General features: G+C 56.7%; 55 protein-coding genes (2 of these 55 running past the window's edge). 15 read left to right on the top strand and 40 right to left on the bottom strand.

Going from position 1 to position 57671, the window contains the following annotated elements:
* Together APU02_RS15695 and APU02_RS15690 are read left to right on the top strand one after the other, a co-directional pair.
* Positions 1-1588: the 3' portion of a hypothetical protein gene (locus APU02_RS15695; protein ID WP_131729049.1), read on the top strand. 299 nt of this gene lie to the left of the window's left edge; only the last 1588 of its 1887 coding nucleotides appear in the window; the start codon falls outside the window, past its left edge; the stop codon is at positions 1586-1588.
* Positions 1572-3413: a tetratricopeptide repeat protein gene (locus APU02_RS15690; protein WP_131729048.1), complete on the top strand. Its 1842-nt coding sequence runs from the start codon at positions 1572-1574 to the stop codon at positions 3411-3413. Before APU02_RS15695 ends, APU02_RS15690 begins: the two co-directional genes overlap by 17 nt.
* A 40-nt stretch (positions 3414-3453) precedes the next feature.
* Here APU02_RS15690 and cysM read toward each other — a convergent pair whose 3' ends face one another.
* The 7 genes from cysM to murR all read right to left on the bottom strand — a co-directional run bounded on the left by cysM (position 3454) and on the right by murR (position 10171).
* Positions 3454-4365, bottom strand: a complete 912-nt coding sequence (gene cysM / locus APU02_RS15685; protein ID WP_042290846.1) for a cysteine synthase CysM — start codon at positions 4363-4365, stop codon at positions 3454-3456.
* A gap of 66 nt (positions 4366-4431) precedes the next feature.
* A complete protein-coding gene (gene cysA / locus APU02_RS15680) occupies positions 4432-5526 on the bottom strand; it encodes a sulfate/thiosulfate ABC transporter ATP-binding protein CysA (protein WP_060570568.1) in 1095 nt (364 codons plus the stop codon).
* Positions 5516-6391 carry a sulfate/thiosulfate ABC transporter permease CysW gene (gene cysW, locus APU02_RS15675; RefSeq protein WP_060570567.1) on the bottom strand — a complete coding sequence of 292 codons (876 nt, stop codon included), beginning with the start codon at positions 6389-6391 and terminating at the stop codon, positions 5516-5518. Before cysW ends, cysA begins: the two co-directional genes overlap by 11 nt.
* Entirely contained in the window at positions 6391-7224 is an 834-nt protein-coding gene (gene cysT / locus APU02_RS15670) for a sulfate/thiosulfate ABC transporter permease CysT (protein ID WP_042290851.1), read from the bottom strand. Before cysT ends, cysW begins: the two co-directional genes overlap by 1 nt.
* Positions 7224-8240, bottom strand: coding sequence for a thiosulfate/sulfate ABC transporter substrate-binding protein CysP (gene cysP / locus APU02_RS15665; RefSeq protein ID WP_042290852.1), 1017 nt, complete (start codon positions 8238-8240; stop codon positions 7224-7226). The genes cysT and cysP overlap by 1 nt, the downstream gene beginning before the upstream one ends.
* 153 nt (positions 8241-8393) lie before the next feature.
* Entirely contained in the window at positions 8394-9185 is a 792-nt protein-coding gene (gene ucpA, locus APU02_RS15660) for an SDR family oxidoreductase UcpA (RefSeq protein ID WP_042290853.1), read from the bottom strand.
* A 125-nt stretch (positions 9186-9310) separates the two neighbouring features.
* On the bottom strand, positions 9311-10171 hold the full coding sequence (murR, locus tag APU02_RS15655) for an HTH-type transcriptional regulator MurR (RefSeq protein WP_060570566.1): 861 nt from the start codon (positions 10169-10171) through the stop codon (positions 9311-9313).
* Between the two features lie 257 nt (positions 10172-10428).
* Between murR and murP the strand changes: the two genes are divergently transcribed.
* Complete coding sequence (gene murP, locus APU02_RS15650) at positions 10429-11862, top strand: PTS N-acetylmuramic acid transporter subunit IIBC (RefSeq protein WP_060570564.1); 1434 nt, start codon at positions 10429-10431, stop codon at positions 11860-11862.
* Positions 11863-11865: 3 nt separating this feature from the next.
* Positions 11866-13164: a penicillin binding protein PBP4B gene (gene pbp4b / locus APU02_RS15645; protein ID WP_060570563.1), complete on the top strand. Its 1299-nt coding sequence runs from the start codon at positions 11866-11868 to the stop codon at positions 13162-13164.
* A 91-nt stretch (positions 13165-13255) separates the two neighbouring features.
* On the opposite strand, the gene APU02_RS15640 is transcribed toward pbp4b, so the two are convergent.
* The 4 genes from APU02_RS15640 to APU02_RS15625 form a co-directional block, all read right to left on the bottom strand.
* Positions 13256-14155 (bottom strand): Dyp-type peroxidase, encoded by a 900-nt coding sequence (locus APU02_RS15640; RefSeq protein WP_060570562.1) that lies wholly within the window; start codon positions 14153-14155, stop codon positions 13256-13258.
* Between the two features lie 95 nt (positions 14156-14250).
* Positions 14251-14826, bottom strand: coding sequence for an RpoE-regulated lipoprotein (locus APU02_RS15635; RefSeq protein ID WP_042290861.1), 576 nt, complete (start codon positions 14824-14826; stop codon positions 14251-14253).
* Positions 14827-14885: 59 nt separating this feature from the next.
* Complete coding sequence (locus APU02_RS15630) at positions 14886-15335, bottom strand: DUF2919 domain-containing protein (RefSeq protein WP_060570560.1); 450 nt, start codon at positions 15333-15335, stop codon at positions 14886-14888.
* Positions 15322-15747 (bottom strand): GNAT family acetyltransferase, encoded by a 426-nt coding sequence (locus APU02_RS15625; RefSeq protein WP_042290864.1) that lies wholly within the window; start codon positions 15745-15747, stop codon positions 15322-15324. Before APU02_RS15625 ends, APU02_RS15630 begins: the two co-directional genes overlap by 14 nt.
* A 213-nt stretch (positions 15748-15960) precedes the next feature.
* On the opposite strand from APU02_RS15625, the gene amiA reads away from it, so the two are divergent.
* Together amiA and hemF are read left to right on the top strand one after the other, a co-directional pair.
* Positions 15961-16830, top strand: a complete 870-nt coding sequence (amiA, locus tag APU02_RS15620; RefSeq protein ID WP_042290865.1) for an N-acetylmuramoyl-L-alanine amidase AmiA — start codon at positions 15961-15963, stop codon at positions 16828-16830.
* 2 nt (positions 16831-16832) lie between these two features.
* Positions 16833-17732: an oxygen-dependent coproporphyrinogen oxidase gene (hemF, locus tag APU02_RS15615; protein ID WP_042290866.1), complete on the top strand. Its 900-nt coding sequence runs from the start codon at positions 16833-16835 to the stop codon at positions 17730-17732.
* Between the two features lie 64 nt (positions 17733-17796).
* Here the strand turns inward: hemF and eutR are convergent, their stop codons facing one another.
* From eutR to maeB, 18 genes are all read right to left on the bottom strand, one after another.
* Positions 17797-18849 (bottom strand): HTH-type transcriptional regulator EutR, encoded by a 1053-nt coding sequence (gene eutR, locus APU02_RS15610; protein ID WP_042290867.1) that lies wholly within the window; start codon positions 18847-18849, stop codon positions 17797-17799.
* 46 nt (positions 18850-18895) lie between these two features.
* Entirely contained in the window at positions 18896-19396 is a 501-nt protein-coding gene (gene eutK, locus APU02_RS15605) for an ethanolamine utilization microcompartment protein EutK (protein ID WP_060570559.1), read from the bottom strand.
* A gap of 12 nt (positions 19397-19408) precedes the next feature.
* On the bottom strand, positions 19409-20068 hold the full coding sequence (gene eutL / locus APU02_RS15600; protein WP_042290871.1) for an ethanolamine utilization microcompartment protein EutL: 660 nt from the start codon (positions 20066-20068) through the stop codon (positions 19409-19411).
* Positions 20069-20078: 10 nt separating this feature from the next.
* Positions 20079-20975, bottom strand: a complete 897-nt coding sequence (gene eutC / locus APU02_RS15595; protein WP_060570557.1) for an ethanolamine ammonia-lyase subunit EutC — start codon at positions 20973-20975, stop codon at positions 20079-20081.
* 20 nt (positions 20976-20995) lie between these two features.
* Positions 20996-22357: an ethanolamine ammonia-lyase subunit alpha gene (gene eutB / locus APU02_RS15590; RefSeq protein ID WP_012906585.1), complete on the bottom strand. Its 1362-nt coding sequence runs from the start codon at positions 22355-22357 to the stop codon at positions 20996-20998.
* Positions 22358-22368: 11 nt separating this feature from the next.
* Positions 22369-23772: an ethanolamine ammonia-lyase reactivating factor EutA gene (eutA, locus tag APU02_RS15585; RefSeq protein WP_060570556.1), complete on the bottom strand. Its 1404-nt coding sequence runs from the start codon at positions 23770-23772 to the stop codon at positions 22369-22371.
* Positions 23769-24995 (bottom strand): ethanolamine utilization protein EutH, encoded by a 1227-nt coding sequence (eutH, locus tag APU02_RS15580; protein ID WP_042290876.1) that lies wholly within the window; start codon positions 24993-24995, stop codon positions 23769-23771. Before eutH ends, eutA begins: the two co-directional genes overlap by 4 nt.
* A 60-nt stretch (positions 24996-25055) precedes the next feature.
* Positions 25056-26243, bottom strand: a complete 1188-nt coding sequence (gene eutG / locus APU02_RS15575) for an ethanolamine utilization ethanol dehydrogenase EutG (protein ID WP_060570555.1) — start codon at positions 26241-26243, stop codon at positions 25056-25058.
* Positions 26233-27072, bottom strand: a complete 840-nt coding sequence (gene eutJ / locus APU02_RS15570; protein WP_060570554.1) for an ethanolamine utilization protein EutJ — start codon at positions 27070-27072, stop codon at positions 26233-26235. The genes eutG and eutJ overlap by 11 nt, the downstream gene beginning before the upstream one ends.
* Before the next feature lie 10 nt (positions 27073-27082).
* The gene (locus APU02_RS15565; RefSeq protein ID WP_060570553.1) at positions 27083-28486 is read right to left on the bottom strand and encodes an aldehyde dehydrogenase family protein; all 1404 of its coding nucleotides are present in this window, start codon (positions 28484-28486) and stop codon (positions 27083-27085) included.
* A gap of 11 nt (positions 28487-28497) precedes the next feature.
* A complete protein-coding gene (gene eutN, locus APU02_RS15560) occupies positions 28498-28785 on the bottom strand; it encodes an ethanolamine utilization microcompartment protein EutN (protein WP_042290880.1) in 288 nt (95 codons plus the stop codon).
* 123 nt (positions 28786-28908) lie between these two features.
* Positions 28909-29199 carry an ethanolamine utilization microcompartment protein EutM gene (gene eutM / locus APU02_RS15555; protein ID WP_000387720.1) on the bottom strand — a complete coding sequence of 97 codons (291 nt, stop codon included), beginning with the start codon at positions 29197-29199 and terminating at the stop codon, positions 28909-28911.
* Positions 29200-29235: 36 nt separating this feature from the next.
* Entirely contained in the window at positions 29236-30252 is a 1017-nt protein-coding gene (gene pta, locus APU02_RS15550; protein WP_060570551.1) for a phosphate acetyltransferase, read from the bottom strand.
* A complete protein-coding gene (gene eutT, locus APU02_RS15545; RefSeq protein ID WP_060570549.1) occupies positions 30249-31052 on the bottom strand; it encodes an ethanolamine utilization cob(I)yrinic acid a,c-diamide adenosyltransferase EutT in 804 nt (267 codons plus the stop codon). The genes pta and eutT overlap by 4 nt, the downstream gene beginning before the upstream one ends.
* On the bottom strand, positions 31049-31738 hold the full coding sequence (gene eutQ, locus APU02_RS15540) for an ethanolamine utilization acetate kinase EutQ (protein ID WP_060570547.1): 690 nt from the start codon (positions 31736-31738) through the stop codon (positions 31049-31051). Before eutQ ends, eutT begins: the two co-directional genes overlap by 4 nt.
* The gene (gene eutP, locus APU02_RS15535; protein WP_060570546.1) at positions 31713-32195 is read right to left on the bottom strand and encodes an ethanolamine utilization acetate kinase EutP; all 483 of its coding nucleotides are present in this window, start codon (positions 32193-32195) and stop codon (positions 31713-31715) included. The genes eutQ and eutP overlap by 26 nt, the downstream gene beginning before the upstream one ends.
* Positions 32196-32207: 12 nt before the next feature.
* A complete protein-coding gene (gene eutS / locus APU02_RS15530) occupies positions 32208-32543 on the bottom strand; it encodes an ethanolamine utilization microcompartment protein EutS (RefSeq protein WP_042290888.1) in 336 nt (111 codons plus the stop codon).
* 158 nt (positions 32544-32701) lie between these two features.
* Positions 32702-34981: an NADP-dependent oxaloacetate-decarboxylating malate dehydrogenase gene (gene maeB, locus APU02_RS15525; RefSeq protein ID WP_042290889.1), complete on the bottom strand. Its 2280-nt coding sequence runs from the start codon at positions 34979-34981 to the stop codon at positions 32702-32704.
* Positions 34982-35259: 278 nt separating this feature from the next.
* Between maeB and tal the strand changes: the two genes are divergently transcribed.
* Positions 35260-36210, top strand: a complete 951-nt coding sequence (tal, locus tag APU02_RS15520; protein ID WP_060570544.1) for a transaldolase — start codon at positions 35260-35262, stop codon at positions 36208-36210.
* Between the two features lie 20 nt (positions 36211-36230).
* The gene (gene tkt, locus APU02_RS15515) at positions 36231-38225 is read left to right on the top strand and encodes a transketolase (RefSeq protein WP_060570543.1); all 1995 of its coding nucleotides are present in this window, start codon (positions 36231-36233) and stop codon (positions 38223-38225) included.
* A gap of 14 nt (positions 38226-38239) precedes the next feature.
* Here the strand turns inward: tkt and APU02_RS15510 are convergent, their stop codons facing one another.
* The 3 genes from APU02_RS15510 to aegA all read right to left on the bottom strand — a co-directional run bounded on the left by APU02_RS15510 (position 38240) and on the right by aegA (position 42107).
* Entirely contained in the window at positions 38240-39280 is a 1041-nt protein-coding gene (locus APU02_RS15510; RefSeq protein ID WP_060570542.1) for a DUF1176 domain-containing protein, read from the bottom strand.
* Between the two features lie 123 nt (positions 39281-39403).
* The gene (nudK, locus tag APU02_RS15505; protein WP_042290897.1) at positions 39404-39979 is read right to left on the bottom strand and encodes a GDP-mannose pyrophosphatase NudK; all 576 of its coding nucleotides are present in this window, start codon (positions 39977-39979) and stop codon (positions 39404-39406) included.
* 166 nt (positions 39980-40145) lie between these two features.
* Entirely contained in the window at positions 40146-42107 is a 1962-nt protein-coding gene (gene aegA / locus APU02_RS15500) for a formate-dependent uric acid utilization protein AegA (protein ID WP_060570541.1), read from the bottom strand.
* Positions 42108-42293: 186 nt separating this feature from the next.
* Here aegA and narQ point away from each other — a divergent pair, with 186 nt between their 5' ends.
* Both narQ and acrD read left to right on the top strand, forming a co-directional pair.
* Positions 42294-44000, top strand: coding sequence for a nitrate/nitrite two-component system sensor histidine kinase NarQ (gene narQ / locus APU02_RS15495; RefSeq protein WP_060570539.1), 1707 nt, complete (start codon positions 42294-42296; stop codon positions 43998-44000).
* Positions 44001-44167: 167 nt separating this feature from the next.
* The gene (gene acrD, locus APU02_RS15490; protein ID WP_060570538.1) at positions 44168-47281 is read left to right on the top strand and encodes a multidrug efflux RND transporter permease AcrD; all 3114 of its coding nucleotides are present in this window, start codon (positions 44168-44170) and stop codon (positions 47279-47281) included.
* Between the two features lie 92 nt (positions 47282-47373).
* Here the strand turns inward: acrD and ypfM are convergent, their stop codons facing one another.
* The gene (gene ypfM / locus APU02_RS26255; RefSeq protein ID WP_001386977.1) at positions 47374-47433 is read right to left on the bottom strand and encodes a protein YpfM; all 60 of its coding nucleotides are present in this window, start codon (positions 47431-47433) and stop codon (positions 47374-47376) included.
* Between the two features lie 394 nt (positions 47434-47827).
* On the opposite strand from ypfM, the gene APU02_RS15485 reads away from it, so the two are divergent.
* Genes APU02_RS15485 through APU02_RS15475 form a run of 3 tightly spaced genes read left to right on the top strand, consistent with a single transcriptional unit; the run spans position 47828 to position 49542 of the window.
* Positions 47828-48184, top strand: a complete 357-nt coding sequence (locus APU02_RS15485) for an ArsC family reductase (RefSeq protein ID WP_042290901.1) — start codon at positions 47828-47830, stop codon at positions 48182-48184.
* A 3-nt stretch (positions 48185-48187) separates the two neighbouring features.
* A complete protein-coding gene (gene dapE, locus APU02_RS15480; protein WP_060570536.1) occupies positions 48188-49315 on the top strand; it encodes a succinyl-diaminopimelate desuccinylase in 1128 nt (375 codons plus the stop codon).
* A gap of 26 nt (positions 49316-49341) precedes the next feature.
* Positions 49342-49542, top strand: coding sequence for a YpfN family protein (locus APU02_RS15475; RefSeq protein WP_042290905.1), 201 nt, complete (start codon positions 49342-49344; stop codon positions 49540-49542).
* 100 nt (positions 49543-49642) lie between these two features.
* On the opposite strand, the gene ypfH is transcribed toward APU02_RS15475, so the two are convergent.
* The 6 genes from ypfH to dapA form a co-directional block, all read right to left on the bottom strand.
* Positions 49643-50341, bottom strand: a complete 699-nt coding sequence (ypfH, locus tag APU02_RS15470) for an esterase (RefSeq protein ID WP_042290906.1) — start codon at positions 50339-50341, stop codon at positions 49643-49645.
* A gap of 73 nt (positions 50342-50414) precedes the next feature.
* Complete coding sequence (locus APU02_RS15465) at positions 50415-52424, bottom strand: GNAT family N-acetyltransferase (protein ID WP_060570535.1); 2010 nt, start codon at positions 52422-52424, stop codon at positions 50415-50417.
* Between the two features lie 14 nt (positions 52425-52438).
* Positions 52439-53305 (bottom strand): neutral zinc metallopeptidase, encoded by an 867-nt coding sequence (locus tag APU02_RS15460; RefSeq protein WP_060570534.1) that lies wholly within the window; start codon positions 53303-53305, stop codon positions 52439-52441.
* A 111-nt stretch (positions 53306-53416) separates the two neighbouring features.
* Positions 53417-54130 (bottom strand): phosphoribosylaminoimidazolesuccinocarboxamide synthase, encoded by a 714-nt coding sequence (purC, locus tag APU02_RS15455; protein ID WP_042290911.1) that lies wholly within the window; start codon positions 54128-54130, stop codon positions 53417-53419.
* Positions 54131-54240: 110 nt separating this feature from the next.
* Positions 54241-55275, bottom strand: a complete 1035-nt coding sequence (gene bamC / locus APU02_RS15450) for an outer membrane protein assembly factor BamC (RefSeq protein ID WP_042290912.1) — start codon at positions 55273-55275, stop codon at positions 54241-54243.
* A 16-nt stretch (positions 55276-55291) separates the two neighbouring features.
* Positions 55292-56170 (bottom strand): 4-hydroxy-tetrahydrodipicolinate synthase, encoded by an 879-nt coding sequence (gene dapA, locus APU02_RS15445; RefSeq protein ID WP_042290913.1) that lies wholly within the window; start codon positions 56168-56170, stop codon positions 55292-55294.
* A 145-nt stretch (positions 56171-56315) separates the two neighbouring features.
* Here dapA and APU02_RS15440 point away from each other — a divergent pair, with 145 nt between their 5' ends.
* Positions 56316-56888, top strand: a complete 573-nt coding sequence (locus APU02_RS15440) for a glycine cleavage system transcriptional repressor (protein ID WP_042290914.1) — start codon at positions 56316-56318, stop codon at positions 56886-56888.
* Entirely contained in the window at positions 56888-57358 is a 471-nt protein-coding gene (gene bcp / locus APU02_RS15435) for a thioredoxin-dependent thiol peroxidase (RefSeq protein ID WP_012906615.1), read from the top strand. Before APU02_RS15440 ends, bcp begins: the two co-directional genes overlap by 1 nt.
* Before the next feature lie 48 nt (positions 57359-57406).
* On the opposite strand, the gene iadA is transcribed toward bcp, so the two are convergent.
* Positions 57407-57671, bottom strand: the 3' end of a protein-coding gene (gene iadA, locus APU02_RS15430; protein ID WP_060570529.1) for a beta-aspartyl-peptidase. It continues 899 nt past the right edge of the window; the window shows 265 of its 1164 coding nt (coding positions 900-1164); the start codon falls outside the window, past its right edge; it ends in the stop codon at positions 57407-57409.

Raw genomic sequence — 57671 nt, 5'->3', positions numbered from 1 at the left:
AAAAGCCATTGAATTAAATAAAAAAGCGGCAGAGGCGACCACCAATGTTGATCAGCATCAGCGTTTTATTCGCAAAGCGACCACGCAAGCGATGCTGGCTGGTAAAGAAAGTGAAGCACAGCAGTTCATTAAAACGTATCTTTCCATCAAAAACCTCCCCGCTGAGATGTGGCAACTGGATGATGCGAATAATCAGTTAAATTATGCTCTTGCCCATCTGACGGTGCCGTTAACCGCCGGGCGCTGGACGCTGGCAAAAATATATTCTACCGGTCAACGTGATGGCGCGTCAGTGATTCGTTTTACTAACAATGGCGATGGGATCTATAACGTCGCAGACAACTATGTTTCCGCTGACATAACGCTCCACTACCGGGGATCTAATGACACTGAGCATTCAGTAAAAACAACGCAGATAAAACGACCCTGGCTTTATACAACAGCAGAGGATGCTGAGCTTTCGGCAAAATTACCTGATTTCCCAGGCGAAAATATTAAACAAATAAAATCAGCTCAACGTTATAGCGTCGCCGGGGATAGCGTGACGACGGCAATATGGCAAATAACGCAAGGATCGTGGGAAATGGCGGTTCAGGCAACATTTCAGACAGCGCACAGCGAAAATGCCCTTCAGCAACTGTCTTCACTGTTTACAAAAATAAAATGGCCGCAGGCAGACACGCTTCCCCCCATTCAGAAAGAACTGGATGCACTGACAAAAACAACTTACCGTACCACGGCCGAATGGAATAACGCTGCCCGACAGGCAAACTTACTGCTTCCGGCGGCAAAATTCCCGCTTGAAAAAGCAAGAGTCAACGCCATTCTCGGTATCCATTCATACCGGCAAAATAAACTGGAGAAAGCCTGGTCATATCTTCAATATGCTCGCGCCGCTTATTCGCAAACCTTAACGACTCAAACCGAAGATAACTATGGTTCGCAAGCGCTTCTGATGTACCTGACGGACATTGCTTACCGGACGAAAAAGAAGACCTATACCGAACTGGTGAAACAATCATTAAGGCATTCGCCAATGGATAGCCATTGGGTTTTTGATCCTGTTATCCCAGAAATATTCAACAAAAAAAGCCAGTTACGCTTTCCCTTTAACGTCGGCATTTTCCATGCCTCAGCATTCACGTATATCGAAGGAACCGTTGTTTATTCTGCAGCGAAATATGGCTATTCGACTGAGTTTTCCGCCGGGTTGACGGAATTGTCTGAAGTCAATGTGCCGAACATTATCAAAGCTAAAGTCAAACGCCTTCAGGAAGAAGAACGACAAAAAATAACTATAGCGGACAAAGACCTGCATAAAACAACCTATCCCTTTAGTTTACAGGGACAGAAGAAAATGGCGACAAAGTGGTCGGTCAAATGGTACAGCGATAGCGAAAAAACAGAAAAATCACTGATCTACTGGACGTTTCCTTACCAGAGCGGTTATGGCGCGATCCTTGCGGTGGTCGATAACAAGGACAACGCGGTATTGCCCGAGCTGGATAAATTTGCCAAACAACTGGCACAGTACTCTGCCCCTGCATCGTCGTCAGTTTCTGGAGAACGTAATGATGTTTCTAACTAACAGGCACGTTTTATTCGCTCTGGTTTGTTCCTTTGTCGCGCCAACGTTTGCCGCAGCCACCTCATCTCCTGTTGAACGAAATGAACTGTGCCAAAAGCTACCCTATTACGACCAAGAGCAACAATATCTGATACGGCGCCAGCAACTCGACAGCTACAAGGAAGCAATGGGATTAATTCAGCAGGGAGATTTTATTACTGCACAGCGGGCGCTACTGTCCAGTCTGGAAAAAATGAAGGTAAGCTGTGACATTAACCACTATGAGTTGTCATCAGAACTGGATACCCTGGCATGGCTGTTGGAAAAAAAACACCGCTACGCTGAAGCACAGAGCCTGTTCGAAAATGCACTACCGCTGGCAGAATATGATGATTTCATTAAAGGATTTTTAATTTCTGCCGCTAAATATGCCTGGTTCGCAGAAAAACAAACGGATGCCATCCTTTTAATTAAACGTGTGTATTCCGGCGAAGGAGGTAAAAAAATCTCACCTGATCTTTGGCACATAGACGAAAAAAATAACCAACTGTCCTGGCGGGTGGCTAATATGCGCTTCCCTGTTATTAACGCAAAGAAATGGTTGCTGGTTGATATTGACTCGGGTGAAACCCGGGATTACCCGACAGACCTGACCTACATATTATCATCCGGTGGAAAGATTCGCTTCACGATGACCTATAATGAAGTCGAAAAAGAAGACTCAATGGTATCACCTGAGGATAAAAACGTTGCGCCGCCCGTAACAGATATCGGCCATATACCAGATTTCCCGGTGGATAAAAATCTCCAGCAGAAATTTGTTGTAGCAGCAGAGGAACAAATTTCCGTCACATGGAAAATTAAGCAAGGTGACTGGCGGGTCACCATAAAAGCGAAAATTCCTGAAAGCGACAGCCAGGCCGCAATAAAGTCGATTGCTGATTTGTTTGCGCAGATTAAATGGGATAATCCGCCAAAACTCTATCACCAGCAAACGATGCGCTCGATTGAAGCTGAATTGTATCCTCTTGGGGTAGGACTGTCCGCGCCTGATGCTCCTGATGAGAACTGGGACAAAGCCAGGATCATCGCGCAAAAAGGGTTACAGATCGCCGCATTCCCGGCTGAATATCAAAAATTTTACAGCATTACAGGCCTTGCGGATTATCGTAAGGGAAAGTATGCCGATGCCAGTCAGGCGTTCGAAAAAGCGCGGGCGCAGTTCCCCTATACTCATAACGACTGGGACTACGAAAAAATTTTATTCTACTCAGCGCTCAGTGCATTACGTTTTGAAGAAGGGAAAGACGGTTATGAGCTTCTGGCGAAATATATCCAGGCAGCCGGCCTCATTGGCGATAGCCAGCAGTGGAGCGTAGACACCGCGCACGGGGCGATAAGAGAAAATAAAGATGATGGATTGATTTTTCCCTTACTCACTGCCCAGACAATACTGGAGTATGCAGGGACGGATTATCTCCTGTATTCCTCTGAAAAAAATCCAGACAGTTTCCTGGTTCAGATATTACCGTCAGATACGTCGCCAAAAGCATTTATCCTGCAGCGTCTGAAAATGGCGAAAGATCAGACGGAAGGCATTAAATTCGAGCACACCGCACAGGATATTTCAGGGAGTCAGAACAACGCCGTGCGTTGGGTCTTCCATAAAGAGGAATCCATCAGAGATTACCTGTCGCCGGATGACGGTGTTTACTGGTTTATTCCCTGGCAGGGAAAGACCATTGCTGTTTTTCCCAGAACGTATGACCGCAAAGCGCCTGCGGCAGAGAAAACGGATAACTTCGTTCGTGAACTGCTGACTGCTGATTTAAAAGAAAAAGCCTAATCTACGTCAAACCGGTCAGTGACACACTGACCGGCATTGGTTATATCCCCGCCCCCTGGCTGAAATGCTCTTCGCCAAACACACCCGTGGAAAGGTAACGATCGCCACGATCGCAGATAATCGCCACAACGACGGCGCCCGGCGTCGCCTGCGCCACACGAATCGCCCCGGCCACCGCGCCACCGGAACTGACACCGCAGAAAATCCCTTCCCGCACCGCCAGCTCGCGCATGGTGTTTTCCGCAGCCTGCTGATGAATATCCAGTACCTCGTCAACCAGCGAGGCGTTAAATATTCCCGGCATATATTCCGCAGGCCAACGGCGGATCCCCGGAATGCTGCTGCCCTCTTCCGGTTGCAGGCCAACGATGGTGACAGGCTTCGCCTGCTCGCGCAGAAAACGCGACACGCCAGTGATTGTGCCGGTCGTGCCCATACTGGAGACAAAATGGGTGATGCGCCCGGCAGTTTGCTGCCAGATCTCCGGCCCGGTGGTGCTGTAATGCGCCAGCGGGTTATCAGGGTTGTTAAACTGATCGAGCAGTTTACCCTCTCCGCGTTCTGACATGGCTAACGCTAAGTCGCGCGCCCCTTCCATGCCCTGCTCTTTGCTGACCAGAATCAGCTCTGCGCCATAAGCGCGCATTGCCGCGCGTCGCTCCTGGCTCATGTTGTCCGGCATCAGCAGGGTCATGCGGTAGCCTTTCAGCGCGGCAATCATCGCCAGCGCAATCCCGGTATTTCCACTGGTTGCTTCAATGAGTACGTCGCCTGGTTTAATTTCCCCGCGCTTTTCCGCCTGCACGATCATCGATAGCGCAGCGCGATCTTTCACCGACCCGGCGGGATTGTTACCTTCCAGTTTGAGCCAGATTTCACTGCCGTTGTCCGGCCCCATCCGCTGCAATTTCACCAAAGGCGTATTGCCGATTGTTTGTTCTAGTGTGTTCACGTCTTTTGTCCAACTCAATGCCCGATGGCGCTACGCTTATCGGGCCTGGGTAAAATCATCCCGGGATTACGCTATTTCTGCCAATACCACATCTTCATGGCGCTCAATGCGCTGCTCGCCATTATACAGCCGGGCATTTTGCAGGCCGACAAACAGGCGTTCGCCGCGCGCCGGGGTATCGTCGCCCTGCATCACCACCGTCAGCGGTTCGTTATACCACCCCAGCGGCTGCACGACTAACTGGGTATAGTGGCCTTTCGGGCTGGCTTCGATCACCTGTACCGGCAATGGCGAGTCGAGACTGGTACGACGGCTAATGTCCACTTCCCACGGACGCAGGAACAGATCGACCGGCCCCTGATACGCAGGGGTATAACCCAGCGGCCAGCGGTGCGCGCCGACGTGGAACTGCGCGCCGCGAACAGTGCCCTGCAGTCGGTTCACCTCGCCCATAAACTCCAGCACGAAGCGGGTGGCCGGTTCGCGCCAGACCTGATCCGGCGCGTCGGCCTGTTCAATATGGCCCTGGCTCATCACCACCACCCGGTCCGCCACTTCAGTCGCTTCTTCCTGATCGTGGGTCACAAACACGCTGGTGAATTTCAGCTCTTCATGCAACTGACGCAGCCAGCGCCTGAGCTCTTTACGCACCTGGGCATCCAGCGCGCCGAAGGGTTCGTCGAGCAATAAAATTTGCGGCTCAACGGCGAGCGCGCGCGCCAGCGCCACCCGCTGTTTCTGCCCGCCGGAAAGTTGCGCCGGAAAACGATCCGCCAGGTGCGCAAGTTGCACCATTTCCAGCAGTTTGGTCACTTTCGTCTTGATAGCGGCCGCATTCGGTCGTTCACGACGCGGCAGCACCGTCAGGCCAAAAGCGATGTTGTCAAAGACGGTCATATGGCGAAACAGCGCGTAGTGCTGAAACACAAACCCGACCTTACGGTCGCGAGCATGCAGGCGGCTGACATCAGTGCCGTGAAAACGAATATGCCCGCTGCTCTGGTGCTCCAGCCCGGCGATAATCCGCAGCAGCGTGGTTTTACCAGAGCCGGACGGCCCCAGAAGCGCCACCATCTGACCAGAAGGAATATCCAGCGAGATATCGTTCAGCACCTGGGTGCGACCAAAAGACTTCTTAATATTGGCAATCTCAATGCTCATGATGTTCCTCCTGTTGCGCGCGTTTTTCCTGATTCTCCAGGCGCCATTGCAACATGCTCTTTAAAAACAGGGTAATAATCGCCATCAGCGTCAGCAGCGCGGCGGCGGTAAAGGAGCCAACGGTGTTATAGTCCTGCTCCAACAGTTCAATCTGTAACGGCAGCGACAGCGTTTCGCCGCGAATTGAGCCGGACACCACCGACACCGCGCCAAATTCGCCAATCGCCCGGGCGTTGGTCAGTACCACGCCGTACAGCAGCGCCCAGCGGATATTGGGCAGCGTTACGCGGCGGAACATCTGCCAGCCGGAAGCGCCGAGCAAAATCGCCGCCTCGTCCTCCTGACTACCCTGACTGAGCATCACCGGCACCAGTTCTCGCACCACAAACGGACAGGTGACAAAGATAGTGACCAGCACCATCCCCGGCCAGGAGAACATAATTTGCAGGTTATGCTCGTCCAGCCAGCCGCCCAGCGGGCCGTTGGAACCATAGAACAGCAGATACACCAGCCCGGCGACCACCGGCGATACCGCAAACGGAATATCCAGCAGCGTGAGCAAAAGCTGGCGACCGGGAAAGTTAAAACGCGTCACCAGCCAGGCCAGCAGAACGCCAAACACCAGGTTCACCGGCACCGCGATCAGCGCAATCAGCACCGTCAGCCAGATGGCATGGAGCATGTCCGGGTCAGATAAATTCTCAATAACCGGCATCAGCCCACGGCTGAACGCCTGTACGAAGATGTAAATCATCGGCACCAGCAAAATGAACGCTGAAACCAGCATACCGACGCCAATCAGAAGCCATTTTCCCCAGTTAATGCGGGGAGCGTCATAACGCTTCAATTGAGTAACTTCCGCCATTAGTGACCTACCACGCGTCGGCCAAAGCGACTTTGCAGAGTGTTAATCGAAAACAGCAGCAGCAGCGAAGCCGCGAGGATCACCGAAGCGATCGCGCTGGCGGCGGGGTAATCAAATTCCTGCAACCGCACGAAAATCATCAGCGACGTCACTTCCGTTTTCCAGGCGATATTCCCGGCGATAAAAATCACCGCCCCGAACTCGCCGAGGCTGCGGGTAAAGGACAGGGCAACTCCCGCCACCAGCGCAGGCGACAGTTCCGGTAGCACGACTTTACGAAAACTTTGCAGACGCGTTGCGCCCAGCGTTTCCGCCGCTTCTTCATATTCCGGGCCCAGTTCTTCCAGCACCGGCTGCACGGTGCGTACCACAAACGGAATGCTGGTAAAGGCCATCGCCACCGCAATCCCCAGCCAGGTATACGTAACTTTGATGTCGACGCTCGCCAAAAACTGGCCGTAAAAACCATTGACTGAAAACAGTGAGGCCAGCGTCAAACCTGCGACAGCGGTTGGCAAGGCGAACGGCAGATCCATCAGCGCGTCCAGCAGCGTGCGACCCGGGAAACGGTAGCGGGTTAAGATCCACGCCATCAGCAGGCCAAATACGCCGTTAAAAATCGACGCCACGAACGCCGCCAGCAACGTCACTTTATAGGCTGCGACCACCTGCGGGTTAGTGATGACCTCCCAGTATTGCGCCCAGCTCATCTGCGAGAGCTGCATCACCAGCGCGCTCAGCGGCAACAGCAAAATCAGGCAGACGAACAGCAGGCTGGTGCCCAGGCTTAAGGTAAAGCCCGGCAGTACGCGTCTGGAGGAGACAGCAAACATTACTTACGCCCCGCCGCCAGCAGTTTGTCCAGTTCGCCGCCGCTGGCGAAATGGGTTTTCATGACATCCGGCCAGGCGCCAAACTTATCTTCCACGCGGAACAGTTCGGTCTGTGGGAATTGATCCTTCAGCTTATCCATGACTTCCGGGTTATTCACCCGGTAATAAAAACCGGTAATGATGGTCTGTGCCTGTGGGCTATACAGCCAGTTCAGGTACGCTTTCGCCGCTTTTTCCGTCCCGTTGGCTTGCACATTTTTATCGACCCACGCGACCGGGAATTCCGCCAGAATGTTGGTTTTCGGGATCACCACTTCAAAGCCCTGCGCTTCGTACTGTTTACGGATGTTGTTCACTTCGGACTCGAAGCTTATCAGCACATCGCCCAGCCCGCGTTCGGCGAACGTGGTGGTGGCGCCGCGTCCGCCGGTATCAAACACTTCGACGTTCTTCAGGAACTGAGTCATGAACTGCTCGGTTTTGGCTTTGTCGCCACCGTCAGCATTATCTGCCGCGCCCCAGGCCGCCAGATAGGTATAGCGCGCGTTACCGGAGGTTTTGGGGTTTGGGAAGATCAGCTTCACGTCGGAGCGCACGAGATCGTTCCAGTCCTGAATGTTTTTCGGATTGCCTTTACGCACCAGGAAGCCCATCGTGGAATAGAATGGCGAGCTGTTGTTCGGCAAACGGCTCTGCCAGTCCGCCGGGATCAGCTTGCCTTTATCATGCAGGATCTGCACGTCAGTGACCTGGTTATAGGTGACCACATCAGCTTTTAACCCCTGCAAAATCGCCAGCGCCTGTTTTGAAGAACCGGCATGAGACTGTTTGATGGTCAGCTTGTCGCCGCCGTTATCTTTCGCCCACTGTTGTTCAAATGGCGGGTTAAGGGCGGCAAACAGCTCACGGGAAACGTCATAGGAGCTGTTAAGCAGTTCCGTCGCCTGCGCCTGCCCGACCAGCAACAGCGACGCAACCAGCGCCAGAGAGTTCTTTTTCAGTAAGTTAACGGCCATTGCGCACCCTTATAAAATTAATGACTTTCTAATAGCCATAATATTTATAACCAGTGTGAAAGGAGTAACGGTTTTATATACCGTTTGCTGATTTGAAAGTTGAAAAGGGAATAAGAGAACCCCTTCCGGTCAGCGGAAGGGGTGTAACGTCGGTCAGACGCCGACGCTGACGCTTTCCGGCAGCGTGCTGCCGCCGTCAATCACGTTTTGGGTGCCCGTGAGATAGCTGGACTCGTCGGAGGCCAGGAACGCCGCCAGTTCGCCCACTTCCAGCGGACAGGCCAGACGACGCAGTGGTATCGCCTTCGCCATTTCTGTCAGCACCGATTCCGGATCGTCCGCGTTGGACTGGCGGGCGATGCTTTCCGCCATTGGCGTACGTACGTAGCCCGGGCAAATGGCGTTCACGCGGATCCCCGATTGCGCAAATTCCACCGCCAGCGATTTGGTCAGGCCGACAATCGCCGCCTTCGACAACGCATAAGCAGTTTCACCCGGATCGGCCACCATATCGCCGGTCACCGAAGACATCATCACAATGCGGCCATCTTTACGTTTTACCATTTCCGGCAATACGGCTTTCGTGACGTTCCAGACGCCTTTAATGTTGACATCAATATGGAAGTCGCGATCTTCATCGCTCATCTCGAGGAAACCGCCGAGGCGACACACGCCCGCGTTGTTGACGAGGATATCGATGCGTCCTTCCACCTCTTTCGCTCGCTTGATCGCTGCGGCGACAGACGCCGGATCCGTTACATCCGCCACCACGGCCGTGCAGCGATGACCGCGTCCACCCAGTTCGTCCGCCAGCTTTTCAATCTCATCGGAGATATCCAGCAGGATTAAGTTCGCGCCGTGGCGAGCAAACACTCTGGCGATCCCTTCGCCAATGCCCTTCGATGCGCCCGTAATCAATGCTGTTTTGCCCGTGAGTTTACCCATTTCAATGCTCTCCTTGTGAATATGAAGTCTTACACTCCATTAACAACGAAAATACATTAAAAACAGATAAGTGCTGAGGAACAGCTCACTAATTAAGGTAAATCTTAGGAAAAAATGCGCCGGAATCAGTCCCGGAGCAGATTTATCAACTCACTGCTGCGTTCGATCATTCGTAATGACTCGACATCATTGCGCTGTACCAACCCGACAAAGAGCAGGTCGGTGACCGAGTTCTGGGCGGTACGCGTCGACATAGATGAACTGCGCCATGCCTTCTCACTCGAAACCGTGTCCAGCGTGAAATGCGCCAGCCGGCGCAGCGGGGAATCAGCAAGTGAAGTAATGGCAATCACCGTCGCCCCCCGTTCGCGCGCCGCTTGCGCGCAGAGTACGATCTCCTTTTTGGCGCCGCTGTAGGAGATCGCCAGTTGCACATCGCCCTTCTGCAACGCCTGCGCAACCGTCACCTGCACATGCGTATCCGCTTCACAGGCCACGCGATAGCCAATCTTCATCAGTTTAAACGACAGATCGCGTCCCACCAGCGCCGACCCGCCCAGTCCGGTTATCTGAATAAACCCGGCGCGACTGATGGTTTCAATCACCTGTTTCAGCCGGACGAAATCCATCAAGTCACTGGTCTCTTCCAGGGCGGATAATTTTTCGCGATTCAGCTTACGGGCAATGACCTCCAGGCTGTCTTCGCTGGTGATTGAGCTGTGCAGATGTAGCGCTTTATCCTGCTTTTTTTCGCGCCTGGCGCTGTTTTCCTCAATCAGCGCCATTCGTAATTCAGTAAACCCCTTCGCCCCCAGCTTTTGGGCAAATTTGACAATACTCGACTGGCTAACCTGCAACTGCTTCGCGAGCTGACGGGAGGAGACGGTTTTTAGCTCGTTGAGATGAGCCAACAGAAATTCAGCGATCTTGCGTTCATTGTCGGTAAATTCTGCTTCAGCGCTGCGTATTTTCGCCAGAAAAAACATGTCGTCTTACTCTCCCCTGTTAACGGATTTCTCAATTCTACCGCCTGCCCGGCAGGATACCCGATTGTTTACCAGAGTATGACTACCCTCACATTCTTCACACGGCAATTCAACGATTCCATTGCGATGTAAAACAGAGAATATATGATTCCATTCATTTTCCATAGTAGCAGCCCCGTTAAGCTGTAAAGTTTGTGGCGCTCTCGACAAAATGGCGGCGGTAGCATTCACCCGGGACCGGAGAAGGAATAAAGCGAATGGCAAAAGAAATCAGCGTTGATCTCCTGCAGGCAATCCTCTCCCGGGTTGGCGGAGCGGAAAACATTGCCCGGTGCGGAAACTGCATGACGCGTTTACGCCTGACGGTACATGACAGTCGTCTGATTGACGCCAGCATCAAAACGCTGGAGGGCATTAAAGGCGTGGTGCTGTCGGATAATCAGGTTCAGGTCATTTTTGGCCCCGGCAAAGCGCAGCGGGCAGCGGATGCCATGAATGCCCTCCTTGAAAACGGCGGCCCTGCCGTTACGGCTGGCGCGGCGGAGATTGCCGCAAACACCAAAAAGCAGATCAAAGCGAAACAGACCTCCGGCATTCAGCAGTTCCTCGCCAGGTTTGCCACTATCTTTACGCCGCTGATCCCCGGTTTTATTGCCGCAGGCCTGCTGCTGGGGATTGCCACACTTCTTGCTACGGTGCTGCACGTGCCGGCAGATGCGCAGGGCGCCTTGCCCGACGCGCTGAACTTTATGAAGGTCTTCAGTAAAGGACTTTTCACCTTCCTGGTGATCCTGATTGGCTATAACGCCGCACAGGCCTTTGGTGGAACGGGCGTAAACGGCGCCATCATCGCCTCACTGTTTCTGCTGGGCTATAACCCCGCCGCGACCACCGGTTATTACGCAGGCATTGAGGATTTCTTTGGCCTGACAATCGATCCTCGCGGGAACATAATCGGCGTACTGATTGCGGCATGGGCAAGTGCGCGAATTGAGAACGTCATTCGCCGCTTTATGCCGGACGATCTCGATATGCTTCTGACCGCCACGCTGACCTTACTGGTCACCGCCGCGCTGGCCTACCTGGTGATTATGCCGCTCGGCGGCTGGCTGTTCGAAGGAATGTCCTGGCTGTTTATCCACCTCAACAGTAACCCGTTAGGCTGCGCCGTGCTGGCGGGGCTGTTTCTGGTTGCGGTGGTGTTTGGCGTCCATCAGGGGTTTATTCCGGTTTATCTGGCGTTAATGAGCAGCCAGGGGTTCAACAGCCTGTTCCCTATCCTTTCTATGGCGGGCGCGGGTCAGGTCGGCGCGGCGCTGGCGCTCTACTGGCGCGCGGAAAAACACAGCGCCATCCGCAGCCAGATCCGCGGAGCGATAATCCCCGGGCTGCTCGGCGTCGGTGAGCCACTTATTTACGGCGTGACGCTGCCGCGAATGAAACCGTTTATTACCGCCTGTCTGGGCGGCGCCGCAGGCGGGCTGTTTATCGGTCTGGTGGCCTGGTCAGGTTTGCCTATGGGGCTGAACAGCGCATTCGGTCCGTCAGGGCTGGTGGCCTTGCCTTTAATGACCTCTGCGCAAGGGATCCTGCCAGCCATGGCGGTGTACGCCGGGGGGATGCTGGTGGCTTACGTTGGCGGCTTTATTTTTACCGCGCTGTTTGGCTGCCGTAATGTCAATCTGGACTAAATTATGCGTAAACGTTTTCTGCTTATGTCCGCGCTGACCCTGAGTTTTAGCCTCAGCGCAACCCCATTTCCGGTTCTTACGGAAAGTACGCCTGAAAAAGTCGGAATGGATACTGAACGTCTGAACAGGCTGGATAACTGGATAGCGCAACAGGTGGCGGCGGGCTATCCCGGGGTGAACCTGCTCATCGTGAAAGACAACCATATTGTCTATCGCAAGGCGTGGGGCGACGCCAAAAAATACGACGGTCATGTTCTGATGCCTCAGCCTATCAGGGCGACCACGGATACTCTGTACGACCTCGCCTCCAACACCAAAATGTACGCCACTAACTTTGCGCTGCAAAAGCTGATGTCAGAAGGCAAACTGCATCCGGACGATCTCGTCTCGACGTATATTCCTGGTTTTGCCGATGCGCCAGAAGATGTGATTAAAGGGAAGAATGCGTTACGGATTGCGGACCTGCTGCATCACTCCGGCGGCTTCCCTGCTGACCCGCAGTATCCGAACCAGGCCGTCGCCGGGAAACTGTACTCGCAGGATAAGGCCACGACGCTGGCGATGATCAAACGTACACCGCTGGAATACCGCCCCGGCACGAAGCATATTTACAGCGACGTCGACTATATGTTGTTGGGCTTTATCGTCGAGTCCATCACCGACCAGCCTCTCGACCACTATGTCGAAAACGCCATTTATCGTCCGCTGGGTTTAAGCCATACGGTGTTTAATCCCCTTCAGAAAGGCTTTCGTCCACCGCAGATCGCCGCGACGGAGCTGAACGGCAACACCCGCGATGGCGTGATTTATTTCCCGCATATTCGCACCACGACGTTATGGGGCGAAGTGCACGATGAAAAAGCCTTCTACTCGATGGGAGGGGTCTCCGGCCACGCGGGACTGTTTTCCACCACCGGCGATCTCGCCGTACTGATGCAAACCATGCTCAACGGCGGCGGCTACGGCAACGTCAGATTGTTCAGCCCGGAGACGGTGAAAATGTTTACCCAACGCTCGGCGCAGGACGCCACGTTCGGCCTGGGCTGGCGGGTTAACGGGAATGCCAGCATGACGCCAACATTTGGCGCGTTGGCCAGTGCGCAGGCCTACGGTCACACAGGCTGGACGGGGACGCTTACCGTTATCGATCCGGTAAACCATCTGGCCATTGTGATGTTGAGCAATAAACCTCATTCACCGGTTGCCGATCCCCAAACGAATCCGAACCTGTTCATGAGTGGCCTGCTGCCGATGGCGACATATGGGTGGGTAGTGGATCAGGTCTACGCGGCGATAAAATGACCGAATCGTACCGGATAAGGGTTCAAACAACGCCTTATCCGGCACGGCTTTCCTGATGGCGTTACGCTTATCAGGTTACAGGTTGATTCGCTTACAGCGCCAGCAGGCGATCCCGTGATGGGGCAAAGTAATAGCCGCCAGTCACCGGTTTGGTGAAGCGCAGCATCGCGTCACGTTTACCGTCGGTGTCACCGAACATGCTCAGCAACTGCTGCTCAATGTTATGCAGACGCGCGCAGTAAGCGCAGAAGTACAGGCCATGGGTGCCGCTCGCGGTGCCGTAAGGCAGACTCTGGCGAACAATTTTCAGCCCTTTACCGTCTTCTTTAAGATCGACACGGCTCAGATGAGAGGTGGCCGGACGCGCGTCGCCGTCGATCTCTTCATTTGCGTCTTTCGTGCGACCAATCATCATTTCCTGATCGTGAATGCTCATGCGGTTGAGCTGCTTCAGGTTATGTTCCCAACGCTGCACGAACACATAGCTGCCGCCTGCATCCACACCGTCTTTAATGACCGCCACTTCACGACGCGTTTCTTCACCCGCCGGGTTTTCGGTACCGTCAACAAAACCACTGAGATCGCGCTCCTCCACCCAGCGGAAGCCATGGATTTCTTCCTGAACGTCAACGCAGTCGCCAAAGGCCTCCATCGCCGCCTGGGCTACGGAGAAATTCACATCGTGACGCAGGGAAAGAATGTGGATCAGGATGTCATACTGGGTGGCCGGTGCGAGTCCCTTACCGTAAGGGATGAAATTTTCCAGCTCTTCGGCCCCGACGCCGCCGCTCAGCGCACGCCAGGTGTCGTGTCCAAAAGCCACGACCGCGCCCAGATGCGCCTCGGGAAATTTCGCTTCAAACGTCGCCAGCTTATCGGCGAAGACTTTGCTGGCGCTGCGCAGTGCGTCAACGTCGCCTTTAACATTCGCTTCAATCCAAATCGCGGCGCGGCAATGTTCTGGCAAAATGCCACTCTGAACCTGAGACATCATTCCTCCTGGAAAATGAGAATGCCACGCGGTCGTGGCATTGATGGAGGTTATTTTACCCTGTTTTTACGCCCAGCGGTTTGTTCAGACGCAAATTAACGACGCCAGATTATCTTGCTGACTTTCCATTCTTTAAGCGTGTCATCAGACGGCATTAAGCCTTCCGGCCCATGCCATTCGCCGGAAAAGAGATAGCTAATATGCTGACTGCCTTGCGCTTTACACTCCACCGCGACGCGGTCGTCATCAGTGGCTGGCTGGCAGTTGCCAAAGGCTTTGCTGTAGAGATCGCTAAACGGCGTGCCCACGTCGACCCCGGCTTCGGAAGGAATGTCGCTGTCGAGAACATCGATGCGGCTAAGGGTGCCTTGTTCGCCATTAATGACCATCGCCACCTTGTCGTCCTTCATGGCTTCAAAAAAGCGCACGACGTTGCCGTTGGCGATTTTCATTCCGCTGCGCAGGCGATAATCCCCGTCCAGCGCGTCGGCTATCGCCTGTTCATTAAGCGGCGTGGCGGCAGTCAATGCGCCAACGCCCTGCTCGGTCACCTCCGTCGAGGAGCCAAACCAGTTCCACGGATTCGCCGCAGACCAGTTTACAGACGAGAGCGTCGAACACCCGGTCAGCGCCAGCGGCATCGCACATAACATCAAACGCAGCGATTTCATCACACTTCCTTCTTTATTCATCATCGTTGCTTGGAGTCCCGGTTCGCCAAAAAGTGCCGTTATTCTTTTTCAAGGGTGAAGCAGGCGCGTAACCGACGATGGGAGATCAGCCAGATCAACGCCACGACATCCGCCACCACCAGCGCCAGACTGACGCCGTTAACCGCTTCCCCTTGCAGCCATAGCACAAGCTGCCAGCCCAGCAGCACCGCCTGCGCCAGGATCAGTGCCGCGTAAAGCCCTCGCCAGATCGCAGGAAAAGCGTAGCGCCGCCCGCTAAGAAGGAAAGCCAGCACCGCCGGGACGCCAGGCAGCAATCCAAGCCAGAAATTATCGTGATCGGGATAAAACAAATTCAGCAGCGTATTGCCCTGTTCCCGGGAGGAACCGGCAATCACAAACAGCACCCAGGTTCGGGCCTGCAGCAACAATACCAGCCAGAACAGCGCAGGCAGGCGCAAGTGACCGTGAGCGTCGTAATCAGCAGGATGAAACTCAGTATTCTTCATCTTCGATCAGGCGCTTACCCAAACAGAGCACGTCCGCATGTTCATAGCCCAGCCGTTCATACATGCCGAGCACCACGTCGTTATCCTCGCGCACCATGATCTGCACCTTTGGACAACCACGCGCAATGAGCTTCTTTTCCAGCCGGTTGAGCAGCGCGTTGGCGATACCACGTCCCCGGAACTCCGGGTGCACGCCAAGATAATAAGCGGATCCGCGATGGCCGTCGTATCCCCCCATCACCGTCCCGACCACCTCGCCGCTGACTTCAGCCACGAGGAACAGGCTGACATCATGATTGAGCTTACGCTCAATATCCATTTCAGGATCGTTCCACGGACGCAGCAGATCGCAGCGCTCCCAAAGGGTGATCACCTCTTCGAAATCTTCCTGGCGAAAAACGCGTATCTCCATGGTATTTGCCGCCTTTTCGGGTCTAAAAACCAAGATTATGGCGCAAAGCGTTGATTCAGCCAATATCTGACGCGAAGCGGTGAAAAAAATGGCATAATAACGAGCTGTCATGTATTGAAATGAAAAGTAAAACAATTCTCAACATCAACAGTCGTAACGGATTACGCGATACGATATAACATCTGGATTAAATATTTTTACAACTCAGGCCGTATGAGCACTTTTAAACCCCTAAAAACACTCACATCGCGCCGCCAGGTGCTGAAAGCCGGGCTGGCTGCCCTGACCATTTCGGGGATGACCCACGCCACAGCAAAAGAAGCTCCCCTGAAAACCAGCAACGGACACAGCCAGCCCGCGAAAAAAAAATCGGGCGGCAAGCGGATCGTGGTGCTGGACCCCGGCCACGGCGGCATTGATACCGGCGCGATTGGTCGCAACGGCTCGAAAGAGAAACATGTCGTGCTGGCGATCGCCAAAAATGTGCGTTCAATATTACGCAGCCAGGGAATCGACTGCCGCCTGACGCGTTCGGGGGATACGTTTATCCCTCTGTACGATCGCGTGGAAATCGCTCATAAGCACGGCGCCGATCTGTTTATGTCGATCCACGCCGACGGTTTTACGAACCCAAGCGCCTCAGGCGCGTCAGTGTTCGCATTGTCTAATCGCGGCGCCAGTAGCGCAATGGCGAAATACCTTTCCGACCGCGAAAACCGCGCCGACGAGGTGGCCGGTAAAAAAACCACCGACAGGGATCACCTGTTACAACAGGTGCTGTTCGACCTGGTGCAGACGGACACCATTAAAAACAGCCTGACGCTTGGATCGCACATTCTTAAGAAGATCAAACCCGTGCACAAGCTGCACAGCCGTTCCACGGAACAGGCGGCGTTTGTGGTGCTAAAATCACCGTCAATACCGTCGGTGCTGGTAGAAACCTCCTTTATCACGAATCCGGAAGAAGAGCGACTGCTGGGCACTGCGGCGTTCCGGCAGAAAATCGCGACCGCCATCGCCAATGGCGTCGTCAGTTATTTCCACTGGTTCGATAACCAGAAAGCCCATTCGAAGAAACGCTGAATATGAAACCCGATGCACAACGCGTTAAACAGTTCCTGCTGACCTTGCAGGACACCCTTTGCCAGCAGCTCAGCGCCATTGACGGCGCGACATTCATTGAAGACAGCTGGCAGCGTGAAGCTGGCGGCGGTGGACGCAGTCGGGTACTGCGTAACGGCGGCATTTTTGAGCAGGCGGGCGTAAATTTTTCCCATGTCCATGGCGAGGCGATGCCCGCTTCCGCCACGGCCCATCGTCCTGAGCTGGCCGGACGCAGTTTCGAAGCGATGGGCGTCTCGCTGGTGGTACACCCGCTCAACCCGTACGTTCCCACCAGCCACGCTAACGTGCGCTTTTTTATTGCCGAAAAGCCCGGTGCCGATCCGGTCTGGTGGTTCGGCGGCGGTTTTGACCTCACGCCCTACTACGGTTTTGCCGACGATGCCGTTCACTGGCACCGGACCGCGCGCGATCTGTGTCTGCCGTTTGGCGACGAGCTCTACCCCCGCTATAAAAAATGGTGTGACGACTACTTTTTCCTGAAGCATCGCAATGAGCAGCGCGGCATCGGCGGGCTGTTTTTTGACGATCTGAACACACCGGATTTCGATCGCTGTTTCGCCTTTATGCAGGCGGTGGGGAACGGTTATGCCGACGCCTACCTGCCGATCGTCGAACGTCGCAAAGCGATGCCCTGGGGCGAGCGCGAGCGTAACTTCCAGTTGTATCGTCGCGGGCGTTATGTGGAATTTAACCTGGTCTGGGATCGCGGTACCCTGTTTGGGTTACAGACAGGCGGACGCACCGAATCGATTTTGATGTCGATGCCGCCGCTGGTGCGTTGGGAGTACGACTGGCAGCCGGAAGACGGTAGCCCGGAAGCCGCATTGAGTGACTTTATTCAGGTACGCGACTGGGTGTGAGTCGCGCCGCTTCGCAGGCTGGATAAGCGGCGCGCCATGCGGCAATCACGCAGCCACCATTGCCTCACATCCACTGGCGCATTCGTTGATGTAACGTCGACGACGGCTTCTCGGCAAACAGCTGCTGGTAGTCGGTGGCGAACTGGCCCAAGTGCCAGAATCCCCACTGCATCGCGGCGTCCTTGACCGTGGCGCTTTGCGACCACGGACTGATCAGTTCGCGGCGCACCGCGTTCAGGCGGATCCTTTTCAACCACGCGTTTGGGCCAATCCCCAAAATAGCGTGAAACGCATTCTGCAACGTGCGACGGCTGACGTGCAGTTGATTGCACAGATCCAGCACCGTCAGCGGCTCAGACATGTTTTCCAGCACATACTCCCGCGCCCGCGACAGCAGCCTGCGGTAGCCCTGATGGCTAACGCTTTCCGCCGTATGAATTGGCTGCGCCTCTTCCAGCATCGTCCCCATCGCCATTAGCAGGTTATCGCCAAGCACTTTTCGTACAGCGGGCTGATGGAGATTCTCCGGACTCTCGCTAAACGTCGCCAGCGCCTGCTGAACAAAGCCCCACAGCGCCGCTTTGTGCTGCTCTTTGACCTCCAGCGCCGCCTGGCTGCGCAGCATATGTAGCACCCGCTCCGGGTTATGTAAAAAGTTGGCCTGCCGGGAGATCACATCTTCCGAAATCACCACCCCAAGAATGGTGTAATCGTCCGGAGTACTCAGTTCAAACTCGGTCCCCCCCGGCCGGGTCGCAATCTCCGCGCTGCCGAGGCACTGGCTGCCAATAAACCCCTGCTCGCCGCGCGTCGCCGGAATACCAAACCAGAAAGAGTTCGGCCAGACCAGACATGACTGGCGCAGCGCCAGTCCGGTGTATTCACGGAACACCTGAATATCATCGAGCAGGATTTCCGTGAACTCGCCATGAAATTTGCCGGGATGCAGTTGATCGTAAATCTGCTGCCAGGCGGTAATGGTCAGGGCGTGCTCATACACGTCCGTGGTTCGCCGCTGGTGAACGTTGTCCACTTCCACCTTCGGCGTCAGTTTTACGTCTTCGGGTAATGCTTCATGATAAAGATGGTGCAAGTTAGCTGTACGGGTCTTTTTCATGATCTTTATGCCGGACGCCTGTTGAGACGCCCGGCCCTCCGACAGATTAATTTTTTATGCGATAGCGACTGCTGCGTTTACGCAACGCCCCGTCCGTAAAAAGCTGCTCCAGCGCCGCCCGGGCCTGCTCCAGCGGCCAGCCAAAGTGCGCGGCGACCTCGCCCACCGTCATGCCCTGACGCACCCCGGCGAGTTTTGCCAACAGCGCATCGGCGTTGTCCGGTACGCCAGGCGGCTGCGGCGCCGTTTTCGGCGCGGGAGGCGCCGATGCACGCTGAAACCCGCCGATCAGCCACTGGGTGTCATCCTCGGGCCGCCCAATCTCTTTTCGGCTGATGACGCGTCCGGTGCGCTGCGCCGCGGCGCTTCCGGCATCCAGCGCCGCCCGACAGGCCGCCAGATCGCCCTCCACTACCAGCGTCACCTTGCCAGGGTCAAGCACTTCGTGATTCAGCAGCGTAACGTTGGCGGCTTTCAGCATGGCATCCGCGGCATCCACCGCCGCGACCATGCCCTCCACTTCCAGTAATCCCAGCGCATTGATCATCGGCAACCTCCGTTACGCGCGCTGGATGGGACTACGGGCGATATCCAGAACCGCATCGGTAAAGGCATTGCAGGCCGCTTTACAGGCCGCCTGGCTCCCGGTTAAAAACGCAGCGGAATAGTTGGTTTCCGACGGCGGCGGCACGTAGGTCACCAGTTGAACATCGGCAGATTTCATCGCCGCATCAATACCAAAGGTCGCCTCCAGCGGCGGCGCAACCAGATAAGCGATCGGATCGCCCAGCGCAATCCCCGCGGTTGACGACAGATACGAACCGGTGCGCGACACCACGTGCGCGAGAAATGCCGTATCTTCCGCATCGTTCGCCCACTGGAACGCAGCGCCGCTTTCAATATGGGCGACCATCGCGTCCAGTCCGGCGCGAACCTCCGCCGGGTTTGGTCCGCCGAGCATAATCAGCACTTCTCCGGCGGTAGGCGACGGGCCGTGGGCAGCGCCGGCGTATAGCGAGCGGCCATACACCACTTCCACCATCGCCTGTTTCGTCGCTTCGTCTGCGGCAATATACGTCACGTCATCAGAGTCTGCCGTGATGAGACCGAGGCTACGTATATGCGACGGTAATTTCAGTTCGCGCGCAAACCCGTCGTTTACGGAAGCAATCACGCGCATCGCGCTGACCGAGGGTCGAATCAAATCTAATGCTGGCATGATGCCTCCTTTAACGGGTCATGTTGATGCCGGACGCCTTTTGCTCCAGCATGCGTTTGGCCAAATCGACAATGACGGCGGCCGCTTCGACCGGCGGGGTGCCGCCCTGGTGGATGTTCGAAATACAGGTGCGATCGGCTTCCACGGTGGTCGCCACACGCGGGGAATAGACCGCGTAGCAGGAGAGACTTTCTGACTGCCCCAGCCCAGGACGTTCGCCGACCAGCAGGACAACCACCTTCGCACCGAGGATCTCGCCGATCTGATCTTCTATCTTCACGCGGCCATAGCGCACAAAGAACGGCGTGCCGACCTTCAGCCCCGCCTGCTTCAGCCCGGCGAGAAGCGGCGGCAAAATCTCCTCATAGTTGGCAGTGATCGCATCAGTGGAAAGACCGTCGGATACCACCACCTGCACGTCCGGATTCATCACGCACTGCGCTTTCAGCGCCTCGACCGCTTCCGGACTCAGCCGACGCCCCATGTCCGGGCGGGTCAGATACAGGTTTTTGTCGCTGATTTCCGAACGCACCTCCAGCAACCCCTGGGCTTTCACCCACTCTTCCGGCACCTCTTTCAGCACCGTGTCTTTCGAACGCGAGTGATCGGCGAGAAAGCGCAACAGCGCCTGGGTGCGTGGGCGCGGCCCGGCGCGCCCCGTGCAAACCCGCGCGGCGGTGCTACGACGCAGCTCTGTGAGCACGTCGGCGCGGTGCGGATGCTCAACGCCAATCCACGCTTTGGCTTGTGCGGATCCTAAATCGACCTCACAGCTTTCGCTGGCGACGGGCGTAGCGCACTGCGGCTTATGGCATCCCTGCGCGGACGGCGCGGCGGTTTGTGGCGCGTCCTGGCCCATTGACGCCATCACGCTACGTACAATTTCTTCAATCTGTTTTTGATCCATGGTGTCTCATCCCCGCGTCATCAGAAGAACAGTGACGGATCGCCCGCCCGTTTGGTCAGACGACCGTTTGCCATAATGCCCATCGTTTCCAGCCAGCGTTCAAACTCCGGCGACGGGCGCAGGTTCAGCAACTGGCGCACGGTTGCGGTGTCGTGGAAGGCGGTGGTCTGATAGTTGAGCATGATGTCGTCGCCGAGCGGCATGCCCATGATGTAGTTGCAGCCGGCGGTGGCGAGCAGAATCATCAGGTTTTCGTTGAGGTTCTGATCGGCGTCGGCATGGTTGGTGTAGCAGCAGTCGCAGCCCATCGAAATGCCGCTCAGCTTGCCCATAAAGTGATCTTCCAGGCCCGCACGGATAATCTGGCGATCGTTATAGAGGTATTCCGGCCCGATAAAGCCCACCACCGTATTAACGAGGAACGGATCGTAGTGCCGCGCCAGCCCGTAGTTACGCGCTTCCATTGTCACCTGATCCGCGCCAAAGTTAGCGCCAGCGGAAAGCGCCGAACCTTGCCCGGTTTCAAAGTACAGGCAGTTTTCCCCGGCGATGCGGTTGAATTCCGCCCCTACTGCGCGCGCTTCATCCAGCATCGCCAGCTCGACGCCAAACTCTTTTAATCCCTTCTCGCTGCCGCAAATACTCTGGAAGATCAGTCCCCCCGGCGCGCCGCGGCGGATCGCTTCGATCTGGGTGGTGACGTGCGCCAGCACGCAACCCTGGGTCGGGATGTTGAACTTGTCGATGACGCCGTAAACGGTATCCAGCACGCGGCTTAAGTTTTCCACGTCGTCGGTGACCGGGTTGACGCCAATCACCGCATCGCCTGCGCCAAAAGAAAGCCCTTCATAGATTTGCGCGGCAATACTCTGCACATCGTCGCGGGTGTCGTTCGGTTGTAAGCGGCAGCTAAAGGTGCCTGGAATACCGATCGTGGTATTGGCCTTTTTAATCACCGGCATTTTCTTGCCGCCGTAAATCAGATCGGCGTTGGAACAAATTTTCGCCACCGCCGCCACCACTTCAGAGGTGAGTCCTTTACGGGTAAAAGCGATGTCGTCAACGGATGTTTCGTCGCTCAACACGTACTCGCGCAGTTCGCTGATGCTCCAGTTTTTAATGCGGTTATAAGCGGTTTCATTGACGTCATCCTGAATCAGACGCGTCACGCAGTCCTCCTCATAAGCAATCACCGGATTATTGCGAATATCCGCCACTGTCATTTCTGACAGTACCTGTTTCGCCGCCACGCGCTCCTGCGAACTTTGCGCTGCGACGCCTGCCAGCACATCCCCCGAACGCAGTTCGTTGGCCTTTGCCAGCACCTCTTTAACATCCTTAAACTGATATACATTGCCGAACAATGTGGTCTTTAGTTTCATAAGTCGTTCCCTCAGGAAGGAAATGCGAGTGATTTCACCGTCACCGGCACAACCGATCCGCCAAAAAGAGGCGTACCAATGTCGATATAGTCCCCCGCCCGCACGACCACCTCATCGATGACCGCCAGCGGGAGTTGCTGTAACTGCGGGCGCAACAACATGCCCAGGGCTTTACCAAAATCCTGCTCGGCCACCACCAGCAGGGGATGCGGATTGGGAAAACGCGCGACAAAAGCGGTCAGCGCGTCGATGACCGACAGTAACGCGGCGTAACGCACCGGAAGCGAGGCGGGCAGCGCCAGCACGTAAGCGTCGTTTTGGGGATCGAGATCGAGTTGAATGAGCGCCTGCTGCCAGGCATGCAACAGATCCGCGTCATCCTGCGGGATCGCCACTGGCAGATTGCGCAGCGGCAGTTGAACGTCGTCCAGCCAAATCGTACTGCCGGACAACGACAGCGTATGCGCCCCCGCGCCGATCACCGTGGCCCGCACGGTCTGCGCCGGAAACTGCACGTTCATCTCCCGCAGGCGGGGATGTTCGTGCAGCGCCGTCGCTAACAGCGGTCCGATGTCAGCAAAACAGAACGGATCGGCGGGCAGGTTGCGGTAGCATTCGCCCACTCCGCCGGAAAGCGTAATCACATCTGGTTTCGCCCCGGCAGGCAGCAGCGCGGTTTGCATCAGCGCCTGCGCCAGCGGTGACGGCGTGCCGTCAATGATTTCCACAATCAGTTCCGCCATCCGCTGCGTCACCTCAACGACCTGCGCCACAGTAAGTGTGCGGGCGTCAGTTCCTTCGCCGAACAGCGCTGCGACGATCTTCTGACCGGGTTGGTGAGCGTAAACCACGCGTCCCTGGCCGTCGGTTTCCAGCAGACGGCCCCCCACGTTCAGGCAGGCGGTACCGGTGACCTTTCCGGCATCAAACAGCGCGTAGTTCGACGTCCCGCCGCCGATGTCGATATTGAGCACCCGACACATCCGCTGCTCTGAAAGGGTTTGCGCGCCCGCGCCGTGTCCGGCAATCACCGACTCCAGATGGGGACCGGCGCTGGCGACGACAAAGTCGCCGAGCGACTGCGACAGCGCCATCACCGCCCCGCGCGCATTGCGGGTTTTCGCGCTCTCGCCGGTGATGATGATCGCCCCGGAGTCCACGGTTTCCGGCGCGATGCCGGCCGCCTGGTATTGTTCAAGGATTAATGCCCTGAGTTCGGCCTCTTTTAACCCACCCTGCTTATCGACAGGCGTAAAGAAAACCGGGCTTTGCCAGCTAATTTCGCGTTTAATGAATTCGTAACGAGGCACCTGCGACACCGCCGCGCGGTTGACCAGTTCCAGTCGTGAGAAGATCACCTGGGTGGTGGTGGTGCCAATATCGATACCAACGCTCAGTAGCTGGCGAGTGTTCACGATTGCGCCTCCACGTCGATTTCTGCCGGGACATTTTCATCTTTTGGCACCAGCATCATCGCCACGCCAATCGCCGTGACGCCGCCAATGAGCTTGCCGACAATCATCGGGAAAATCATCGCGTTCATGTTGGCTGCCGCGAAGCCTAAGTGGTCGCCCAGCGCGAAGGCGGCAGAGACGGCAAATGCGCAGTTGATCACTTTGCCGCGGGTATCCATCTGCTTCATCATGCCGAACATCGGGATATTGTTCGCCAGCGTCGCCACCATGCCGCCCGCCGCCATATTGTTGATTTTGAGCAGGCCGCCGACGCGCATCAGTGGTTTTTCGAACCAGCGGGTCAGCAACAGCACCATCGGATAAGCGCCGAGCAGCACGCAGGAGATAGAACCGATCACTTCGATGGCGCGCATCACCTCGCCGGGCGTGTCGCCAGGGGCCATGAAGATCGGATCAAGCCCAGGGATCAGATCCCAACCGAGCAGGAATTTGATCACCGCCGCCGCCAGGCCGATAGTGATCAGCGCCACGAGGAATTTGGCGAAGATCTGGAAGCCGCTGATCATCTTTTCCGGAATGAACTTCAACCCCAGCGCCACCAGCACCGCAACGATGATCACCGGGATCATGTTCATCAGGATCAGCGCGAAGGTAAACTCCACCGGCTGACCGTTGATCTCAACGCCGGAATACATTGCCACCAGCCCCCCGGCGATACAGCCGATGGGGATCGTCACGATGCCCGCCAGCACGCCGAGCGCCAGCCAGCGGCGGTCAGACGGCTCAATGATCCCCAGCGCCACCGGAATAGAGAAGACGATGGTTGGCCCCATCATCGCGCCGAGAATTAACCCTGAGTATAGCCACGCCGCCACATCGCCGCCCGCCAGCTCTTTGGCGAGGAAGAAACCGCCCATGTCGCAGGCCAGCAGCGTACCGGCAAACATTGACGGGTTCGCACCGAGCATTTCATACAGTGGAATAATCACCGGTCCGAGCAATTTCGCTAACACCGGCGCCAGCGCGGTCATACCAACCATGGCCAACCCCAGCGCGCCCATCGCCATAAAACCTTCTTCAAACTGTCCACCGGACCCTTCAATGCTTTTGCCGAATTTTCCGAGGAAACGCGCTGAACCGCCGAACTGTGACAGGATCCTGTCCACGGCGGCAATCAGCATAAAGAACATCATGATGTACATGATGATTTCGTTAATTCCCATAGCCTCTACTCCCTGTCTTTTGTGATTCGTGGGCCTGATGGCGCTGCGCTTATCAGGCTGTTAATGTGCCGCCGTGTACAGGTCGATAATCTGTTCCCGGCTGGCGGTGCGTGGGTTGGTGCGCAGACAAATATCCTCCAGCGCCCCCGTCGCCCAGCCGCTGTAATGTGCTGCTTCCGCGCCTGCGTCGCCGAGGCGCGTCGTCAGGCCCACTTCGGCGATCAGATCGCTCACCGCCGTGATGGCATCGCGATCGTCCGATTTCTTATTGGTCAACGCCCGCCCGATATGCGTAAAGCGTTCACGGCACACCATTCGGTTAAACCCCATCACTGTTGGCAGCAGCATGGCATTCGCCTGGCCGTGAGGGATGTGCAGCGTCGCCCCCGGCTGGTGCGCCATCGCATGGCACAGCCCCAGTCCGGCGCTGGAAAACGCCATTCCCGCCATACAGGAGGCAAGCAGCATACTTTCGCGCGCGGCGAGATCGTGTCCGTAGCCCACCGCTTTCGGCAGCGATTTGCCGATCATCGCTATCGCGCCAATCGCCAGGCTGTCAGTAAACGGGGAGGCATTCAGCGCGCTGTACGCTTCCACCGCGTGAGTGAGCGCATCAATACCGGTCATTGCCGTGACCGATGACGGCACGCCTTCGGTCAGCGCGGCGTCAAGAATCGCCAGATCCGGCATCAAAGAGGCATGCGCCAGCACCTGTTTGCGCCCGCTCGCCGCGTCGGTAATCACCGTAACGTTGGTGGTTTCCGATCCGGTACCGGCGGTGGTAGGCACCGCGATCAGCGGCAGGCGCGGACGCAGCGTGCTGGTTTGCGTCATCTCTGCCAGCGTCAGGCTGGGATTGGTGACCAACAGCGCGACCGCTTTTGCCGCATCCAGCACGGATCCGCCGCCAAACGCCACCACGCCGTCGCATTTAGCCTCGCGCAGCTGCGCAACCGCGGCACAGACGTCGGTAATACAGGGTTCCCCTGGTGGACACGACCAGACCGTCATCGCCACGCCCTTCATCGCCAGGCTGCGCTCAAGCGGCGCGGTCAATCCGGCCTGATGCAGAAAACTGTCGACCATCACAAACAGATGGCTGAGTTCGCGCGTCTGCGCTTCCTGTCCGCAAGCGCTCAACGCGCCGAGTCCACACAGCGTGACCGGCGGAACGCTAAAGGTTTTCACGCGTTGCAGATTCAGGGTATCGAATGCCTGAAAGAGCGCCGTCTGCAAGTCAGCTTGCATAGATTCCCTCCGCTTTCTCTTTCCCGCTGTTAGCGATAGCCAGCGGCGTCATAAACAGGCTGTGTTGGGGCAGATGCACCTGTAAAGTCGGGAAACGCTGGCGAAACAGTTCGCCCACTCCCGGCTGCATGCAGGAACCGCCCGCCAGCCACAGATCGTTAATCCCCTGCCCTTCAATGTGCCGGGCGACAATCTCCGCCATTTTTTCGTACACCGGCTTAACCACCGGCCAAATCTCCTGCGCATTACTGCGCTTGTACTGCTCGGCGTCCTCCAGCGGGATGCGCCGGTTTCCGGCAAGGGTCAGTGAAATGTGATGACCACCGGTCGCTTCGTCGGCGGACCAGGTCACGTCCCCCCGCTTCACGATGGCGATGCCGGTCGTGCCGCCGCCGATATCCACCACGCCGGCGTTATCGAGTTGCAGCAGATCCGCCACTGCAGTCGGTTCATCCAGCACGTGGCTCACCTCCAGCCCGGCCGACTCCAGCACGTTGATTGAAATGCGCGGATCGGTGCCCGGCGGGAATGAGGTCGCCGCATGGGTGAAGCGGCAGCCGAGCCGTTTTTCGAGCGTATCGAGATGACGGCGCACCAGGGTGACCGCGCCGAAGAAATCCCAGACGATGCCGTCACGCACGACGTCAGCCCAGTCGAGGCACACCGCGACGGGCTGCGCGTCGCCGTCGACGACCATCGACACTACGTCGCAGGTGCCCAAATCCACGCCCAGCCACAGCGGAGACTCGCTGTCAGCGGGCGTCTGATTACAGAGCTGCGCGGCTTTTTGCAGTCGCGGCGTCAGCCAGCGTTGTTCGTCGTGCGCCATGTTTTATCCCTTAAACGATTCTGAACGCATCCACCAGCACGCAACGACGCAGACGCACAAAGGTGCGCGCGCTGGTGACCCCTTCCCCGGTTGGCGTAGTGATGGTCATCGTGGTCCAGCCTTCGCCGCCCAGCCCCAGCCCGGCAATGCACGGCCCGTTTTTGACGAAAATGCTGGTATCAATGGCGTTGGCCATCTGGTTCATGTTGTCGATATTGCGCGAGTGCATAGCCGCCGTATGGTGACAGCCGCCTTCCAGCTCAACCGCCAACGCGATCGCCTCATCGACATTTGCCACCCGTACGACCGGCAGCACCGGCATCATCAGTTCGGTGACGGCAAACGGATGGCTGGCGGGCGTTTCGACAAACAGCAACCGGGTTGGCTCAGGCACCTTCAGACCAATGGCTGCCGCGATTTTCGCCGCGTCACGGCCCACCCAGTCACGGCTGACGGTGCCTTTGCCGCGTTCATCAATATTTTTCAGCAGTACCGGCTGAAGCTGTTCGGCCTGCGCGGCGGTCAGTTTCACCGCCTGTTGGCCTTCCATCAGGTGCATCAATTCGTCGGCAACGCTGTCGACGACAATCAATACCTTCTCGTCGGCGCAAATAATGTTGTTATCAAAGGACGCGCCTTTCACGATGGATTCGGCGGCGCGCGCGAGGTCGGCGGTCTCATCCACCACCACCGGCGGATTACCGGCCCCTGCGGCAATCAGCCGCTTGTTGGTGTGTTTACGGGCGGCTTCGACGACCGCTTCGCCGCCAGTGACCACCAGCAGGCCGATGCCCGGGTATTTAAACAGCCGTTGGGCGGTTTCGATATCCGGATTCGCCACCGTGACCAGCAGGTTCTCCGGGCCGCCCGCCGCCACCACCGCCTGGTTGAGCAGGGTGATGGCGCGCTGTGAAACGCCTTTCGCCGCCGGATGCGGGGCAAACACCACGCTGTTGCCGGCAGCAATCAGGCTGATGGCGTTATTAATCACCGTCGCCGCCGGGTTGGTGGACGGCGTCACCGAGGCCACCACGCCCCACGGCGCGTTTTCAATCAGGGTCAGTCCGTTATCACCGGTCAGTACCTGCGGCGACAGACATTCCACACCCGGCGTACCGCGCGCCTGGGCGATATTTTTGGCCACTTTATCTTCGACACGGCCCATGCCGGTTTCTTTGACGGCAAACTCCGCCAGTTCTCTGGCGTGTTTTTCGCCCGCCTCACGAATGGCGTGAATCGCAAGCTGGCGCATCGCCACGCTTTTCAGCCCCTGCTGGGCGATTTTTGCGGCTGCCACCGCATCATCCAGGGAGGCAAAAACGCCCATTTCATGAACGGCGGCCACCGGATGGCTGCTGTCCTTCATTTTCAGCAGCACCGCTTTTACCACCTGTTCAATGTCCTGTTGATTCATGATGTTCAGTCCTATTTATGGAAAATCACCTGACCGCCCGCCACCACTTCATCGACGATGCCAATGACGCACAGATCCACCGGCGAGGCTTCACTGCGGTGCGCCTGACGCGCCGAGCTGCCGCTGACCAGCAGTACCCATTCGCCGGTACCCGCGCCGATACTGTCGATAGCGACAGCGCACTGCCCGTCCGGGTTGCCCGCAGCATCAATCATCTCGACCATCAGCAGCTTGTCGTGGGCCAGTCCCTGATGGCGGACGGTGCAGACGATTTGTCCTGTAACGACAGCCAGTTTCATACCCGCCTCCTTGTTGCCGGATGACCGCGCCTGGCGCCTTATCCGGCCTACACAATCCGAACGCCGTGGGTGGTCTCCCGTAGGCCGGATAAGCACAGCGCCATCCGGCACCACGTTTCATGCTTAGATGTTGCTGTCGCCTTTGAAGCTGATCGGGAAGACTTCTTCCAGATCGCCATGCGGACGTGGGATAACATGTACTGAGACCAGCTCGCCAATGCGCTGCGCGGCGGCGGCGCCAGCATCCGTTGCCGCTTTGCACGCCGCGACGTCGCCGCGCACCATCGCGGTCACCAGACCACCACCAATCTGCTTCACACCAACCAGTTTCACGCGCGCGGCTTTCACCATCGCATCAGAGGCCTCAATCAGTGCAACCAGGCCCCGGGTTTCAATCATTCCTAAAGCTTCCATTGTGTTTTCCTCTCATGGGGTCCAGAACGGGACCGTTTATACAACCAGGGTTTGCGAATCGCGTACGCGGCTCGCGTCAGTCTGGCGCGGCACCGCAGCCACCAGCGCCAGTTCGATAATTTCCTGTACGCTACAGCCCCGTGACAGGTCATGTAGCGGCGCGGCCAGCCCCTGAATCAGCGGCCCGACAGCGCGGTATCCTCCCAGACGCTGGGCGATTTTGTAGCCGATATTGCCCGCCTCCAGCGACGGAAAGACCATCACGTTGGCGTTGCCCCGCAGCGGACTGTCGGGCGCTTTTTGCGCGGCGACCTCCGGCACGAAGGCGGCGTCAAACTGCAGTTCACCGTCCACCTGCAGTTGGGGCGCGCGTTCCCTCACGATCTCTGTCGCCTGCTGCACGTTAGCGACGTTAGGATGACGGGCGCTGCCGTGGCTGGAAAACGACAGCATCGCCACCCGCGGCTCGTCGCCGGTAATGGCGCGCCATGACGCCGCGCTGGCGATGGCGATATCCGCCAGTTGCGCCGCCGTGGGCTGCGGCACCACGCTACAGTCGGCAAACCCTAACGCTGGCCCAACGTACTGCGGCAGCATCAAAAAAATGGACGACAAGGTTTTGCAGCCAGGCTGAAGGCCAATGATGCGTAGTCCGGCGCGCAGCACGTTGGCTGTCGATGACAGATTGCCCGCAATGCACACATCAGCGTGCCCCGCGCTGACCATCGCTGCGGCAAACATCAGCGGGTCGCTCAGTTTTTCCACCGCATCCGTCGGCGTTTTTTCGCCTGCTTTTGCCAGCCAACGGCGGGCAAAATCCTCGCGCATTGCGGGATTGCTTTGTGGGTCGATGACCTGAATCCCGTCCAGGGCCACGCGGTGGCTCAACGCAAACTGACGCAGAGCGAATGGGCTGGCGACCAGAACCGGGCGCGCCAGCCCCTGCTGTTGCAGGTAGTGCGCCGCTTTTAACACGCGCGGGTCTAACGCATCCGGAAACACCACCCTGGCAGGCGCCTGTAAGGCCAACTGGCGGGCGCGTTCAATGATCATTGTTCACCTCCCAGTCGCTGTTGGATCTGACTGACGGTAAGCGGCTGCGTCGCGACGGACAAAATCATCATCACGTAGACCGCGCTGGAAAGGCGGTTCAGCGCCTGCATGATGTCCGGTCGCAGAACCTCAAAACTGCGGTTGATAAAGACCTGCGCGGCAATGGTTTCCGTTTCGCGCACTTTGGTGCGTAGCAGGTTAAGCAGCGCCGCGTCGCGCCCGTGGCGGGCTTCCGGCACCAGATGGTCGTGGTCGAGATAGCGCAACGGCTGATGAGAAAGGCGGTGCAGATCGTCTTCGTTCAGGCCGACAATCGACTGCGCCGCCAGCGGCTCGTCCATCGCGTCGGCGCGCATAATATTGCCAAGCCGCGAACGAATATCCGCCAGCCACGGTTGCCAGAGGTCCGACAGTTCTGTTTGCAGCCACACAGTCAACGCGATAGTGCTGTCCAGCGCGGCGCGAAAACCCAGGCGCGGATCGCTTTTCGCGACCATTTTGTCCGCCGTCAGATGGGTCAGCGTGTCGGGCTTCTCCTTCACCGGCTGGCGGCACAGTTCGCAGCAGGCCTGCGGATGGGTGTCGCTGCTGGTCAGGCCGTGCACCGGCTGCAGTTGCTGTTGCTCGTCGTCGATGAACAGGCGGCCCTGCTCATCAAGAAATTTGATGCGCAGACGGCGACTTTCCAGCAGTTCACGGGCAGAGGGCGTCAGGCGGGCGTCAGCGGGAAGATGGATCTCCGCACCCTCGCTGAGCGTATGGTTCGCTCTGAGCCATGCTTCGGTGATGAAGTCGTTCATACCGATTGCCAGTTCGCAGGCCACGCTACGTACAGGAAACGCACGGTCGTCGGCGTGCCAAATTCAATGCTGGAGCCTTTAGGGATAAACATGACGTCCCCGGCTCTGGCGATCAGGGTTTCGCCTTCATGACGCACATGCAGTTCGCCTTCCAGCACCATGTCGATTTCGTCGTAGTTCAGCGTCCACGGGAAGAAAGCGTTGTCCCACTGCATAAATCCGGCGGCCATGCTGCTGCCATCCTGCTCAGTCACCAGATCGGTTAAGCCCACGCAGTGCGGTTCGGCGCCGTCAAAACGACCAAACTTCACGCTGCTGCCGTCAACAACCTTGATTCCGCCTTTGCCGGTAACGGATTTAAAGCCCGGCTGCATCCCGGCCTGCTCCAGCGACTGTTTTTCTTTCAGCACTTTCTCCATCAGTTGCGAAACCAGGCTTTCGGTGAACTGCCCTTCCGGCAACTGCGCTATGATGGTTTCACGAATGCGCTGGGTATCGGATTTGTCCGCGTCCGCGCTGCTCGTCGTCGGGGCAGATTCGTCGCATTCCGTTATCGTCACGCCCAGCAGTTCCGCGACCTCTCGCGCTTCCGGGGTGATAATGCTGGCGCGCAGGACCACCGACATCGCCTGTTCGCCGCGTGCATGAGCCGCACGTATGTCATTCGCTGTGATGAGTTTTTTCACCTGCCCCTTCCTCCTTTTGGCTAAGCTCACTCAGATAGTCCACCAGATGCTGTACGCTGCCCGGATCCTGGCTGTTGAGGGCAAAAATCGGCTCTGCAAAGCCCATCCCGCGCAGTAACGCCCGCGTAGCAGGCACGTCGGCATCCGGCCTGTCCGTTTTGCTGATCACCGCAATGTGTCGTTTACTGGCGCCAATATCTAACAGCCCGGCAGGTAAGCGACTTTCTCTGTCATTTGCCGCATGGACATAAATCAACGTGTCGACGTCCTGCAGCGTGGTTATTAAGGCGTGGTACCAGCGGGGATGGCTGAAATATTCCCCGGGGGTGTCAATATCGCCGTCGGCATTAAATTCCACGGCCTGCGTTTTCCTGGCGAGGGAATAATTTCCCTGCAGCGCGTTAAAAAGCGTCGTTTTTCCCGCGCCTACCGCCCCCACAAACGCAATACGTTTCATACCGGCTCCGAATTAGCTTTTGGTCAGCTCACACAGGGTAAAATTTAATAAGCGCCCTAGTCCGCTGACCGTTTGCAATAATGCTTCCTCTACCGCGCCGACGGTTCCATAAATCACCAGCGCGCCGCTGAACCGGTCGAGAAAGCCGATATGGACATCGGCGGCTTTCATCGCCAGATCGCCTGCAATCATGGCGGTCTCACCTGGCGTCAGCGTCATAATGCCGATAGCGCCTGCCTCGGGAACGCCGATCTTTTTCGCCAGTTCTTCACCTGGATGCGCAATGAGATGCGCCAGCGTGACCTGTTTACCCGGCACAAATTCCTGAATGATGCGTTCTTTATCCATTGGCCACCGCCCCTGTTGAAACTGGTCTTATCGTGGCAATTTTTTGCTGGGGTAAATAACAAAATTCGGCAAGGTGATTTAAAAGGTGAAGGAGATCACTATTACGCAGAAATAAAAAAGCGCGGGAGAGACCCGCGCCGAAATGAATTAAAGTGAAATTACAGCGGTTGCGTTTGTGCTTCAACGACCGCCAGCGCCACCATATTAACAATCCGCCGCACAGAGGCGATCGGCGTTAATACATGTACTGGCTTCGCCACGCCCATTAATACTGGCCCGACGGTCACGCCTTCAGAACTGGAAACGCGCAGTAAGTTGTAACTAATACGTGCCGCTTCCATATTCGGCATCACCAGAATATTGGCGGAACCTTTCAGCGGACTGTCCGGCATCCGGTCATTGCGAATACTTTCCACCAGCGCCGCGTCACCGTGCATTTCGCCGTCGATCATCAGTTCCGGAGCCCGTTGTTTGATCAGCGCCAGCGCTTCGCGCATTTTGCTGGCCGCTGGCGCATTGGATGACCCAAAGTTGGAATGCGAAAGCAGCGCCACCTTCGGCTCAATACCAAAGCGACGCACCGACTCCGCCGCCATCAGGGTGATCTCCGCCAGCTCTTCCGGCGTCGGATCTTCATTGACATAGGTATCGGCAATGAAGGTGTTACCGCTCGGCAGCAGCAGCGCGTTCATCGCCCCCGCCGCATGCACGCCTTCACGGTAACCGAACACCTCTTTGACCACGCTGAAGTGCTCATGGTAGTCACCGATAGTGCCGCAGATCATCGCATCGGCTTCACCGCGTTGCACCATGATCGCGCCAATGGCCGTATGATTGCCGATCATCGCCCGCTGCGCCTGCTCCTGGGTGATCCCTCGGCGCTTCATGATCTGGTAATACTCGCTCCAGTACTCTTTGAAACGCGGATCGGATTCGTTGTTGACGATCTCAAAATCAACGCCCGCTTTGATCTGTAATCCCAGCTTCTGGATGCGCATCTCGATCACGCCCGGACGGCCAATCAGGATGGGCTTCGCCAGTCCCAGGGTCACTAACTCCTGGGTGGCATGCAGCACGCGCGCCTCTTCCCCTTCCGGCAGCACCACGCGCTTCGGCTCTTTGCGCGCCTGGGAGAAGATCGGCTTCATAAACAGGTTGGTTTTATAGACAAATTCGGTCAGCTTATCGACATAGACGTCAAAGTCGGCGATGGGCCGTTTCGCCACGCCGGAGTCCATCGCCGCTTTCGCTACGGCCGGGGCGATTTTAACGATTAAACGCGGATCGAACGGTTTCGGAATGATGTATTCCGGCCCGAAACTCAGATCCTGATCGCCATAGGCCGAGGCCACCACTTCGCTCTGCTCGGCGTGGGCCAGTTCGGCTATCGCATGTACCGCCGCCAGCTTCATCTCTTCGTTGATTGCGGTGGCGCCAACGTCCAGCGCGCCGCGGAAAATGAACGGGAAGCACAGGACATTGTTCACCTGATTCGGATAATCCGAGCGTCCTGTACAGATAATCGCGTCCGGGCGAACCTCTTTCGCCAGCGGCGGCAGGATTTCCGGTTCCGGGTTCGCCAGCGCCAGAATCATTGGCGCACGGGCCATTTTCTTGACCATCTCCTGGGTCAGCACTTTCGGGCCGGAGCAGCCGAGGAAGATGTCCGCGCCGTCAATGACATCATCCAGCGTGCGTTTGCCGTCATCATCCACCGCATAGGCCGCTTTGGTTTCCGCCATGTTCGGCTCGCGACCTTTGTAGATCACGCCTTTCGAGTCGCAGACCACAATATTGTGTTTTTGCATCCCCAGCGCCACCAGCAGGTTCATACATGCGATAGCCGCCGCGCCCGCGCCGGAAACGACCATTCGCACATCGGAGATGTTCTTTTCCACCACCCGCAGGCCGTTCAGAATAGCGGCTGTGCTGATAATGGCGGTTCCGTGCTGATCGTCATGGAACACTGGAATGTTCATCCGTTCACGCAGCTGTTGTTCAATATAGAAACATTCCGGCGCTTTAATGTCTTCGAGGTTGATGCCGCCGAAAGTCGGTTCCAGCGCGGCCACCACGTTGATAAATTTATCCGGATCCAGCTCGTCGACTTCGATATCGAACACGTCGATACCGGCAAATTTTTTGAACAGTACGCCTTTGCCTTCCATCACCGGCTTACCGGCCAGCGCGCCGATATTGCCTAAGCCGAGCACTGCCGTACCGTTAGAGATCACCGCGACGAGGTTGCCGCGCGCGGTGTATTTGTAGGCCGCCAGCGGATCTTTTTCAATTTCCAGACAAGGGGCCGCGACGCCCGGCGAGTAGGCCAGCGCCAGATCGCGCTGGGTCGCCAGAGGCTTGGTTGGAGAGACCTGGATCTTACCGGGGACAGGGAATTCGTGGAAATCAAGCGCGCTTTGTTTTAACTGGTCATCCATCTTGTTGTTCCTTTTCACGTAACGATCAAAAAATGAGACGCAACAGCCTGGTGCGCCGCACATTATCACCGCTGTGCGGGGCGCAAACTTTGAAGGTCGCCAAACTCTTACGACTCAAAATAATGAAATTGTAATCAACTCATAACAACCATGTTACCCGGTTGCGCCAGCAATACCATGCCTGTCTGCTATGCTTTTTTGTTATGCAGTTCATGAATTTTCCAGAAGTGTGAATTAACGCACTCACCTAACACTTTACTTTTCAAGGAGTATTTCCTATGAACCAGTTAGACGGCATCAAACAATTCACTACTGTCGTGGCGGACAGCGGCGACATTGAGTCGATTCGCCATTATCAGCCCCAGGATGCCACCACCAACCCTTCGCTGCTGCTGAAAGCGGCGGGTCTTGACCATTACAGCCACCTGATCGACGACGCCCTCGAATGGGGTAAAAAACGCGGTAAAACCCAGGAGCAGCAGGTCGCGGAAGCCTGCGATAAGCTGGCGGTCAATTTTGGTGCGGAAATTCTGAAAAGCATCCCCGGTCGCGTATCGACCGAAGTCGATGCCCGCCTCTCGTTCGATAAAGAAAAAAGCATCGAGAAAGCACGTCATCTGGTCGACCTGTATCAGCAGCAGGGCATCGAAAAATCACGCATTTTGATCAAGCTGGCCTCCACCTGGGAAGGCATTCGCGCGGCGGAAGCGTTAGAAAAAGAAGGCATCAACTGCAACCTGACGCTGCTGTTCTCTTTCGCCCAGGCCCGCGCCTGCGCTGAAGCGGGCGTGTATCTGATCTCCCCCTTTGTCGGGCGCATCTATGACTGGTATCAGGCGCGCAGTCCGATGGATCCGTATGTGGTGGATGAAGATCCGGGGGTGAAATCCGTGCGGAACATCTATGACTACTACAAGCAGCACCGCTATGAAACCATCGTCATGGGGGCCAGCTTCCGCCGTACCGAACAGATTCTGGCGCTGACAGGCTGCGACCGCCTGACCATCTCCCCTGACCTGCTGAAACAGCTGCAGGAAAAAGAAGAACCGGTCATTCGCAAGCTGGTGCCCTCTTCGCAAACCTTCCATCGTCCGACGCCGATGAGCGAAGCCGAATTCCGCTGGGAACATAACCAGGACGCAATGGCGGTTGAAAAGCTGTCAGACGGCATCCGTCAGTTCGCCGTCGACCAGCGCAAACTGGAAGACCTGCTCGCTGCCAAACTTTAAACACTGCCACGGAGAGAAATATGTCCCGTAAAGAACTTGCCAACGCCATTCGCGCGCTCAGTATGGATGCCGTGCAGAAAGCCAATTCCGGCCACCCCGGCGCCCCGATGGGGATGGCCGATATTGCCGAAGTGCTATGGAACGATTTTCTCAAGCATAATCCGACCGATCCCACCTGGTACGACCGTGACCGCTTTATTCTCTCTAACGGTCATGCCTCGATGCTGCTCTACAGCCTGCTGCACCTGTCCGGCTACGACCTGCCGCTGGAGGAGTTAAAAAACTTCCGCCAGCTACACTCCAAAACGCCGGGCCATCCGGAAATCGGTTATACGCCGGGTGTAGAAACCACCACCGGCCCGTTGGGTCAGGGGCTGGCGAACGCCGTCGGCCTGGCCATTGCGGAACGCACTCTCGCCGCGCAGTTCAACCAGCCGGATCATGAGATCGTCGACCACTTCACATATGTGTTTATGGGCGACGGCTGTCTGATGGAAGGGATTTCACACGAAGTGTGTTCGCTGGCGGGCACGCTGGGTCTCGGCAAACTGATCGGCTTTTACGATCACAACGGCATTTCCATTGATGGCGAAACCGAAGGCTGGTTTACCGATGACACGGCTAAACGGTTTGAAGCCTACCACTGGCATGTGGTGCATGAAATAGACGGCCACGATCCGGAAGCGGTGAAGAAAGCGATTCAGGAAGCCCAGAGCGTGAAGGACAAGCCGTCGCTGATTATCTGCCGTACGGTTATTGGTTTTGGCTCACCGAACAAAGCAGGTAAAGAGGAGTCGCACGGCGCAGCGCTGGGCGAAGAAGAAGTCGCGCTGACCCGCCAGAAGCTGGGTTGGCGCCATCCGGCGTTTGAGATCCCAAAAGAGATTTATCGCGCCTGGGATGCCCGTGAGAAAGGCGAAAAAGCGCAACAGCGCTGGAAAGAAAAATTTGCCGCCTATGAGAAGGCGTATCCGGATCTTGCCGCCGAGTTTAGCCGCCGGATGAGCGGCGGCCTGCCGGAAGCCTGGGAAGAGACGACGCAGAAATTCATCAACGACCTGCAGGCGAATCCGGCGAAAATCGCCACCCGCAAAGCCTCGCAAAACACGCTCAATGTCTATGGACCGCTGCTGCCGGAGCTGCTTGGCGGCTCGGCGGATCTGGCGCCCAGCAACCTGACCATCTGGAAATGCTCCACCTCGCTGAAAGAGGACCCCGCGGGAAATTATATCCATTACGGCGTGCGCGAATTCGGCATGACCGCCATCGCCAACGGCATTGCTCATCACGGCGGATTTGTCCCCTACACCGCTACCTTCCTGATGTTTGTCGAGTATGCGCGAAACGCCGCACGCATGGCGGCGCTGATGAAGGCGCGGCAGATCATGGTGTATACCCATGACTCCATTGGCCTGGGGGAAGATGGCCCGACCCACCAGGCGGTGGAACAACTGGCGAGCCTGCGCCTGACGCCGAACTTCAGCACCTGGCGACCATGCGATCAGGTTGAGGCGGCGGTCGGCTGGAAGCTGGCGGTGGAACGTCATAACGGTCCAACAGCGCTTATTCTGTCACGTCAGAATCTGGCGCAGGTCGAGCGTACGCCGGAGCAGGTAAAAGAGATTGCCCGCGGCGGCTACGTGCTAAAAGACAGCGGCGGCAAGCCGGACATCATTCTGATCGCCACCGGTTCGGAGATGGAAATTACGCTGCAGGCGGCGGAAAAGCTGACCGGCGAAGGACGTAACGTGCGGGTGGTTTCGTTGCCTTCAACGGACATTTTTGATGCCCAGGACGAGACATACCGTGAGTCGGTGCTGCCGTCAAACGTGACGGCGCGCGTGGCGGTCGAAGCCGGTATTGCCGACTACTGGTACAAATACGTCGGCCTGAAAGGCGCAATTGTCGGTATGACGGGTTACGGGGAATCGGCGCCTGCCGACAAGCTGTTCCCGTACTTTGGCTTTACGGTCGAGAATATCGTTGCGAAGGCGCAGAAAGTGCTGAAGGCCTGATATCTGTCTTCACCTTAGCGCGTAATCCACAGCGTGGGCCAGGCATCTGGCCCATGCCAGCCATCGCAGCTCGGTTCTTCCGCGTAACGCACCAGGCGAAAACGTTGACCGTCAAAGCGCCAGCGGGTCTGAATACCGCAATCCGTCATTCCCCGCCCCTTCGCCAGAGTTATCAACTCGCGGGATTTCTCATCAAAACTGGCGTTCATCAACTCCATGTCATTGCTCCCCGACCCGTTTTTAAACGGCAGACGCAGACGAACAGCGTGGGAAGCCAACGGTTTTTTGCGCGACACAACCCACGCCAGATCGACGGTGTTCCACGCGCCGGCTTCGCAGGCAATCATCATCAGGGCTTTATCATCGGTGAGCGCAGTGACGCGGACATCCCGGCGCGACGGATCAAGCGAACAGCGAATACCGTTCATTCGCCAGTTACCGTAATCGAGCAGATCGTTTCGTTCTTCAAGGGACAGCGGCGTGGGCGTGGGGTTAACTACCGCCACGCCTTTCAGTGCGGGCGCGGGCGGCACGCTGAGGGGCGGATCGTCGCCTTTATCAATCCACGCCGTTTCGCTTCCCACGCGCTTTTGCTGCGCGTCAATAAACAGCAGCGCGGCCTTCAGCCCGGTTAACGAAATGCGCTGACTGCCTTTACGCAGGGTAATCGCGTCGCTTTCCTGAATCGTCTGCAGAAACTCGCTTATCGTCGCCGTATCGTCAGTCATGAGATGCCATGCCGTGACGCGCCAGCGCTGGCCGTTCAGGGCCAGAGGATGACCGTCAAGCAGCAGTCGCGGCGCGATCTCTTTTTCGCCCTCTGGCGTTTTTAAGCCGCCAAGATCGATACGCAAAACGGCGTCAGTATGTGCGCCTGCGCTACGGCTGAGGGTCATCACCAGACCGCCATGGTCACCGGTATTACGCGCAATGCAGAAGTTTTGGTTATTACAGGTCACCTGCCAGTCAGAAAAGGCCTGCTGCGCCGGGGCCGCCCATAACAGTCGACCCGGAAGCAGGCCGAGCAGGAAAAGGAAAATGACGCGATAGCGCATGGACGGTGATAACCCCAGAAGTCAAACGAGCAACAGGTCGTATCTTCGTTGCGCAGTTAGCCATCCTCAATCGGATTTATCGGATTGCGTCAATAATTCGTAAAGAAATATAACCTTTAATTATCAATCCATTAAATGCGAAGAATGCAAATAGTTAAGCAATAACACGGTCTTACCGTCTCGTATCTCGCCCGTTTTAATCATCTCCAGCGCCCGGGTAAAGGGAAGCTCCAGCACGTCGATCTCTTCATCTTCGACGCCGCCACCCGCATTTGCGCGCTGGCTGTCACTGTACTCAGCAATAAAGAAATGGATCAGTTCCGTGACGCCGCCGGGGGACATATACAGCTCAAATAATTTACGCACTTCGCCGACGGCGTAGCCGGTTTCTTCAATGGCCTCTTTGCGGATACAGGCTTCCGGCTCATCGTTGTCGAGCAGTCCGGCGCAGGTTTCAATGAGCTGTCCGCTTTCATTGCCGTTAACCCAGGTCGCGACGCGGAACTGACGGATCAGCACCACCGTTTTTTTCTCAGCGTTATACAGCAGAATGGTCGCGCCGTTGCCGCGGTCGTACACTTCGCGCTTGTGACGAATCACCTCGCCGCTTGAGCGGGTCAGATCGTAGGTGATATTGCGCAGGATGAAATAGTTATCAGAAAGGATTTTGTCTTTAACGAGGGTAATTTTTTGCGACATACCGGCTCCACAGCGTAAGGTGAGAAAACATACTACGCCGCGGATCCGGATTTGTCTGCGTGGGATTACGCTGAATTATGTGCGATGCCGGACGACGCCGAGCGTCTTATCCGACATCAGGAGCGCGAAGTCGACGCCTGCTTAACCCCCCCATCAGGCACAGGGACTATTCCCCCAGCCAGTCGATAATCCCCTGCGCGGCATGACGCCCTTCGGCCATCGCGGTCACCACCAGATCTGCGCCGCGTACCGCATCACCACCGGCGAAGATTTTCGGGTTAGTGGTCTGGTAGCGGTAGGCGCTTTCAACGTTTGCCGCTATGCGTCCCCAGCTATCCACCTTCACGCCGTGGGTTTCCAGCCACGGCATGCCGTGCGGATGAAAACCAAACGCCATGATCACCGCGTCCGCGGGCATCACAAACTCGCTGCCGGCGATGGGTACCGGACGGCGGCGGCCCTGGGCGTCCGGCTCGCCAAGCTCGGTACGCAGGAAGCGCACGCCGCAAACCCGGCCTTCGGCATTCAGTTCCAGCTCAACAGGCTGAACGTTAAATTCAAAATTAGCCCCCTCTTCGCGCGCGTTCTTCACCTCTTTCTTCGAGCCGGGCATATTGGCTTCGTCGCGACGGTAGGCGCAGGTCACTTTGCTTGCACCGTGACGCAGCGCGGTACGCACGCAGTCCATGGCCGTATCTCCCCCGCCAAGCACCACGACGTTTAACCCGGCGGTATTGATGTACGGTTCATCCGGGTGTTCATCCAGCCCCATCAGCTGTTTGGTGTTGGCAATAAGGAACGGCAACGCGTCATACACGCCCGGCGCATCTTCGTTAGGTAAGTCGGCTTTCATCGAACGGTAGGTCCCTACGCCGACAAACACCGCGTCGTATTCGTCCAGTAGCGTCTCCAGCCTGACGTCGCGACCTACTTCGCAGTTCAGCTCGAAATGAATGCCCATTGCGCTGAAGATTTCCCGGCGGCGCGCCAGCAGCGATTTGTCGAGTTTAAACGCCGGAATGCCGAAGGTCAGCAGCCCGCCGATCTCCGGATGCCTGTCGAAAACCGTGGCGCTGATGCCGTGACGCGCCAGCACGTCCGCACAGGCCAGGCCCGCCGGACCCGCGCCGATAATCGCCACCCGTTTATTACTTTGCCGTACGTCGCTGAGGTCCGGTCGCCAGCCGTTTGCCAGCGCGCGATCGGATATGTAACGTTCAATATTGCCAATGGTCACCGCGCCATATTCGTCCCGCACCGTACAGGCCCCTTCACAGAGACGATCCTGAGGACAAACACGCCCGGTGATTTCCGGCAAGCAGTTGGTTTGATGAGAGAGTTCTACCGCCGCATCAATGTCGCCAGCCTTCACCCGTTCAATCCACTGTGGAATGTGATTGTGCAACGGGCAGGTCCACTCACAAATGCTGTGCTCGCCGCATTTCAGGCAGCGCGACGCTTCCTGCTTTGCCTGCGCGCTGCGAAACGGCAGGTAGATTTCATCAAAGCCGGTTTTGCGCGCGTCAATGGCCAGCTTATCCGGCTCACCGCGCGCAGGCGTGGCGCGCATCTGCTCGATTTTGCTGATACCCGGCGATGTTTGTCCTCCTGTTTCCGCATGCCAGGGCTGGATTTCCTGGCGCGCGGTACGCAGTCGTCGCGCTTTCGCCAGGCGGGCTAAGCTCCCTTCCGTCACCAGTTGCAGCGCGTCCGCCGGGCAGTTTTCCACGCAGGCCGGTCCGTTTTCGCGCCCTGCGCAAAGATCGCACTTGTAGGCGGTCGCGTTAACCTGATCTTTCGCGACCGGCGTCAGGACAATCTGCATCGCGCCAAACGGGCATGCCACCACGCAGGATTTACAGCCAATACATTTTTGCGCATTGACCTGTACGCTATCGTTAATATGGCTGATGGCGCCGTTCGGGCAACTGCGGGCGCAAGGAGCATCCTCGCAGTGGTGACAGGTGACGGCACTGCGCTGATGCTGGTGCTTGATGACCGCGATCCGGGGCCGGTAATGTTGTTGACTCAGGACGTGTTGCTCATCATTGTGGGCCATAACGCAAGCCACTTCGCAGGCATGGCATCCCAGGCACTGTTGGCTGTTGGCCATAATAAAACGGTTCATGGCGACCTTCTTTTTTGGTTGTAAAAACCTTATTCTTTACGTGTTATTACCGACTAAGCAGGGCGTCGGCAATGTTCATCTGCCCAGGAAGCACAACTATTTCTACAGAACCTGAAGCAGATCAATTTATTTCAGCTTCAATGAAACTGCGTTTCATCCTGAACACGGTTAAAGGAACTCACGCCAGTGATCGTCAAACGTCCCGTCTCGGCCAGCCTGGCCCGGGCCTTTTTTTACATTGTTCTGCTGTCGATTCTGTCCACCGGCGTAGCGCTGTTAACGCTGGCGAGCAGCCTGCGCGATGCCGAGGCGATTAACGTCGCCGGTTCGCTGCGCATGCAGAGCTACCGGCTGGGTTACGATCTGCAAAGCCGCAGTTCGCAGTTGACCGCCCATCGCCAGCTTTTCCAGCAGGCGTTGAACTCTCCCGCTCTCAGCAATCTGAACGCCTGGTACGTGCCGCAGGCGGTAAAAAGCCGCTACGGGCAACTGCACGCCAACTGGCTGGAGATGAATAAGCGGCTGATTGACGGCGATTTACCCTGGTATCAGGCCAACATTAATGCCTATGTCGATAAGATCGATCTGTTCGTATTGGCGTTACAGCACTACGCCGAACGCAAGGTCATGCTGGTTGTCGGCACGTCGCTGGCGGGCGGCATCGGTATCTTTACCCTTGTTTTTTTCACCCTGCGACGTATTCGCCATCAGGTAGTACGTCCGTTAAGTCAGTTGGTGATGGCCAGCCAGCGTATTGAACACGGCCAGTTCGATTCCCCTCCGCTGGAAACCCATCTGCCGAACGAACTGGGGTTGCTGGCGAAAACCTTCAACCAGATGTCGAGCGAGCTGCACAAGTTGTACCGTTCGCTTGAAGCCAGCGTGGAGGAAAAAACCCGCGACCTGCACGAGTCCAGACGTCGCCTTGAGGTGCTTTACCAGTGTTCGCAAGCGCTGAATACCAGCCAGATTGACGTTCACTGTTTTCGTCATATCCTGCAAATTGTGCGCGAAAACGAAGCCGCCCAGTTTCTGGAACTGACCGTTGGCGAGAACTGGCGCATCAGCGAAGGCGAAAAACAAGCCGAATTGCCGATGCAGATCCTGCCGGTCACGATGCAGGACACGGTTTACGGTGAACTGCACTGGCAAAGCCAGAACGTGAACAGCGCAATCCCCCTGTTGAACAGTGTTTCAACGATGCTTGGGCGCGGCTTGTACTTTAACCAGGCGCAAAAGCATTTCCAGCAGCTGTTGTTGATGGAGGAACGAGCCACTATCGCCCGCGAACTGCACGACTCGCTTGCGCAGGTGCTCTCTTATTTGCGCATCCAACTGACGCTGCTGAAGCGTTCGATTCCGGAAGATAACGCCCCTGCGCAGTCAATCATGGATGACTTCTCCCGGGCGCTGAATGATGCATACCGCCAGTTACGCGAACTGCTGACGACCTTCCGCCTGACGCTGCAGCAGGCCGATCTTCCCTCCGCGCTGCATGAGATGCTGGAAACACTGCAAGGTCAGACGCCCGCGAAACTGACGCTGGACTGCCGCCTGCCGACGCTGGCGCTTGACGCGCAGATGCAGGTGCATTTACTGCAAATTATTCGCGAAGCGGTCCTTAACGCGATGAAGCACGCGAATGCCAGTGAAATCGCCGTCAGTTGCGTGACCGCGCCGGATGGCGATCATACGGTCTATATTCGCGATAACGGCGTGGGCATTGGCGAACCGGATGAACCGGCAGGGCATTACGGCCTGAATATTATGCGGGAACGTGCGGAACGGCTTGGCGGCACGCTGAGTTTTTCTCAACCGTCCGGCGGCGGCACGTTAGTGAGCATTAGCTTTCGTTCGACAGATTCGCAAGACGATACCGCACATCTGACGTAGAATTTCACAAAACCGGACGTAAGCGCGCAGGAAGCTGACAAACGCCGCAAAGAGGCATGATAATTTACATTATCTCCTTTTTTTCTCCACGTTTGGTTTGTGCCTTGCCGCTACAGTGAAGCACATCACACCGATAAGTTATCAAGAAAAATGAGGTCCTCTTTCTGATGGCGAATTTCTTTATCGATCGCCCCATTTTTGCCTGGGTGCTGGCTATCCTGTTGTGCCTGACAGGAACCCTGGCTATTTTTTCTTTGCCGATTGAGCAGTATCCGGACCTTGCGCCGCCCAACGTGCGCATCACCGCTAACTATCCGGGCGCATCCGCGCAAACGCTTGAGAACACCGTTACCCAGGTCATTGAGCAGAACATGACCGGCCTCGACAATTTGATGTACATGTCATCACAAAGCAGCGGGACCGGCCAGGCCTCGGTGACGCTGAGCTTTGTCGCCGGAACCGATCCGGATGAGGCGGTTCAGCAGGTGCAAAACCAGCTGCAGTCGGCCATGCGTAAGCTGCCGCAGGCGGTGCAGAATCAAGGCGTAACCGTGCGTAAAACCGGGGACACCAACATTCTGACTATCGCCTTCGTCTCCACCGACGGCTCAATGGATAAGCAGGACATTGCGGACTACGTCGCCAGTAATATCCAGGACCCGCTAAGCCGGGTTAACGGCGTGGGCGATATTGATGCTTACGGTTCGCCATATTCAATGCGTATCTGGCTGGATCCCGCCAAACTCAACAGCTACCAGATGACCGCGAAAGATGTGACCGACGCCATTGAATCGCAAAACGCGCAGATTGCGGTGGGTCAGCTCGGCGGTACGCCTTCCATTGATACTCAGGCGCTGAACGCCACCATTAACGCCCAGTCGCTACTGCAAACCCCTGAACAGTTCCGCGCCATTACACTGCGGGTGAATCAGGATGGCTCGGAAGTGACGCTGGGAGACGTCGCCACCGTCGAAATGGGGGCGGAAAAGTATGATTATCTCAGCCGCTTTAACGGCCATGCGGCCTCCGGGTTGGGGGTAAAACTGGCCTCTGGCGCGAATGAAATGGCGACAGCGACCCAGGTGCTCGCGCGGCTGGATGAACTGGCGCAGTATTTTCCGCACGGGCTGGAATACAAGGTCGCCTATGAAACCACCTCCTTCGTGAAGGCCTCAATCGAAGATGTGGTGAAAACGCTGCTGGAGGCCATCGCGCTGGTGTTCCTCGTGATGTATCTGTTCCTGCAAAATTTCCGCGCCACACTGATCCCCACTATCGCCGTACCGGTGGTATTGATGGGGACCTTCTCGGTACTTTACGCCTTTGGCTACAGTATCAACACCCTGACGATGTTCGCGATGGTGCTGGCTATCGGCCTGCTGGTCGATGATGCCATTGTGGTGGTGGAGAACGTCGAACGCATCATGAGCGAAGAGGGACTTTCCCCGCGCGAAGCGACGCGTAAGTCGATGGGACAAATTCAGGGGGCGCTGGTCGGTATCGCGATGGTGCTCTCGGCGGTATTTGTGCCAATGGCATTCTTCGGCGGCACGACCGGGGCAATCTACCGCCAGTTCTCCATTACGATTGTCGCGGCGATGGTGCTGTCGGTGCTGGTGGCGATGATCCTCACCCCTGCCCTGTGCGCCACGCTGCTAAAACCGCTGCATAAAGGGGAGCATCACGGGCAGACAGGCTTCTTCGGCTGGTTTAACCGCACCTTTAACCGTAACGCCGAGCGCTACGAAAAAGGCGTGGCGAAGATCCTTCACCGCAGCCTGCGCTGGATGTTGATTTACGTGCTGCTGCTCGGGGGAATGGTGGTGCTGTTTCTGCGTCTGCCGACCTCCTTCCTGCCGCTCGAGGATCGTGGGATGTTCATCACCTCGGTGCAGTTGCCGAGCGGTTCTACGCAGCAACAAACCCTGAAAGTGGTACAGCAGGTCGAAAAATACTTCTTTACCCACGAAAAAGAGAACGTCCAGTCCGTGTTTGCCACCGTCGGCTCCGGCCCCGGCGGCAACGGCCAGAACGTGGCGCGAATGTTTATTCGTTTAAAAGACTGGGACGAGCGCAACACCACGACCGGCACATCGTTTGCCATTATCGAGCGCGCGACCAAAGCGTTTAACCAGATTAAAGAGGCGCGGGTGTTTGCCAGCAGCCCGCCGGCTATCAGCGGCCTGGGCAGCTCTGCGGGTTTCGACATGGAGTTGCAGGATCACGCCGGGGCCGGTCACGATGCCCTGATGGCCGCGCGCGACCAGTTGTTGCGGCTTGCGGCGAACGACAACCAGTTGACTCGCGTACGCCACAACGGTCTGGACGACAGCCCGCAGTTGCAGATCGATATCGACCAGCGCAAAGCTCAGGCGCTAGGCGTCTCTATTGATGACATCAACGATACGTTACAAACGGCCTGGGGGTCGAGCTACGTCAACGACTTTATGGACCGCGGGCGCGTAAAAAAGGTGTATGTTCAGGCGGCGGCGAAATACCGTATGCTGCCGGAAGACATCAATCTGTGGTACGTGCGCAACAACAGCGGCGGCATGGTGCCCTTCTCGGCCTTCGCCACCTCGCGCTGGGAAACGGGCTCGCCGCGACTGGAGCGCTATAATGGCTACTCCGCCGTTGAAATCGTCGGCGAGGCGGCGCCTGGCGTCAGCACCGGTACGGCGATGGACGTGATGGAGTCGCTGGTACGCCAGCTTCCAACCGGATTTGGGCTTGAGTGGACCGCGATGTCGTATCAGGAACGGCTGTCCGGCGCACAAGCACCCGCCCTTTACGCCATTTCGCTGCTGGTGGTATTCCTGTGCCTGGCGGCGCTGTATGAAAGCTGGTCTGTGCCGTTCTCGGTGATGCTGGTGGTGCCGTTGGGGGTGATTGGCGCCCTGCTCGCCACCTGGATGCGCGGTCTGGAAAACGATGTCTATTTCCAGGTAGGACTGTTGACGGTGATTGGTTTGTCAGCGAAAAACGCCATTCTTATTGTGGAATTCGCCAATGAGATGAACGAAAAAGGCCACGATCTGCTGGAGGCCACGCTGCATGCCTGTCGCCAGCGCTTGCGACCTATCCTGATGACCTCGCTGGCCTTTATCTTCGGCGTACTGCCGATGGCGATCAGCAACGGCGCAGGCTCGGGGGGTCAGCATGCGGTCGGTACCGGCGTGATGGGCGGGATGATCTCGGCGACAATTCTGGCTATCTACTTCGTACCGCTGTTTTTCGTGCTGGTGCGCCGACGCTTCCCGTTGAAGCCGCGTCCGGAATAAACAAACAAAAAGGCGACCTGCCAACGGGTCGCCTTTTCAGTGTGATGCGTCTCACACGATCTGTTCTGTTATTTGGATGCCTTTCCAGAATTTTATTTACGAAGCATAACTTCGATAAAGTCTTTCCAGTTCCCCAGTTCACGTTCAATCATAACGACCTCTGCTTCTTATTATGGGTATTCTACAAAACACCTTCACGCCGGGTGAAGTTAAATTAGCCGATTGCTGTGATTACATCCTCCGGGGAGACCGTGAAGTGATGTAAACATCATGGCGCTGAACCCATAAATTTTATGTGACTTACTGCAATATTTTGAAACAATCATACCTTATTATCGGCAGCGTTTATTTTGATTAAAAAACAGCCGGATGCAAGAGGTAAATTCCGAATCGCGATAAACATCGATCCGGCGCAGATCAGGAGAATTATTATTCACACTCCTTCAACAATGATATATTTTCTGATCACCATTACATGACAAATCATATTATCAGTCACAACATTATTACTGATTAAAAAATCAGTTTACGATAATAAGGATGCAAATGATTACCCTTTACGGCATCAAAAACTGCGATACCATTAAAAAAGCCCGCCGCTGGCTGGAGGCGCAAAACCGGGATTATCGCTTTCATGACTACCGCGTAGACGGCCTGGATCCCGCGCTACTTACTACGTTTATCGAAGAACTGGGCTGGGAAGCGTTGTTGAATACTCGCGGCACCACCTGGCGAAAACTCGATGAAGCCACACGCAATGCCATTACCGATGCCGCAGCAGCCACCGCGTTAATGCTGGAAATGCCGGCAATCATCAAACGCCCATTGCTCTGCGCGCCCGGGAAGCCTATGCTGCTGGGTTTTAGTGAATCCAGTTATCAGCAGTTTTTTGACGAGGTGTAGTCTATGTCGTGCCCGGTTATTGAGCTGACACAGCAGCTTATTCGCCGCCCTTCCCTTAGCCCGGACGATGCGGGATGTCAGGCGTTGATGATTGAACGCCTGCGCGCCATCGGTTTTACCGTTGAGCGTATGGATTTTGCGGATACACAGAATTTTTGGGCATGGCGCGGTCAGGGCGAGACGTTAGCGTTTGCCGGTCACACCGATGTAGTGCCTGCGGGTGATGCCGACCGCTGGATCAACCCGCCCTTCGAACCGACAATTCGTGACGGTATGTTGTTTGGTCGCGGCGCGGCGGATATGAAAGGTTCGCTGGCGGCCATGGTGGTGGCGGCAGAACGTTTCGTTGCGCAGCATCCCAACCACAAAGGACGCCTGGCGTTTCTGATCACCTCCGATGAAGAAGCCAGCGCGAAGAACGGCACCGTCAAGGTGGTGGAAGCGCTGATGGCGCGTAATGAGCGCCTCGACTATTGTCTGGTGGGCGAGCCGTCGAGCACCGAAGTGGTAGGCGACGTCGTCAAAAACGGCCGCCGCGGTTCTCTGACCTGTAACCTGACGATTCATGGCGTGCAAGGACACGTGGCCTATCCGCATCTGGCGGATAACCCGGTGCACCGCGCCGCGCCGATGCTCAACGAACTGGTGGGCATTGAATGGGATCGGGGCAATGATTTCTTCCCGGCCACCAGTATGCAGATCGCCAATATCCAGGCGGGAACCGGCAGCAACAATGTGATCCCCGGCGAGCTGTTTGTGCAGTTTAACTTCCGCTTCAGCACTGAGCTGACCGATGAGATGATCAAAGAGCGGGTTCATGCCCTGCTGGACAAACATCAGTTGCGTTATACCGTCGACTGGTGGCTCTCCGGCCAGCCGTTCCTGACGGCGCGCGGGAAGCTGGTGGATGCGGTGGTGAATGCCATTGAGCACTATAATGAAATTAAACCGCAGTTACTGACCACGGGCGGGACATCCGACGGACGATTTATTGCCCGCATGGGGGCGCAGGTGGTGGAGCTCGGCCCGGTGAATGCCACGATTCATAAAATCAATGAATGTGTAAACGCCGCCGATCTGCAACTGCTTGCCCGTATGTATCAACGTATCATGGAACAACTCGTCGCCTGACGATGTTCCGTTAAGAGGTAAAGCGCATGGACTGGCTGGCTAAATATTGGTGGATTCTGGTACTGGTGTTTCTGGTAGGCGTACTGCTGAACGTGATAAAAGATCTCAAGCGCGTCGACCATAAAAAATTTCTCGCCAACAAGCCGGAGCTTCCCCCGCATCGTGATTTCAACGATAAGTGGGATGATGAGGACGACTGGCCGAAGAAAGACCAACCGAAGAAATAACCCCATTACGGACTGAAAGGGGCCGGAAAAGGCGACGTTGCCTTCCGGCCATTTCATCGCCCAGGCGGAAAACATCATTTCGCTTTTTTCCGCTCCTGACTTACATCATCTCGATGATATCGTCATCCTTTGGCGTCCCGCCGCTGAGTGCTTCATCAAAATAGTGCTTCGGCACGGTGTAGCGTAAATGGTCGAGCGCAAACTGCATGCTGCGATCGTCTATCGCATGTCCCAGATCGTCCACGATATCCAGCGTCACGTCGCCGCCCGCACGTTGCAGCGCGTCTTGCGCCGCCACCGCATGGGAAAGCTCAATCACCCGATCTTCCCCACCATGAATCAGATGGATAGTCGTCGCGGTGGTTGCCGTTTCCGGCAAGCTGGCGTAGCGGCCATTGAACGCAATCACGCGGGAAGCCAGGCCTGGCTCAGCCTTGATGCTTTCAAGCGCCATGATCGCCCCCTGCGAAAAACCGATCAGCGCCGTAGCGTTAGCTCCGACGCCGCTCTGCTGTTGCCACTCGCGCACAGTGTCAATAAAGGCAGGCATCACGGCATTTATCCGCGCCTGGCGATTTTCCTCGGTCACCCCGTCCACCGAGAACCATTGCCGTCCCGACGCTGTGCCGCTCGGCTCGATGCCGCCCACGCTCACCACCAGCGCGTCCGGAAAGACGGGTGCAAACCATGAGCCGATCTCGCCCATTGCGACCGGATTATCTCCAACGCCATGAAACAGGAGCAACAGCTGCTGCGCAGGTTTGCCCGGACGTTGAACAACAAAATGATCATGTTTCATGGCATTCTCCTTAGCTTAGGGTGTCAATTCTACGCCCCCCAATCGCAATGACCATGCCAGAAAATTGAAGGAGTTAGTGAAAAAATTGCCATTGCACAATGCGATCGCGGTACTGCCGGCAACGTTCATCATCTAACGCGGCAAGCGCCTGCGCCGCCTCGTCCCGTTGTTGCCTCAATAACGCTTTGCGCCCGGAAAGTCTCAGTGCGCCGCACAACTGCGCGTCACTATGTCGATCCTGTATGCCGCCCCGCAGCGCCGGGAGTGGCAGCGTACAGGAGGCCAACAGGCGGTTCAGACAGCCAAGCGAGGTGAGCAATGGCCGGTGAGCAAAGGCAAAACCAGACAGGGCGCGCCAGTCATCTTCATTAAGCGTAGACGTTTTGAGGGGGTCTACCGGAATCGTCTCGCCATTCCATTGACTAAGGACTTCCGCATCGCGGCGTAAACGCCCATGTTCCTCATTCGCGAGTCGTTTTCCAGCCGCCGTTAACGGCAGTATCGCCATCGCGGCGTAACAGCCGCTGCTGGCTTCTTTGTGATTCCCCATGCGGACCAGAATGAAGCCGCAGCGCTGCCAGAAACGCCAAAGCAGCGGCGTGTAGCCAAAGCTAACGGAAAGGTAATCACAGGGGGCATGATGGGCCTGGGCAATCAGTTGCTGACCAATACCCTCCCCCTGCCGACCGGGATGTATGGCTATCCGGCTGACACGACGACCGGCCAGCGTGGCGGCCAGCGGATCGCCGCCGTGCGCCGCCAGCGACTGCGCCACGAGATTTCCGCGAGGCCGACGGTAACCCGCCCAGACGGCCTGGCTGAGTTCACCGCTCAGCCCGCCTTCATCCACCAGCCATAGCGCGCCAACGGTTTGTCCGGCGCAGCTTGCCTGAAAAAAATGCTGCCCCGGCGCATCCATCATCCGGCGCAGGTCCAACGGCGAGGTGCGATAGTGCGCGCCGGAAAGCAGCCGGTAAGCCGCCAGCGGTAGCGCCGGGCGCGTTCGCCAGCTTTTTTGCTCAAAGGGGGTGATGGTTACGTCACCCTGCGGCAAAGTGGCAAAATCGTCATCGTCAAATACCAGCGCGTCGCTGACGGTTTTCTCCAGCGGGCACCCTTTGGCCCAGCGAACGGGGTGCTGGAGTTCGAAGCGTTGAAGCGTCGGAAAACGGGCGCAAAACTTAAGCAAAAATCCGCGTCCGGTGCCTTCGTAGCCCTGAACGGTGGTGGTCAATAAGACGCGGGGGAAACGCGATACAAGGCGGTGCAGGAGCGGCGCGGGGATCGCGGCCGCTTCGTCCACGATCAGCCAGTCGGCGCGTACGTCGGCTGCCAGCAGCGCATCCGGTGAGTAAAAGCAGAATTTATCGCCAGCAAACTGCGCCAGCACGTCCGTTGCCGCTTTCGCAGGCGCGGTGACGATCGCCGTCCCGGCAATACGCGCAATCAGCTGGCCCGCCAGGGCGGACTTGCCGCGACCGCGGGCGGCGATCGCGGCGGCAATGCCTTCCGGCATCGTTGACAGTTTCGCCAGAAGGGCGGCTTGTTCCGGCAACGGCTCACCGCTGGCAGGCTGCCACGCAGGACGCTGCGGAAAATGCGGGACGGTAAACGGCTGATGTTGCTGCCAGCACAGCGTCTCCCCGTCAGAGAGGAGGACATGGCAGAAATGGCGAACAAAATTGGGCGTCGGGATGGGCTGAGCGCAGTCGCTCCAGCGAAGCGAATCCGCATCCGGTTGCGTGGACCAACGCGCCAGCGGCGGAACCAACAGGACCAGCCAGCTTCCCGCGCGCAGCGTACCGCTTAAGGCTGCGAACGCCGCCGCATCCAGCCCCTGACGCGCATCAAAAACCGCATGACGGAATTCTCGACCCAGCAGGGTTTGCAGCGCCTGCGGCGAACAGCAGGGCGCCGAGGGCGCATCGTCCGAAACCCAGAGCCAGTCGCCGGGAAGCTGTGCCCGCAGGCGCAACGCCTGTTCCCGGCACCAGTCATTCTCGCCGCTCAGCACCAGCAGGCGGCGGATCCCCTCGCGCGCCAGCTGCGCGGTGAGCGCATTCAGCGTCATAACGTCGGACATCCCTGCCTCTGCAATCAGAGCGCTTTGCCGAAGGTATTACACTGCGCCGGATCGCCGCTGTCGAAGCCGCGTTTAAACCAGGTGTAGCGCTGTTCAGACGTGCCGTGAGTGAAGCTGTCCGGTACCACGCGTCCCTGGCTTTGTTGCTGCAGACGATCGTCGCCAATGGCTTCGGCGGCATTCAGCGCTTCTTGCAAATCGCCAGCCTCCAGTACGCCCTGCTGCTGCATGCTGTGACCCCAGACGCCCGCAAAGCAGTCAGCCTGCAGTTCCATTCTCACGGAAAGACGGTTAACTTCCGCCTGCGAGGCATTTTGCTGCAGCTGGCGAACTTTTGGCTCAATGCCCAACAGTTTCTGGATATGGTGACCGACTTCATGCGCAATAACGTAGCCCTGGGCGAAATCGCCGTCCGCGCCCAGCTTGTTTTTCATTTCGTCATAGAAGGAAAGATCGATATAGACCGTACCGTCCGCCGGACAGTAGAACGGTCCCATAATGGACTGCCCGGTGCCGCATCCGGTGCGCGTAGCGCCGCGGTACATCACCAGCTTAGGCTGCTGGTAGGTACGCCCCATTTTTTCAAACTGCTGCCCCCAGGTGTCTTCCGTTGTCGCCAGAATCACGGAGGTAAACTTGGCCGCTTCATCGTCGTTTGGACTGATGGAGCGTGAAGATTGTTGCTGCGAAACCGGCTGCCCGGTCATCAAGCCCGTCAGGTCGACCCCATAATAGCCTGCGACCAGAACGACAATCAGCAGAACCAGACCGCCTTTTCCGCTCGGCAAACGAAAACCGGGACCGCCCAGAGACGGGCCGCCGCCAGAACGGCTGCGTCGGTCTTCCACATTGTCACTTTCACGTCGCCCTTGCCAGCGCATAATCACCTCATCTCTCTATTCATTATGATGATGATCGTAGGCGGTTCAGCACAAGATTACCACTGGAAAGCGCAAGCGAGCCGGAGAAAAAGTCCCGGCCCGCCGGGTCTGTTAGTCGAGATTCACGCCCAGACGACGCGCAACGGTTTCGTAGGCTTCAATCAGGCCGCCCAGGCTCTGACGGAAACGGTCCTTGTCCATCTTGTCGAGGGTCTCTTTATCCCACAGACGGCTGCCGTCCGGCGAGAATTCATCACCGAGCACAACTTCACCTTTGTACAGACCAAACTCCAGTTTGAAGTCGACAAGGATCAGACCTGCGTCATCAAACAACTTCTTCAGCACGTCATTGGCTTTGTAGGTCAACTCTTTCATGCGCGCCAGGTTCTCTTTGCTCACCCAGCCGAAGGTTTCGCAGTAAGAATCGTTCACCATCGGATCGTGCATCGCATCGTTTTTCAGAAACAGATCGAACAGTGGCGGATTCAGTTCGATGCCTTCTTCAATACCCAGGCGTTTGACCAGAGAGCCAGCAGCACGGTTACGCACCACGCACTCTACCGGCACCATATCCAGTTTTTTTACCAGACATTCGGTGTCTGAGAGCAGGCGCTCCATTTGCGTCGGGATACCGGCCTCTGCCAGTTTGGTCATGATAAAGTGGTTGAACTTGTTGTTCACCATGCCCTTACGATCAAACTGTTCAATGCGCGCGCCATCCCCTGCTGACGTATCATTGCGGAATTCGAGCACCAACAGATCCGGGTTTTCCGTGCTGTATACGGTCTTCGCTTTACCACGATACAACTCAGCTTGCTTTTGCATCTTCAATACTCCTGGGTGTGAATTTGTAGTCGAAACGGGAAACATTATGCCACGCACACGTTTGCGTAGCACGAAAATAAAAAGGGCCGGATTTCTCCAGCCCTGTATTTTTACTTGCTAAACGCTGCCTGGAAGACGGCCACCAGCGCGTCGTTCTGGCTCTGCGTCAGGGTATGCCCCTTCGGATCGATAAACTGCATGCTGCTGCGGTTGTCTAAGTCACCGACCTGCAGCTTATAGTCGCCGGACGCCAGGCCCGGATCGCTTGCGCCCAGCTCACGCCAGTCGCTATCAGACAGCGGTTTGTACGTCACCGCCATGCTGCCCTGAGAGCGGGTGCTGTCGGTTACCTTCATGCCTGCCTTCTCCAGCGCGGCGGGCAGACGCTGCCAGACAACGTTGAACGGACCACGCACGACCAGCATCGGTAAACCGGTCTCATCCGCGGCGCTCTGCACATCCATAGTAGCGGCGGAGCGGTTCTGCGCGGCGTTCGCGGCGTCATTCGCGGTCTTATCAAGACCCGCGGAAATAACGTTCATCATTTCCGCGCTGTAACGTTGCAGTGAAGCGGCGTCAGCAACCGGCTTACCCGCCTGTTCCAGATTAACCAGTTTCACCATCACCGCCTGCTGATAGCCCTGCGGTTTCACCGAAATCTGATAACGGCCACGGTACTGCTGGTCTTCATCAAGACGGTTCCATTCAACCCAGTCGGTTGTCAGGGTCTGGCTGGCGTCGTCACGCTTTTCAATCGTGTAGTTTTTAGACTGAATCACGCTAACGACCTGCGGCCACAGCGTATTACCGCGTCCGTTTTCCACCAGCAGCGTTGCGGTATCGCCAGCAAACTGGGTACGCGCCCCGCTAACCAGCGCCAGCGGCTGAGCAGGCGGACGGATGTCCAGCGCTTTACCGACAGCGCCGCTGCCGTTGGTCACCGGAATGTTATAGTCACCCGTGGTCACCGGCAGAATCATACCTGCTGGAGCATGGAGTTCAGCAAGCGGCGCGGCATCCAGATAGGATTCATCACCGCTCACCTGGCGCTTGTAGCGCGAATCAGAACTACAGGCAGCGAGCAGCAAAACAAGCGAAACACCCGCAACCCTGGCCAGGCGCGACTTTTGTACTGAGTAAGCCATCAAATCTCCCTAAACTTTACAGCAAACCGGCGTGCTTAAGCGCCGCTTCGACGATGTCACGACCTTGGTCCGTGATCGGCGTCATTGGCAGGCGCAGCGTATCGGTCGCCACAAGGCCCAACGCCTTACATGCCCATTTCACTGGGATCGGGTTGGGTTCGACAAACAGTTTGTTATGTAACGGCATCAGACGCTGGTTGATCGCCCGCGCCTCGGCAAAACGCCCTTCCGCCGCCAGCTTGCACATTTCCGCCATGTCGCGCGCGGCGACGTTAGAGGTAACGGAGATTACGCCATGACCGCCTAACTGCATAAAGTCCATCGCGGTCGCATCGTCGCCGCTAAGCAGCAGAAAATCGTCAGAAACCCGCTCTTTGATCTGATGAACACGACTTAAGTTCCCCGTGGCCTCTTTAATGGCGACAATATTTTTCAATTCCGCCAGACGGCCTACGGTTTCCGGCAGCATATCGCAGCCGGTACGGGATGGCACATTATACAGAATTTGTGGCAGGTCAGTATGTTCCGCGATGGCTTTGAAATGCTGGAACAACCCTTCCTGCGTCGGACGGTTATAATACGGCGTCACCGTCAGGCAGCCGACAATTCCGCTGTCATTGAAACGCTGCGTCAGACTAATGGCTTCTGCGGTCGCATTGGCGCCCGTTCCGGCAATCACCGGGATACGGCCATCGGCTAACTCCAGGGTCATCATCACCACGTCGCCATGTTCATCATGGCTCAGCGTAGCGGATTCGCCGGTGGTACCCACAGAAACGATCGCCGAGGTGCCGCTGGCGACATGATAATCAATCAGTTTTTTCAGGCTTGACCGGCAGACATTACCTTTCTCATCCATCGGCGTAACAAGCGCGACAATACTTCCCGTGAACATGGGCCATCCTCTGTGCAAACAAGTGTCTCAATGGTACGTTTGGTACGGTAATAAAAGCAAGTGACCAGAGCCCTTCTGGTTGTTGTATGCCGGTTTTTTTTATGCTTTCCTTATGATTACCCCACCTATCAAAGGAAGAACAGGTTTGACACCTTCATCGCAACATTATTTGGTTATTACTGCGCTGGGTGCCGATCGCCCGGGAATTGTGAACACGATCACCCGTCATGTGAGCAGTTGTGGCTGCAATATTGAAGACAGCCGACTGGCCATGCTGGGTGAGGAGTTTACGTTTATCATGCTGCTGTCCGGTAGCTGGAATGCCATCACCCTGATCGAATCGACCTTGCCGTTAAAAGGCGCAGAGCTGGATTTATTGATAGTGATGAAGCGCACCACTGCCCGTCCTCGTCCGCCGATGCCCGCCACAGTATGGGTTCAGGTCGATGTGCCGGATTCACCTCATTTAATTGAGCGTTTTACAGCCCTGTTTGATAGCCATCAAATGAACATTGCGGAACTGGTTTCACGCACGCAACCCGCTGAAAATGAAACGCCTGCGCAGCTGCACGTGCAGATTACGGCGCACAGTCCGGCATCACACGATGCGGAAAATATCGAGCAGGCGTTTAAAGCCCTATGTACAGAACTCAATGCACAAGGCAGTATTAACGTTGTTAATTATTCACAACATGATGAACAGGATGGAGTTAAGTAATGAATCCACTGAAAGCCGGTGACATCGCACCGAAATTTAGCTTGCCGGATCAAGACGGGGAACAAGTAAATTTGACCGACTTCCAGGGACAGCGTGTTCTGGTCTATTTCTATCCGAAAGCCATGACGCCGGGCTGTACCGTTCAGGCCTGCGGCCTACGCGATAACATGGATGAGTTGAAAAAGGCGGGTGTGGATGTGCTGGGTATCAGCACCGACAAACCCGAAAAACTTTCCCGTTTTGCCGAAAAAGAACTGCTGAACTTTACCCTGCTGTCTGACGAAGATCATCAGGTTTGCGAACAGTTTGGCGTCTGGGGTGAGAAATCCTTTATGGGGAAAACCTATGACGGTATTCACCGCATCAGCTTTTTGATCGACGCAGACGGTAAAGTTGAACACGTTTTCGACGACTTCAAAACCAGCAATCACCACGATGTCGTACTGAACTGGCTGAAAGAAAACGCCTGACCGTTTCCGGCCTACAGGCTATCTTTTGTAGGCCGGCTGCCACGCGTTTTACTCAAACGTGCCTTTTACGCACGCTTTTTTATCCCGCACCATGACTTTGCCTTTCGCCCACAGATGTGTCACTTCCAGCGCTTCATTAAACACCAGAATATCAGCGTCGCATCCGACCGCTAACCGGCCTTTATGGGCAAGGCCCAGAAATTCGGCCACCGTACGCGTAAGCGGGCACAACGCCTGCTCCAGCGGCAGATGATGAATAGTGACTAACTGGCGCAGCGTCTGTGCCAGCGAGTCGAATCCCGCCACGCCGATG

The sequence above is a fragment of the Citrobacter sp. 50677481 genome (assembly GCF_001463265.1).
Classification (GTDB): Bacteria; Pseudomonadota; Gammaproteobacteria; order Enterobacterales; family Enterobacteriaceae; genus Citrobacter_A; species Citrobacter_A sedlakii.
This window is presented reverse-complemented; position numbering and strand designations above follow the sequence as displayed.

What these genes read in the sequence shown, in the direction of transcription:
- APU02_RS15690 (WP_131729048.1), top strand. Translation starts at nt 1,572, where the DNA reads ATGATGTTTCTAACTAACAGGCACGTTTTATTCGCTCTGGTTTGTTCC.
- cysA (WP_060570568.1), bottom strand. Translation starts at nt 5,526, where the DNA reads ATGAGCATTGAGATTGCCAATATTAAGAAGTCTTTTGGTCGCACCCAG.
- cysW (WP_060570567.1), bottom strand. Translation starts at nt 6,391, where the DNA reads ATGGCGGAAGTTACTCAATTGAAGCGTTATGACGCTCCCCGCATTAAC.
- cysT (WP_042290851.1), bottom strand. Translation starts at nt 7,224, where the DNA reads ATGTTTGCTGTCTCCTCCAGACGCGTACTGCCGGGCTTTACCTTAAGC.
- cysP (WP_042290852.1), bottom strand. Translation starts at nt 8,240, where the DNA reads ATGGCCGTTAACTTACTGAAAAAGAACTCTCTGGCGCTGGTTGCGTCG.
- ucpA (WP_042290853.1), bottom strand. Translation starts at nt 9,185, where the DNA reads ATGGGTAAACTCACGGGCAAAACAGCATTGATTACGGGCGCATCGAAG.
- murR (WP_060570566.1), bottom strand. Translation starts at nt 10,171, where the DNA reads ATGTTTTTTCTGGCGAAAATACGCAGCGCTGAAGCAGAATTTACCGAC.
- murP (WP_060570564.1), top strand. Translation starts at nt 10,429, where the DNA reads ATGGCAAAAGAAATCAGCGTTGATCTCCTGCAGGCAATCCTCTCCCGG.
- pbp4b (WP_060570563.1), top strand. Translation starts at nt 11,866, where the DNA reads ATGCGTAAACGTTTTCTGCTTATGTCCGCGCTGACCCTGAGTTTTAGC.
- APU02_RS15640 (WP_060570562.1), bottom strand. Translation starts at nt 14,155, where the DNA reads ATGTCTCAGGTTCAGAGTGGCATTTTGCCAGAACATTGCCGCGCCGCG.
- APU02_RS15635 (WP_042290861.1), bottom strand. Translation starts at nt 14,826, where the DNA reads ATGAAATCGCTGCGTTTGATGTTATGTGCGATGCCGCTGGCGCTGACC.
- APU02_RS15630 (WP_060570560.1), bottom strand. Translation starts at nt 15,335, where the DNA reads ATGAAGAATACTGAGTTTCATCCTGCTGATTACGACGCTCACGGTCAC.
- APU02_RS15625 (WP_042290864.1), bottom strand. Translation starts at nt 15,747, where the DNA reads ATGGAGATACGCGTTTTTCGCCAGGAAGATTTCGAAGAGGTGATCACC.
- amiA (WP_042290865.1), top strand. Translation starts at nt 15,961, where the DNA reads ATGAGCACTTTTAAACCCCTAAAAACACTCACATCGCGCCGCCAGGTG.
- hemF (WP_042290866.1), top strand. Translation starts at nt 16,833, where the DNA reads ATGAAACCCGATGCACAACGCGTTAAACAGTTCCTGCTGACCTTGCAG.
- eutR (WP_042290867.1), bottom strand. Translation starts at nt 18,849, where the DNA reads ATGAAAAAGACCCGTACAGCTAACTTGCACCATCTTTATCATGAAGCA.
- eutK (WP_060570559.1), bottom strand. Translation starts at nt 19,396, where the DNA reads ATGATCAATGCGCTGGGATTACTGGAAGTGGAGGGCATGGTCGCGGCG.
- eutL (WP_042290871.1), bottom strand. Translation starts at nt 20,068, where the DNA reads ATGCCAGCATTAGATTTGATTCGACCCTCGGTCAGCGCGATGCGCGTG.
- eutC (WP_060570557.1), bottom strand. Translation starts at nt 20,975, where the DNA reads ATGGATCAAAAACAGATTGAAGAAATTGTACGTAGCGTGATGGCGTCA.
- eutB (WP_012906585.1), bottom strand. Translation starts at nt 22,357, where the DNA reads ATGAAACTAAAGACCACATTGTTCGGCAATGTATATCAGTTTAAGGAT.
- eutH (WP_042290876.1), bottom strand. Translation starts at nt 24,995, where the DNA reads ATGGGAATTAACGAAATCATCATGTACATCATGATGTTCTTTATGCTG.
- eutG (WP_060570555.1), bottom strand. Translation starts at nt 26,243, where the DNA reads ATGCAAGCTGACTTGCAGACGGCGCTCTTTCAGGCATTCGATACCCTG.
- eutJ (WP_060570554.1), bottom strand. Translation starts at nt 27,072, where the DNA reads ATGGCGCACGACGAACAACGCTGGCTGACGCCGCGACTGCAAAAAGCC.
- APU02_RS15565 (WP_060570553.1), bottom strand. Translation starts at nt 28,486, where the DNA reads ATGAATCAACAGGACATTGAACAGGTGGTAAAAGCGGTGCTGCTGAAA.
- eutN (WP_042290880.1), bottom strand. Translation starts at nt 28,785, where the DNA reads ATGAAACTGGCTGTCGTTACAGGACAAATCGTCTGCACCGTCCGCCAT.
- eutM (WP_000387720.1), bottom strand. Translation starts at nt 29,199, where the DNA reads ATGGAAGCTTTAGGAATGATTGAAACCCGGGGCCTGGTTGCACTGATT.
- pta (WP_060570551.1), bottom strand. Translation starts at nt 30,252, where the DNA reads ATGATCATTGAACGCGCCCGCCAGTTGGCCTTACAGGCGCCTGCCAGG.
- eutT (WP_060570549.1), bottom strand. Translation starts at nt 31,052, where the DNA reads ATGAACGACTTCATCACCGAAGCATGGCTCAGAGCGAACCATACGCTC.
- eutP (WP_060570546.1), bottom strand. Translation starts at nt 32,195, where the DNA reads ATGAAACGTATTGCGTTTGTGGGGGCGGTAGGCGCGGGAAAAACGACG.
- eutS (WP_042290888.1), bottom strand. Translation starts at nt 32,543, where the DNA reads ATGGATAAAGAACGCATCATTCAGGAATTTGTGCCGGGTAAACAGGTC.
- maeB (WP_042290889.1), bottom strand. Translation starts at nt 34,981, where the DNA reads ATGGATGACCAGTTAAAACAAAGCGCGCTTGATTTCCACGAATTCCCT.
- tal (WP_060570544.1), top strand. Translation starts at nt 35,260, where the DNA reads ATGAACCAGTTAGACGGCATCAAACAATTCACTACTGTCGTGGCGGAC.
- tkt (WP_060570543.1), top strand. Translation starts at nt 36,231, where the DNA reads ATGTCCCGTAAAGAACTTGCCAACGCCATTCGCGCGCTCAGTATGGAT.
- APU02_RS15510 (WP_060570542.1), bottom strand. Translation starts at nt 39,280, where the DNA reads ATGCGCTATCGCGTCATTTTCCTTTTCCTGCTCGGCCTGCTTCCGGGT.
- nudK (WP_042290897.1), bottom strand. Translation starts at nt 39,979, where the DNA reads ATGTCGCAAAAAATTACCCTCGTTAAAGACAAAATCCTTTCTGATAAC.
- aegA (WP_060570541.1), bottom strand. Translation starts at nt 42,107, where the DNA reads ATGAACCGTTTTATTATGGCCAACAGCCAACAGTGCCTGGGATGCCAT.
- acrD (WP_060570538.1), top strand. Translation starts at nt 44,168, where the DNA reads ATGGCGAATTTCTTTATCGATCGCCCCATTTTTGCCTGGGTGCTGGCT.
- APU02_RS15485 (WP_042290901.1), top strand. Translation starts at nt 47,828, where the DNA reads ATGATTACCCTTTACGGCATCAAAAACTGCGATACCATTAAAAAAGCC.
- dapE (WP_060570536.1), top strand. Translation starts at nt 48,188, where the DNA reads ATGTCGTGCCCGGTTATTGAGCTGACACAGCAGCTTATTCGCCGCCCT.
- APU02_RS15475 (WP_042290905.1), top strand. Translation starts at nt 49,342, where the DNA reads ATGGACTGGCTGGCTAAATATTGGTGGATTCTGGTACTGGTGTTTCTG.
- ypfH (WP_042290906.1), bottom strand. Translation starts at nt 50,341, where the DNA reads ATGAAACATGATCATTTTGTTGTTCAACGTCCGGGCAAACCTGCGCAG.
- APU02_RS15465 (WP_060570535.1), bottom strand. Translation starts at nt 52,424, where the DNA reads ATGTCCGACGTTATGACGCTGAATGCGCTCACCGCGCAGCTGGCGCGC.
- APU02_RS15460 (WP_060570534.1), bottom strand. Translation starts at nt 53,305, where the DNA reads ATGCGCTGGCAAGGGCGACGTGAAAGTGACAATGTGGAAGACCGACGC.
- purC (WP_042290911.1), bottom strand. Translation starts at nt 54,130, where the DNA reads ATGCAAAAGCAAGCTGAGTTGTATCGTGGTAAAGCGAAGACCGTATAC.
- bamC (WP_042290912.1), bottom strand. Translation starts at nt 55,275, where the DNA reads ATGGCTTACTCAGTACAAAAGTCGCGCCTGGCCAGGGTTGCGGGTGTT.
- dapA (WP_042290913.1), bottom strand. Translation starts at nt 56,170, where the DNA reads ATGTTCACGGGAAGTATTGTCGCGCTTGTTACGCCGATGGATGAGAAA.
- bcp (WP_012906615.1), top strand. Translation starts at nt 56,888, where the DNA reads ATGAATCCACTGAAAGCCGGTGACATCGCACCGAAATTTAGCTTGCCG.